Below are 55,799 nucleotides of genomic sequence, written 5' to 3' on the forward strand. Positions count from 1 at the left end.
CGGGAAGTGGGGGCTCAGCGGGCCGTCCGGGAACATGCTCTACGGCCGGACCGCCGCCGTCGCCGACTGCGCGAACCTCCACCTCGACCCGACGCTGATGGTGTTCTGCCCGGCCGAGCCCCGCGAAACCCGGCTCGTCGACAACTACACCCACGCCGACCTCGACCCGAACTGGCCGGGCCCGCTGCCGCCGGGCGCGGACAAGACCGCCTTGGCCCACGAGTTCGCGATCGGTGTCCTGAAAGCCCAGCCCGGCGACGTCGCCGGAGCGATCCTGGACGACTTCGCCAAGAGCTTCGCCTGGACGCGCGAGCAGGACCCGACCGACGTCCCCCTGGACCGGTGGCAGTTCCAGCTGACCTACCCGCAGTGGGCCGACCAGTCCCTGATCGACCTGGTCACGCTGCAGAACGACGGCGTCGTCGCGAACGTCGACCAGCCGCTGGCCAAGATCCTCCGCGACTACCAGCTCGGCGGCGGGTACGTCCCCGGCGCGGTGCTCGGCATCGGCGCGCTGCTGGGCCTGCTGACGGTGTTCCGGCGCAAGAAGCCCCCGGACCGGGCCCGGGCCGGGGCGCTGCTCGCGGCGTCGAGCGGGCTCCTCCTGCTGTTCGCCTCGGCGGTGTTCCAGTTCTCCTGGCGCTACCAGCTCCCGGCGCTCGTGCTCCTGCCGGTCGCCGGGGCGCTCGGCTTCACGACCCTGACGTCGGCGAGCCGGAAGCGGCTCGCCGCGTTCCCCGACGACGTCGACTCCGGCGCCCTCGACGACTTCCGGGGCCGGCACCCGGAGCTGAAGCTGGCGCCGCTGACCGTCGTCATCGCCGCCTACAACGAAGCCGGCGGCATCGGCGAGGTCCTGGAGAAGATGCCCGACGAATGCCTCGGCATGCCGGTGGACGTCCTCGTCGTCGTCGACGGCGGCACTGACGACACGGCCGCGATCGCCGAGGCGCACGGCGCGTACGTGTGCGTCGCGCCCCGCAACCGGGGCCAGGGCGCCGCCCTGCGGCTGGGCTACCACCTCGCGGCCGAAGCCGGCGCCGAGTACGTCGTCACGACCGACGCCGACGGCCAGTACGACAACAGCGAGCTGGAGGCCCTCGTCCGCCCGGTCGTCGACGGCACCGCGGACTTCGTCACCGGGTCCCGGCGGCTCGGGCACGAGGAGGCCGACAGCCGCGTCCGGTGGCTCGGCGTGCGGGTGTTCGCGGTGCTGGCGTCGGTGCTGACCGCGCGGCGGATCACCGACACGTCGTTCGGCTTCCGCGCGATGCGGGCGGAGCTGGCCTGCGCGGTCCCGCTGCGCGAACCGCAGTACCAGTCGTCGGAGCTGCTGCTCGGCGTCACCGCCCGCGGCGCCCGGGTCGTCGAGCTGCCGATGAGCATGCGGCTGCGCAAGGCGGGCAAGAGCAAGAAGGGCGGCAGCCTCGTCTACGGCGCCAACTACGCCCGCGTCATGACCGGGACGTGGTGGCGGGGGTACGTGCTGCGCCGCGGCCGAACACGAGCCGGTCGAGCAGGGTGAACTTGACGGCGAACACCAGCGCGTAACTGGCGACGTACGCGCCGTCGACGAGCACGACCCACCAGAAGTGCGGCAGCGCCAAGGGCGTCAGCAGCGAGCCCGCGAGGGTTGTCAGGCCGATCGACGCGAGCCCGCCGAGCCCGACCACCGCGAGGTAGGGCAGCAGCTCGCGCCGCACGCGCGGCCGCCCGGTGCGGCCCCACACCCAGCGCCGCGTGACCACGAAGTTCAGCACCGCGCCGGCCGCCCAGGCCAGCGTGCTCGCCCAGGCCGCGGCGCCGCCGGTGGCGAGCACGGCGAGCAGGACGATCTGGCTGAGGACCGTGGCCGCGACCGACGTCGTCGCGGCGCGCGCCAGCCGGGCCCAGCCGCGGCGGCGGGTCTTCTCCGCCGTGCGGGGCCGCACGCCGTTGGTTACGGTCGTCATGCCCCCATCCTCCCCGCGGGCCGGCCGCGCCGCCGTCCGACCCCCTCACGCATAGGAGATTCACAGGTCATTGCCAGGTCTTCATCAGCACGTGATCTATAGCGTTCGTGTGGCGTAAACGAGCAGGAAAGGCGGCACAATGCGTGTGCTGGTTCTCGGCGGTGACGGATATCTGGGCTGGCCGACCGCGCTGCACTTATCGGACAAAGGTCACGAGGTGGCTGTTCTCGACAATTTCGCGCGGCGCGGGTACGACGCCGAGCTCGGTGTCGAGAGCCTGGTCCCGATCGAATCCCTCACCGACCGCATCGCCGCCTGGCGCGAGGTCTCCGGCCGGACGATCACCAGCTACGAAGGCGACCTCCTCGACGCGGAGTTCCTGTTCGAAGCGGTGCGCGACTTCGCGCCGGACGCCGTCGTCCACTACGCCGAGCAACGGTCGGCGCCCTATTCCATGATCGACCGCGAACACGCGGTGTACACCCAGCACAACAATGTGATCGGCAACCTGAACCTGCTGTACGCGATCGCGGAGATCAATCCGGCGATCCACCTGGTCAAACTGGGCACGATGGGCGAATACGGCACGCCGAACGTCGACATCGAAGAAGGCTGGCTGGAGCTGGAGCACAACGGCCGCCGCGACCGGGTGCTGTTCCCGAAACGGCCGGGCTCCTTCTACCACCTGACCAAGGTCCACGATTCCCACAACATCGAATTCACCTGCCGCGCGTGGGGCCTGCGGGCGACGGACCTCAACCAGGGCGTGGTGTACGGCCAGCAGACGCCGCAGACGGCGCTCGACCCGCGCCTGGCGACCCGCTTCGACTACGACGCGGTGTTCGGCACGGTGCTGAACCGGTTCGTCATCCAGGCGGTGCTGGGCCAGCCCCTGACGGTGTACGGCAAAGGCGCGCAGACCCGCGGCCTGATCGACATCCGCGACACCGTGGAGTGCATCCGCCTGGCCGTGGAGAACCCGGCTTCGGCGGGGGAGTTCCGGGTGTTCAACCAGATGACCGAGAGCATGTCGGTTTCGGCCATCGCGGACCTGGTGGCCGACCGGTTCCCCGGCCCGGTGCAGATCGAGCAGCTGGAGAACCCGCGCACGGAAGCGCCGGAGCACTACTACAACGTGAAGCACACCGGGCTGGTCGGGCTGGGGCTGGAGCCGCACCTGCTGTCGGACACGCTGATCGAGTCGATGTTCGACATCGTGGGCGCCAACAAGCACCGGGTGAACCCGGAGAAGCTGCGCCCGACGGTCCGCTGGCGGGGCGCGCTGAAGGGCTAGCCGCCGTGGGGGCTCCCGTCTCGGAGCCCCCACGGTCCGCTCAGCCGGGCAGCTTGTCGAGAAAGCCGTGCACCTCGGCGATCTTCCCGTCTTCGAGTTCGACGACGTCGAACCCGATGGCGACGGGCTCGGCACCGGGCGTGCCGAGGTACCACTGGAAGCGGGCGAGGTGGTGGTGGGCGTCCGGCTCGGCGGGGAGGCTGAAGGCCAGGCCCCCGAACTGCGCCTGGGCCCCGGCGACGAACCGGTCGATCCCGTCGTGCCCGCGGACGGCGCCGAGCGGGTCGGTGTAGCCGGCATCGGCGGTGAAGACGTCGGCGACGAGGGCCCGGCGCTTGTCGGCGTCGGTCTCGTTCCAGACGGCGAGGTACTGCTCGACGAGGGTGCGGACGTCGGTCATGGGGAGTTCCTTTCGTTGGGGGACAACGGGTTCGCCGTCATCCGGTGCTGGGACCGACCTTGGCGGACGAGTGGCGGCGCGTCGATTACGCGAGAGGTAATGCCGGGCCATTACCCCGGAAGTAATGGCAGCCACCGCGTGATCGCCGTAGCGTCGCTTCCGTGACGACTACGGTGCAGGCGCGGCAGCGGCCCGTCGGGGAACTGCTGCGGGAATGGCGCGACCGCCGCCGGATCAGCCAGCTCGACCTGGCCATCTCGGCCGACATCTCCACCCGCCACCTCAGCTTCGTGGAAACCGGGCGGTCCAAGCCGAGCCGGGACATGGTGCTGCGGCTCGGCGAACACCTCGACGTCCCGCTGCGGGAACGCAACCGGCTGCTGCTCGCCGCCGGGTTCGCGCCCGCCTACACCGAGACCGCGCTCGCCGAGCCCGAGCTGGACGCCGTCCGGCAGGCCGTGCGGCAGCTGCTCACGAGCCACGAGCCGTACCCGGCCGCCGTCGTCGACCGGAACTGGGACCTCGTCGACGCCAACGCCGCCGTCGGTCTCTTCGTCGCCGGCATTCCGCCCGAGCTGACCACCAACGTGCTGCGCGCCACCCTGCACCCCGGCGGCATGGCCCCGCACATCCGCAACCTGGGGGAGTGGCGCGCCCACCTGCTCGGCCGGCTGCGGCGCCAGGTCGGCCAGACCGCGGACCCGGGGCTCGACGAGCTCCTCGACGAGCTGCGCGGGTACCCCTGCGACCAGCCGGTGCCCGAGGTGGAGGTCCCCGGACCGGGTGACATCTTCGTCCCGCTCAAGTTCCGCCACGACGGCACCGACCTCACGTTCTTCAGCACGGTGGCCACGTTCGGCACCCCGCTGGACGTCACCGTGGCGGAACTGGTGATCGAGTCGTTCTTCCCGGCCGACAGCGCGACGGCGGCGTATCTGCGCGAGCGGGCCGCGCGGGTGGGATGATGGGGGTCCGCGCAGCATCCGAAGTGAGGATCACCGGTTGATGGCCGTCCCGCCTTCGCTCGCCCTGTCCGTCGGAGTCCGCATCCCCCAGCTGCTGTTCGGCGTCGCCGGCCTGTCGCCGTCCGAAACCGGCCGGGCCGTCCGCATCGCCCTCGACACCGGTTACCGCGGCATCGACGCGACACCGGGTACCGAGCCGGCGGTGGGCGCGGTGCTCGCCGCCGCCGACGTGCCCCGTGAAGACCTCTTCGTCAGCGTGCACGTGCCCGCCCAGGGCTACGACACCGCCCGCCGCGCCGCCGACCAGGCGCTGGCGGCGCTGCAGCTCGAGCGCGTCGACCTGTGCCTGCTGGACGGCACACGGGGCGCGTTCACCGACACCTGGCGCGCGCTGAGCCGGTTGCGCGCCGACGGCCGGGCCCGCGCGATCGGCGTCGCCGGCTTCGGCGTCTCCGAGCTGCGCCGGCTCGTCGACGCGACCGGCTCGGTGCCCGCGGTCAACCAGGTCGAGCTGCACCCGTGGCTGCAGCAGCTGCCGCTGCGGGAGTTCCACGGCGAGCGCGGCATCGTCACGGCCGCCGCCAGCCCGGCCGCGAACGCGGCGCTGCTGTCGGACGAGACGGTCACCGCGCTCGCCGCCAAGTACGGCAAGACCCCGGCCCAGATCGTGCTGCGCTGGCACCTGCAGACCGGCACGGTCGCGGTGGCCGCGTCGGCGACCACGACCCGGATCCGGGAGCACTTCGGGATCTTCGACTTCGAGCTGGCCGACGACGACCTCGCCGTGGTGGCCGAGCTCGACAACGGCACGCGGGTCTAGCGCCGCTACGGCACCAGGCTGCCCGAAGGTACGCCCATTCGGACCTCTTCACCGCGGACCTGGCAGGCGCAAGGTTGACCCGTGGCCATACGCGCACAGCCGGCGACGGAGACGCCCGCCGGGCCCGGCGAGATTCGTGCTCACCGGGCCACGGCGCGCATACGCGGGCCGGCCGCGGCCGAGGTGCGGAGCCTCCAACGGGAAGCGGGCAACGCGGCGGTGTGCGCGCTGCTGGCGTCGGGCCCGCCACGCGCCCTGCAGCGCACGGGTGTGCCGGTAACCGTCTCCCGAATCGAAGACGACAAGATCAGGGCGGACCTGGCGGCCATCGAGCAGCAGAAGCTTCCGCTGAAAGATCTGCTCGGCAAGCTCACGGAACTGGTGGCCGGCCAGTCCGCGGACGCCGATGCGATGAATTTCCTCGGCTCCGCGAAGGCCGAGGCCTCCTGCCGGCAGCTGGGCGGGCCTCGTCTCCGGCTCGCGCTGCGTGCCGCGCTCGCCAAGCACCGCGGCACGGCGTGGCGGGACTTCGTCGCCGCGAACAACAAGGAACTGGGCGAGCTGGGCGCTGAGTACGTGGACCAGATCGCCACGATCCTCGCCCATCTGGGCGGCCCCGCCGACCTGGACCTGCCCGAGGGCAACCCGCGGCCCGCCTTCCTCGCCCTGGAGGACCTTGCCCGGAGAATCGGCAAGCTGCTCGACACCGACGTCACCCGGCTGGGCGAACGGGCCGTCGAAGAGCTGAACAGCTACGCCATTCCGGACATCGCCAAGGTGCTCGGCCTGCTCCAGAAGGCGGGCCGATTGACCGCGCTGGCGACGCACGCCGAGGTGCGGCCGCTCGTCGCGAAAGCCATCAAGGCGTTCCAGGACCCGAACAGCATCACCGACGCCGACCTCGGCGAGAAGTTCATCCACAAGGAACAGCTGAAGCAGTTCCGGGCCACGTTCCACCCCGTCGAGGACAGCTTTCTCGAGGCCTTCAAGAAAATGTGCGGGGAACTGGGCTGTGCGCCCGAGCACATGCTTGCCGTCATGTTGTCCGAGACCGCGGAACCCGTCGGTGGCCGAGGTCCCTTCAAGGCCGTGGTCATCAATCCGGCGGCGGGCACCGGGGAGAAGGGCGCGGCCGGACTCAACCAGATGATGCCCGGCACCCAGGAAGCCCAGGGGTTCACCCGTGGCTCGCGCGCCTTCCGGGACCTGACGGCAACGGACCAGTTGCAGTACACCCGGAAGTTCTTCGCGCCGGTGATCGGCAGGCTGCGCACTCCCGGCTTGATCTACGCGTGGAACTTCCAAAGCAGCGAAGAGAAGTTCAAGGCGGCCCTGTCCGGCGGTGCGATCGTGAAGAAAGGGGACAGAGCCTACGACGACAACGCCGCCAACCTCGATCTGACGGGGAAGGGCTCGATCACGCTCGAAGATCTCGAGACGCTGGCGAGAAGGCATGTCCCCGACGCGACGCGAGTCCTCAACACCCTTGAGGAGCGGGCGAAGAAAACAGCCGCCGCCGCGGACGCGGGAACCGGTCGCGACCAGCCCGGCGTCGTCCCGTGAGCCGGGCGACGCTCAGGTCGACTTGATGCCAGCCGCGGCGAAGTCGGCTTGCTGGGCGGGCTGCTCCAGGTATTCGCGGAACGTCTGGGCGGCGCGCAGCGCGGTGTCGTCGATGCCCGGGCCGGCGAGCCCGATGAACGGGTAGTCCGCCGAGCGCGCGTTCGCCACCGACTGGGCGGGCGAGCCGATCATCTCGGGCTTCTTGGTGGTGAGCTCGCTGACCCAGTACGACGACTCGGGCAGCCACGCGGCCGGGAGCCCGCCGATGGAGTCCATCTTGGCCCGCCCGACCAGCGCGTCGAGCACCTGCGCCGACGGCTTGGGCTCGATCATGACGTGCACGCACTCACCGTGGACGACGGTGGCGGCCTGGTTCCACCGGTCGGCCGCGGCGGCGACCGGCTTCTGCGCGCTCGGGGTGACGAGGATCCGCATGTGCGCGGTCCCGCCGTCACAGCTGGCGGCCTGCGCCTCGGCGCGGCTGTTGAGCTCGTTGTCGGCCCAGTTCCAGCCGACGACGCCGAGCCCGATGAGGATGGCGAGCACGAGGCAGGCGATCGGCCAGGTGGCGATCCGCCGGCGCGGGGCTTTCTTGCCGACGATCCGGTGCGAGCCGGTGGCGTCGCTCTTGGTGACGACGCGGTGCGAGCCGGTGCCTTCGCTGCGCCCGGCCCGGCCGGGCCCGGTGCTGTCGTCCCGGCCGGCGCGCTGCGGACCGGTGGAGTCGCCGCGCTCGCCGCGGCTCGCGGCACGTTTGGCGGTGTCGTCGGCGGAGTCGTCCTCCGGCCGGGTGATGACTTCGGTCCGCTCGGCGGCGGATTCGGCCGGAACCTTGCCACCGCGGCGGCGCGAGCGGGGAGCGGGGGAGTCGCCAGGCGTGGCGACCGGGTGGGCACCGGTGGCTTCGCCGCGACGGGACGCGCGGGTGGGCCTGCCGGAGCCGGGGGCTTCGACGCGGTCCGGGGCCGGGCTGCCGCCGCCCTTGCGGCGCGAGCGGGTGGCGGTGGTGGTGTCGGTGATCGGGTGAGCACCGGTGGTTTCGCCGCGGCGGCCGGTGCGGGTCGTCGTGGTCGCGTTGTCGGTGACCGGGTACGGACCGGTGGCTTCGTCGCGGCGGGTCGTGGTGGTGGCGCTGTGCGTGACCGGATAGGCGCCGGAAGTTTCGCCGCGGCGGCCGGTGCGGGTCGCGGTGGTGGCGTCGTCCGCGACCGGGTAAGGCCCGGAGGCTTCGCCGAGCCGCGGGGAAAGAGTCGTGGTGATCTCGCTGCTCGCCACCGGGTGCGCGCCGGAGACGTCACCGCGGCGCGGGGCACGGGTCGCCGTGAACTCGCCGGTCGCCACGGGGTACGCGCCGGAAGTCTCACCTCGGCGCGGGGCGCGCGTCACGGTGGCTTCGCCCCGGCCCGCGACCGGGTACGCCCCCGAAGCCTCGCCACGGCGAGCGGCCGGGTACGCGCCCGAAACCTCACCCCGCCGCGTGGCCGGGCCGTCGGCGCCGGGCGCGGGCGGGAAGCCGGGCGCTTCCGCGCCTTCCGTGAAGAAAGCCGAACCGGATGACCCGCCCGGGACGCGGGCGATGCCGAAGGCGTCCGAGATGGAGCTGCGTCCCGGGGTGCGAAAACCGCCGGACACCTCGCTGCGGCCCTCGGCCGGGACGCGCGGTGTGCGGTCCTGAGGGTGCGGCACCGGCTCCTCGTCCCGGTAGTGTCGCCCCATCCGTCATCCTTTCGGGGTGAGCGCACGTCAAGCACGCGCTGCTATGCAACCAAACCGTTATCACCCTAACAGGTGAGTATCGGAGAGAGAATAATCTGACTCACAGTGGGCCGTGCTCAGGGTGCTGCGCTGACCAGGCGATGGCAATGCGCAATCAGGCGATGACGCAGCGGTGCCGCCCGGCGGGCGAACTCCGCTTGGGCCCGCGCGTATTCGGCCCGCCCGGCCGCCGTCTCGATCCGCACCGGCGGGTAGCCCAGCGCCGCCAGGTCGTACGGGCTCGCCCGCATGTCGAGCGTCCGGATCTCGACCGCCAGCTCGAAACAGTCCGCCACGAGCTCCGCGGGCACGAACGGGTCGAGCTTGTACGCCCATTTGAACAAATCCATGTTCGCGTGCAGGCACCCCGGCTGCTCGAGTGCGATCTGCGTCTCCCTCGACGGCGTCAGTTCGTTCAACGGCCGCGCGGGCGCCGTGAAGAAGCGGAACGCGTCGAAGTGCCCGCAGCGGATGTCCAGGGACTCCACCACCGCGTCCGTGCCCGCCGATCCCAGCCGCAGCGGCACCTGGTTGTGCCGGACCGAATCCGCCGGCTCGCGGTACACCATCGCCCACTCGTGCAGGCCGAAGCAGCTCAGCCGGGGCGCGCGCGACGCCGTCGCCGTCAGCAGGCCGAGGACGAACTCGGCCGTCCGCACCTTGCCCGCGCCGAAGCCCGCCGGGTCGAGCACCACGCCGTCGGGTGTGGCGACATACCCCTTGCGGTCCAGGAAGCGCCGCGCCGCGGGCCCGGCGAGCGCGACGCCGGGCCCGGGCTGCCACCGCTCGAGGTGCGACGGCCGGTACGAGTAGTACGTGAAGAGGAAGTCCAGCACCGGGTGCTTCTCGCCGCGGGACCGCCGCTCCTGGTGCGGGCCGGTCCACCGGCGCATCCGGGCGACGTGCGCCGACTCCCGGGCCAGCCAGTCCGCCTCGGCGAGTACCTCGGTCATGCGCCCACGTGGGTGCCGTCGCGCACCGTGCCCACGTACTCCTCGACCAGGTCTTCCAGCGCGACGACGCCGACCGCGTCGCCGTTCGCGTCCAGTGCCCGCGCGAGGTGGCTGCGCTCCTTGCGCATCGCCGACAGCGCCACGTCGAGCCGGGCGTCGGCGCGCAGTTCGGTCAGCGCCCGCGTCTTCGCGGCGGGGACCGTCGTCCGCGGGTCCTGGCCTGCCAGGTCGAGGATGTCCTTGACGTGGATGTACCCGGTCAGGCGCCCGTCGTCGGTGCACACCGGGAACCGCGAGAACCCGGTGGACGACACGGCCCGCTCGACCTCGCCGACGGTCGGCCCGCAGGGCAGCGTGGTCAGCTCGGCGGTGGGCACCAGCACGTCGGCGACCGTCTTCTGCACCGACGAGAGCGTCTGGGCGAGCCGCTGGTGCTCGGACTGGTCGAGCAGGCCCTCGCGCCGCGACTCGCTGAGCAGCTCGGCCAGCTCGTCGGACGTGTAGGCCGTCTCCAGCTCGTCCTTCGGCTCGACGCGGAACGCGCGCAGCAGCGAGTTGGCCACGAAGTTCAGCAGCCAGATGAACGGGTTCGCCAGCTTCACCCACGCGACGTGCACCGGGACCAGCCACAGCGCGAGCCGCTCGGGCTCGGCGATGGCGAGGTTCTTCGGCACCATCTCGCCGATCAGCACGTGCGCCACGGTGATGAACGCCAGCGCGATCGCGAACGAAACGGGGTGCAGCAGCGCCTCCGGCAGGCCCAGCGCGTCGAAGCCCGCCGCGAGGCGGTGCGCGATGGCGGGCTCGCCGACCCGGCCGAGCAGCAGCGAGCAGATGGTGATGCCCAGCTGCGCGCCGGCGAGCATCAGCGACACGTGCCTGCTCGCGTTGATGACGATCCGCGCGCGCGTCTTGCCCTGTTCCAGCAGTGCTTCGAGCCTGTCGCGCCGCGAGGAGATCAACGTGAACTCCGCGCCGACGAAGAAGGCGTTGGCCAGCAGCAGGACCACGACGAGGGCGATGTTCAGCCAGTCGGTCACGAGACCACCTCCGGTGCGGTGGCCAGTTCCGGGGCCGCGCGGACCGGGGCGACCTCGACCTCGGCGATCCGGCGCTTGTCCATCGTGGTCACGGTGAGCAGCCAGCCGTCGACCTCGGTGGCGTCGCCCTCGGCGGGGATCTTGCCCAGCCGCTCGAGGATCAGGCCGGCAATGGTTTCGTAGTCGCCGTCCGGCATCCGGAAGCCGGTGACGCCGGTGACCTCGTCGGCGCGCAGCTGCCCGGACACCAGCCAGCTGTCCGCGCCGACCTGCTGGGACGCCGGCGCTTCGCGCTCGTCGTGCTCGTCGCGGACGTCGCCGATGATCTCCTCGACGACGTCCTCCAGGGTCACCAGCCCGGCCGTGCCGCCGTACTCGTCGACGACGATGGCGAGCTGGAACCGGGAGTCGCGCAGGCGCAGCAGCAGGTCGTCACCGGGCAGGGACTCCGGCACGGTCGGCACCGGCCGCATGACCGAGCCGATCGGCACGGCGGCCCGGTCGGCGGCGGGGACCGCGAAGGCCTGCTTGACGTGCACGGCGCCGCGGACGTCGTCGAGGTCCTCGGCGTGCACCGGGAACCGCGAGAATCCGGTGCGGCGGGAGATTTCGATGAGGTCTTCCACGGTGTCGTCGACGGCCAGGGACTCCAGCTGCACGCGCGGGGTCATCAGCTCTTCCGCGGTGCGTTCGCCGAACCGCAGCGAGCGGTCGAGCAGTTCGGCCGTGGACGTGTCGAGCGTGCCGCTTTCGGCGCTGGACCGCACGATCGAGCCCAGTTCCTGCGGCGAGCGCGCCGACCGCAGCTCTTCCTGCGGCTCGACGCCGAACTTGCGCACCAGGAAGTTCGCGCTGTTGTTCATCAGCGTGATGAGCCAGCGGAACAGCGCGGAGAACCGCGAGTGGTAGCCGGCGACGGCGCGCGCGGTCGGCAGCGGCCGGGCGATCGCCAGGTTCTTCGGCACCATCTCGCCGAGGATCATCGACAGCGAGGTGGCCAGGATCAGCGCGATCACGATCGACGCGCCGCCGGCGAACCCGGCCGGCAGCCCGAGGCCGGTGAGCAGCGGCCGGACGAGCTCGCCGATGAGCGGCTCGGCCAGGTAGCCGGTGATCAGGGTGGTCAGCGTGATCGCGACCTGGGCGCCGGAGAGCTGGAAGGACAGCGTCCGGTGCGCCTTCTGGACGGTCAGCGCGCGGCGGTCGCCGACCTGGCGGACGTTGGCCTCGACGGCGCTGCGCTCGAGCGCGGTCAGCGAGAACTCGGCCGCGACGGCGAGCCCGGTGCCGATCGTCAGCAGCACGAAGAGGAGGACGCCCGCGACGGCGAGCAGGATCTGGATCATTCCGCACCCGCCTCGGCGGCGGGGGATGAACCTATCGGACAGCCGGGTCGGTCACCCGGCCCGGTACTGTCACCGGGTGACTGCGCTGCGCGCACGAAACGGTCACTCCTAGCGGGAAATCGGCGTGTACTGCGGTTATGCGGACAATCTTAACGTGTCCCCGGCGCGGTCCGCTGGCGCGCCGGGTGTGTCGCCGCGCTCATCCGCGGCTCGGGCGGTGCCGTCGCACCGTTTCTTCGACGAGGTCGAGCACCGGCCCCAGCCCCGCGGCGGGCAGGCCCATGGCCAGGTGCGAGACGAGTCCTTCGAGGACGAGCTCGAGGAAGGCGGTGAGGACGTCGACGTCGACGTCGTCCCGCAGGTTCCCGGCCTCCCGCTGCCGCAGCAGCCGCAGCCGGGTGGCGGTGGTGAGCTGCTGCGACCGTTCGGCCCACCGGGCCCGGAACTCGGGGTCGGTGCGCAGCCGCCGGGACACTTCCAGGCGCGTCCCGAGCCAGTCGGCGGGGTGGTCGCCCCCGGCGAGCAGGTCGCGCATGACCTGGACGAGGCCCTGTTCGGCAACGACGTCGGCCATCCGGAGGGCATCGTCCTCGGCGAGGGCGAGGAAGAGCGATTCCTTGTCCCGGAAGTGGTGGAAGATGGCCCCGCGCGAGAGACCGGTGGCTTCCTCCAGGCGCCGGACTGTGGCACCTTCGTAGCCGTAGCGCGCGAAGCAGACGCGCGAGCCGTCGAGGATCTGGCGCCGGCGTGCGTCGAGGTGATCCTGGCTTACGCGTGGCATCCTGAAATCCTGGCACCGCCGACCGGGATCTCGCAATCCGTACGTACGTACTGTGACCCGGAGTGCAGGGAACCGGCCCGGCCGCCCGACCGTCTGAACGTTGCGGCGATTCGCTGACACGGAGTGAGACAGTTGGCTAAGGTTTGCCCCATCACGGTGGGTGAACTGAGGGGAAGGTGCGGTCGTGATCATCGGTGAGGCCGGAGCGGCGGCGAGAGCACTCTGGGGCGACGTCTTCGACACGCCGGGCCGCGTCTACGGCGGCGGGGGCAAAGGGGGCCAGTTCAAGATGGACCCCGAGGAGCTTTCCGCGGTGATCGGCCAGTGGGAGGACCTGCTGGACAAGATCGTCGACGACGGCGAGAAGATCCAGGACATCGTTGCTCTGAGCGGGGAAGCGCCCGGTAAGGACCCGGCGAGCGGGGGGTATGCGACGACCAGTTCGGACTCCTCGCTGGCTCTCCTGAAGCAGAACGAGTCGATGCGCAAGTACGTGCAGGAGTACATCAAGAAGCTCAAGGAAGCCCAGTCGAAGACCGTGGTGACCGACCAGGACCTGTCTGACACCTTCAAGGCATAGGCGAACCGATCTTGTTCCGAAGCAAACTGGGTGTTCTTGCCGTGCTGGTGGCCCTCTCGGCGGGTGCGGTGACCGCCTGCACCACGACCAAGGACGGCACCGCGTCGCCTTCGTCGACTGGCTCGACGTCGGCCGGCTCTTCTTCGGGGGATCCCGAAGTCCCGAAGGTCTCCGTTCCGCTCGACGCGAGCAAGTACGCCGCCGATCCTTGTGGGCTGGTTCCCGCGGACGTGCTCACCCCTCTGCGCCTCCCCGTGCCGGGCGAGAACCGGTCCACGGGCAACGATGCGCAGACCAAGGCCGGGCCGTCCTGCTCGTGGAAGATCCAGGGCGAAGGGATCGGCGTGTTGCTGACCCTCGGCACCGCCAACCGCGACCGCGGTGCGGGTGGACTGGCCGGCCTGTATGCCGGCTACAAACAGCGGACGTTCATCAGGTTCCTCGAGCCCGCTCCGGCCGTCGACGGCTATCCGGCGATCTACTACGGCCTCGCGGACATGCGGTCGGTGGGTACCTGTGGCCTCGGCGTGGGCATTGCCGACGATCTCGCAGTCGACGTGTATGCGCAGGGCTACAAGAACGAGGACGACTCCTGCGGGACGGCCGCCCGGATCGCTGCGGCGATGATCAAGACACTCAAGGGGGCATGACGAGTGGACGGCAAGCAGATCTACGACAACTTCAGACAAGGCGACACGACCGCTCTGCAGCAGATGGCGCAGACCGTGCAGGAGCTCTCCGACGCCTACATGGAGCGGGGTGCGAGCATCAAGGCGCTCCAGGCGCGCATGGTGAACTCGTGGAGCGGGGACGCCTCCGAGGCCGCGAACGCGGGCGCCGGGCCGATGGAACGGGCCTTCTTCGACAGCTCCGCGCCGCTGGACGCGACCAGGGCTTCGGTCAACACCCAGGCTGCCGTCTTCGAGGATTCGAGCAACACCGTCGTCGAGGTTCCCCCGAAGCCGGACAAGCCCAATCCCTGGACCACCGGCCTGAAAGCCGCCATTCCGATCGCCGGGCCCTTCATGGCCAAGGACGACATCGACAACTACCAGGAAGGCATGGCGCGGTACAACGCGGCGAACGAGACCAACGTCCGCGTCATGGACCAGTACAGCACCGCCACCGACAGCACCAGGGCCGCGCTGCCCACCGACTACGGCGTCCTCGAACCCGACGGTGCCGCCATCTCGGTGAACACCCCCGATGGGCCCGGACCGATCATCGTCGACGAGCACAAGTGGTACCCGGAGCACGGTGGCGGTGACCCGGGCGGCAACGACCGCACCTCCACCACGAGCGTCGACACCGGCGGCACCGACCGTCCCGGCAGCACCGACCGCCCCGGTGGCACGGACCGGCCGGGCGACACGGACCGTCCCGGTGGCACCGATCGCCCGGGCGGCACCGACCGGCCCGGCGGGACCGATCGTCCCGGTGGCACGGACCGGCCCGGCGACGAGACCCGCACCACCGGCAGCGGCAAGCCGACCCCGCCGGCGCGGCCGGGGCAGCAGGTCACCGAGCGGCCGGGTGGGACGCCGCCGGACACCGGGGGCATCGACTTCTACCCGACCGGGACCGGTGGGGGGCAGAACTACTCCAACACCTTGGCCAACGATCCCAGCACGAGCGGGCGCGGGCCGGCCAGTGGCAATGCCGGCAGCCGGTTGCTCGACTCGAACGGCCGCCCCCTCAGCGGGACCGGTGCCGGGGCCGGCGCGGGAACCGGCACCCCTGGCGAACGCGCCCTCGGTGGTGGCCGCGGCTCCGGCATGGGCGGCTTCGGCAACGCCGCCGCCGCGGAAGCCGCTGCCGCGCGGGCCGCCGGTGGGCAGCGGGCCGGGGCGATGGGGCCCATGGGCCCCGGCGGCCGGCGGGCCGAGGGCGAGGACGACGATGAGCACCAGCGGCCGGACTACCTGATCGAAGCGGATCCGGACGCGATCTTCGGCACCGACCAGCGGACCAGTCCGCCGGTCATCGGCGAATAGGGCGAAACAGGTGGTGGACGTGGCAACAGGCCGGGTGGACGTTCCGGTCGAGGCGCTGGCCGCGCTGGCCGAACGCGAACAGGTCGGCCAGCTCCACCTCACCCTGCGGCCGGAGCCGCTGTGGCTTTCGGACGCCGAACGCGACGAGGCCGGCAAGCGGGTCGACGCCGCGCTCGCCGAGGCCGGGCTGGTCGACGCGCGCGGCCGGGCCACCGTCGACTTCCTCGACTGGCTTCCGCTGCTGGTCAGCCCCGCGCGGGAGTGCTACGGCTGGGTCGGCGCCGGCGGGCAGACCTACGGTGTGCTCGCCGCGGCGAAAGGCCTGCAGGCGGTCCTGGCCGTCTCGGACGGGACGCACGTCGGCGTGCAGGAGATCGACCGGAGCCGGCTGGCCGAATCGCTGGTCGAGCAGCTGCCGCCGGTCGGGGCCGGTGGTGGCCGGCTGCGGACCGTGCGGGTCGCGGACCTGACCGAGGCGGCCCGGCGCGGGCAGGCTGCCTACCCGCTGGACCCGGCCGTCGCCGACGTCGTCAGCCTGGTGCAGCGGCCGGTCTCGGGCAGCGGGGAACTCTACGTCGGCCGGCGTGACGACGTCGGCCGCCACACCTGCCTGCAGCAGCCGCTGCACTACGCCGACACCGACTGGGGCCGGTACCTCAGCTACACGACCGGCTCCGGCGACGACGCCGTCATCCACATCGGCCCGGCCGGTCCGCAGGAGCTGGCCGACACGCTCGCCGAGCTGGCCGGCACGCTGAACTGAACGAAAAGGCCGTGCGCAGGGGAGCGCTCGGCGCTAATGTGACAGCGCTGTTGTATTTCCCGGTGGAAGGACGCGCTGATGCTGTACCCCGCGATCGAACCCTACGAGCACGGCATGCTCGACGTCGGCGACGGGCACGAGATCTACTGGGAAACCTGCGGGAACCCCGCCGGCAAGCCCGCGCTGGTCGTGCACGGCGGCCCCGGCTCCGGCTGCTCGGCGAACCTGCGCCGGTACTTCGACCCGCGGCGGTACCGGGTCGTGCTCGTCGACCAGCGCGGCTGTGGGCGCAGTACCCCGCACGCCGGCGCTCCCGTCGCCGACCTCTCCGCCAACACCACCGACCACCTGGTCGCGGACTTCGAACTGCTCCGGACGCGCCTCGGCATCGAAAAGTGGCTGCTGTTCGGCGGTTCCTGGGGCTCGGTGCTCAGCCTGACCTACGCGCTGCGCCACACCGAGCGCGTCAGCGAAATCGTCCTGATGGGCCTGGCGACCGACCGCTTCATCGAGATCGAAATGCTCATCCGCGGCCTCGGCGCCTACTTCCCGGACGCCTTCGCCAAGTTCCGTGAAGGCGTGCCGGAAAGCGAGCGCGACGGCGACCTTTCGGCCGCCTACCACCGGCTGCTGATGGACCCGGACCCCGCCGTCCACCACCAGGCCGCGAAGGACTGGTGCGCCTGGGAAGACGCGATGCTCCCGGGCGTCCCGCCGCACGACGTCTTCGAGGACCTCGCCTACCGGCTCTGCTTCGCCCGGCTGGTCACGCACTACTTCAGCAACCGCGCGTTCCTCCCGGACGGCGAGATCCTGCGCAACCTCGGCAAGCTCGCGGGCATCCCGGCGGTGCTGGCGCAGGGCGTGCTCGACACGAGCAACCTCGTCGGCACGCCCTGGCTGCTGCACCACGGCTGGCCGGGCAGCGAGCTGGTGCTGCTCGAGAACATCGGGCACTCCACCCAGGACGCCCCGATGCAGGACGTCCTGATCGGCGCGACCGACCGGTTCGCGCTCAGGGGATGAGCAGCCCCGGCTCGCCTTCCGGGGCGAGCGCGGCTTCCGCGCGCCGGGCCCGGTTGGCCTCGGCCAGCCGCAGCCCGGTGACGCGCAGCGGGAGCCGGTCCATGTTCCACTCGGCCAGCAGCAGCGCGATCTTCGCCTGCATCTCCGTGCGCAGCCGCAGGAACCCCTCGGCCGGGTCCGCGCCGACCTCGCCGAGGAGCAGCCACCACGCCCACGCCGCCGCGCCCGCGTTGGCGACGAAATCGGGCACCACCGCGACTCCGCGGGCCGACAGCGCCGCCTCCGCTTCCGGTGTCGTCGCCGCGTTGGCCGCTTCGACGACCACCTTGGCCTTGACCGCGCTCTCGTTGTCCGCCCGCAGCGCGTAGGAGATCGCCGCCGGCACGAAGATGTCCGCGTCGATCCCGACGATCGTTTCGCGCGGCAGCGCGCGGACCCCGGCGGGCAGCCGGGTCCGGTCCACCTCGCCGAAGCGGTCGCGCAGGTCGAGCAGCGCCGGGACGTCGAGGCCGGCCGGGTCGTACAGCGTGCCCGCGGCGTCGGCCACCGCGACCACCCGCGCGCCGGCTTCGTGCAGGTACCAGGCCGCGCCGCCGCCCATGGTGCCGATGCCCTGGATCGCCACCGTCGTCTCGCGCACGTCCCAGTCCCACGCCGCCGCGACGCCCAGGCACGCCTGTGCCACGCCGTAGCCGCCGACGACGTCGCCGAGCAGCAGCCCGCCGGGGACCGGCGCGGTGAGGCCCGCCTGCACCCGGCGCAGGGTGCGCGCCGGGTCGGCCGACCGGCGGATCGCGGCGTGGTACGACTGCTCCAGGCCCAGCTCGGCGAACACCGAGTCGATCAGGTGCTGCGGCACGCCGAAGTCCTCGGCGGTCACCCAGTGCGCGTCCAGCCACGGCCGCAGGAACGCGCAGAAGCGCTTCAGCACGTCGAACGCGCGCGGGTCCTTCGGGTCGAAGTCGATCCCGCCCTTGGCCCCGCCGACCGGCAGGTTGAACGTCGCGGTCTTGTTGGCCATGCCCCGGGCGAGGTCCTCGACCTCGGTCATCGTGCAGCCGGCCCGCATCCGGGTGCCGCCGGTGGCGACACCGGAGACCAGGCTGTGCACGACCAGGTAGCCGTGCGCGCCGGTGACGGGATCGGTCCACGTGAGCCGCATCAGCGGCTGGGCGGGGGTCATCGGGCCACTCACCTCCAGGGAAGTCCGGGGCGGCCTCGTGACCGCCATCACGAGCGTGCGCCCCCGGTGGCCCGCCCGTCCATTTAACGCTGCTGCACGATCTCGTTTAAGTTTTGTGTATGGAGCTTTCGCTGCACCGCTTGCGGATGCTGCGCGAGCTGCACCGCCGGGGCACCGTGACGGCGGCGGCCGCGGCGCTGCACTACACCGCTTCGGCGGTGTCACAGCAGCTCGCGCAGCTCGAGCGGGACGTCGGCGCGAAGCTGTTCGAACGGCTCGGCCGGCGCGTCCAGCTGACCGAGCTCGGCACCCTGCTCACCGAGCACGCCGAAGAGATCCTCGGCTCCGTCGAACGCGCGACGCTCGCCCTGGAGGAGGCCCAGGAGTCCCGCACGGTCCGGCTGACCGCCGGGGTGTGGGCGTCGGTGGCGTCCGGCCTGCTGCCGACGGCGTTGACCGCGCTCGCCGGGGAGCACCCCGGCATCGAGGTGCGCACCCGCGAGCTGGCCCCCGAGGACACCGCCGAAGCGGTCCGGGACGGCAGCCTCGACCTGTCGTTCGTGATCGACTACTCCGACGCGCCGACGCCGTGGGACGCCGGGCTCGAGCGGGCCGTCGTCGCCGTGGAGCGGCTGCACGCGGCGGTGCCGCGGGGTGCGGTGCCCTCGGGGTCCGCGTCGCTGGACGACCTCGCCGAACACCCGTGGATCCTGGCCGGCGCCAAGTCGCACTTCGGCCGCGCGATGCGCACGGCCTGCCAGCGCCACGGCTTCACGCCGAAGATCAACCACGAAGTCGAGGAGCAGTCGACGGCGATGGCGATGGTGGGCGCCGGCCTCGGCATCACCCTCGTGTCCGACCTCGGCCTGCGCCTGCTGCGGCCGCCGGGGATCGACGTCGTCACCCTCACCACGCCGCTGCTGCGCACGGTGTCGATCGCCTACCGGCGCACCGCGTTCCGGCGGCCCGCGCTGCACCTCGTGATCGACGCCGTGCGGGCCTCCGCGGCCGAGCTCGGACTCGGCACCGAGCCCGCTTTGCCCTGATCAGGGACTTCTTACGGAGTGGTGAACGCCTCCCGGAGCGCAAGATCCGCCCTGAATTTGTCGTACCCCGCGTGTAGCGTCCGAAGTCGAGAAGTTCTATCCCAAACGGACAGGAACGGACATGCAGACGGTGCACGATTTCCCCGAGAAGTCGGGTAGTGCGTCGAACCGCACCGCGCGGGTCCTGGCGGACCGCGCGGCCGGCGAGGCGTACGTCGCATCGGTGTGTTTCAAGCACGGCCCACCTCGCCTGACCGGCGTGGAACTGGAATTCACCGTGCACCATGCCGAAGACCCGGCCACACCCCTCGATCCCGACGTCCTCGCCACGGCACTGGGTCCGCACGCCCCGCGGACACTCCGCCCCGGCAGCCCCGCCTCGCCACTCCCGGCCGGCTCGCCCGTGAGCCTCGAACCCGGGTGCCAGGTCGAGATTTCCGCACTGCCCCAGGCCTCCCTGCGTGAGCTCGACGCAGTCGTCACGGCCGACCTCCACCACCTGCGCGACCGCCTCGCCGCCCACGGCCTCGTCCTGGGCGAAACGGGCATCGACGCCCACCGCGCGCCCCGCCGGCTCCTGCACACCCCGCGCTACGCGGCGATGGAGCGCCGGTTCGCGCCGATCGGTCCCGGCGGCCTCACGATGATGTGCAGCACCGCAGGCCTGCAGATCTGCGTCGACGCGGGCGAGCCCGAGCACCACGCCGCCCGGTGGGCGGCCGCGCACGCGATGGGCCCGCCCCTGCTCGCCCTCTTCGCCAACTCCCGCGTCCACGCCGGACGCGACACCGGGCACGCCTCCGCGCGCTGGCTCGCGGTGCACGAAACGGAAGCGGTGCGCACGCGCACGGCCGCCGTGGCGGGCGACGACCCGGCCGGAGCGTGGGCCGGGCGCCTGATGGACGTCCCGCTGCTGGTGCTGCCCCGCGGCGACCGGCCGTGGGACGCGCCCGACGGGCTGACGTTCGCCGACTGGATCGACGGCCGGGGCGCGGCCGCCCTGCTGCCCCGGCCGACGGTGGCGGACCTCGACTACCACCTGACGACGATGTTCACCCCGGTCCGGCCGCAGGGGTACCTGGAGATCCGGTACCTCGACGCCCAGCCGCCGGAGGAGTGGCTGGCCCCGGTGGCGCTGGTGTCCGCGCTGCTGGCCCGGCCGGTCACCGTCGACAAGGTGCGCGAGATCGGCGCCCCGGTCGCGGACCGGTGGGCCACGGCGGCGCGCCGCGGCCTGGCCGACCCGGAGCTGGCGGCCGCCGCGGCGGCACTGGCCGAGCTCGGCTGCGCCGAACTGGGCGCGACCGGGCTGGCGGCGGAGCAGATCGCCGAGATCAGCGAGAGCGTGCTGGGGCGCGCGGACCGATCGAGGAGCAAAGCATGAGCACGGAAGCACTGGGCGACCTGAGCGCGCAGGACCTGCGCGCGCGGGCGGCCGAAGCACTGACCCGGGCGCGGGCGCGCAGTGTCGCGCTGACCGACGCGGTCGACGACGAGGACCTCGTCCGCCAGCATTCGAAGCTGATGTCGCCGCTGGTCTGGGACCTGGCGCACATCGGCGTCCAGGAAGAGCTGTGGCTGGTCCGCGACGTCGGCGGCCGGGAGCCGCTGCGGCCGGACATCGATGACATCTACGACGCCTTCCAGCACGCCCGCGCCGACCGGCCGGAGCTGCCGCTGCTCGGCCCGGCCGAGGCACGCGCGTACGTCAAGCAGGTCCGCGAGAAGGCCTTCGACGTGCTGGAACACGCGCCGATGGAAGGCAGGCGGCTGACCGAGCAGGCGTTCGCGTTCGGCATGATCACCCAGCACGAGCAGCAGCACGACGAGACCATGCTGGCCACCCACCAGCTCCGCAAGGGCGACCCGGTGCTGCACGCGCCCGAGCCGCCGCCCGCGCGGTCGGGCACGCTGCCGCGCGAAGTGCTGGTCCCCGGCGGTGCCTTCACCATGGGCACGTCCGCCGAGCCGTGGGCCCTGGACAACGAGCGCCCGGCGCACGAGATCGCCGTCGAGGCGTTCTGGATGGACACCGTCCCGGTGACGTGTGGCGCGTACGTCGCATTCCTCGACGGCGGCGGCTACGACGACCGGCAGTGGTGGAGCCCGGCCGGCTGGGCCTACCGGCAGGACAACGGCATCACCGCGCCGCGGTTCTGGAAGCGGGAGCAGGACGGCTGGTGGCGCACCCGTTTCGGCGTGTACGAGCGGATTCCGGCCGACGAGCCGGTCGTGCACGTTTCCTACTACGAAGCCGAGGCGTACGCGGCCTGGGCCGGGCGGCGGCTGCCGACCGAGGCGGAGTGGGAGAAGGCGGCGCGGTTCGACCCGGCCACCGGCCGCTCGCGCCGCTTTCCCTGGGGCGACGGGGAACCGGCCGCCGAGCACGCCAACCTCGGCCAGCGGCACCTGCGGCCGGCCCCCGTGGGGGCGTACCCGGCCGGTGCGTCGCCGACCGGCGTGCACCAGCTGATCGGCGACGTCTGGGAGTGGACGAGCACCGACTTCCACGGCTACCCGGGCTTCGCGGCCTTCCCGTACCGGGAGTACTCGGAGGTGTTCTTCGGCCCCGAGTACAAGGTGCTGCGCGGCGGGTCGTTCGGCACCGACTCGGCCGCGATCCGGGGCACGTTCCGCAACTGGGACTACCCGATCCGGCGGCAGATCTTCGCCGGCTTCCGCACCGCCCGCGACGCCGCGCCCGGCGAGGTGGGGTAGGCGCATGTGCCGCCACATCGGCTACCTCGGCGAGCCGGTCCCGCCCGCCGAGGTGCTCTTCCACGCCCCGCACTCCCTGCTGGTGCAGTCCTACGCGCCGGCGGACATGCGCGGCGGCGGCTCGGTGAACGCCGACGGGTTCGGGCTGGGCTGGTACCCCGGCCCGGGCTCGCCACCGCTGCGCCACCGGCGTTCGACTCCACTGTGGACGGACGAGACGCTGCCGCCGCTGGCGGCGGCGGTCACCGCGGGCGCGTTCGTCGCCGCGGTCCGCAACGGCACCACCGGCCTGCCGGTGACCGAGGCGGCCGCGGCGCCGTTCACCGCCGGGCGCTGGCTGTTCAGCCACAACGGCGTCGTCCGCGGTTATCCGGACTCGCTGGCCGAACTGGCCAAGACCCTGCCGGTCACCGACCTGCTGACCCTGGAGGCGCCGACGGACTCGGTGGTGCTCTGGGCGCTGCTGCGGGCCCGGCTGGCCACGGGGGAGGACCCGCTGACGGCGGTGGCGGCGCTGACCACCGCCGTCGAGGCGGCCGCCCCCGGCTCCCGGCTCAACTTCCTGCTCACCGACGGCGAAACGCTGATCGGAACCACCTGGACGCACGCGCTCTCCGTGCTGGAGACCCCGGCCGGTGTGCTGCTGGCGTCCGAACCCCTCGACGGCGACCCGCGCTGGCGGCCCGTCCCCGACCACCACGCCGTGCGCGCCACCGCGGCCGGCGTCGACCTGCTTCCCCTCACCCAGGAGCCGTCATGACCGAAGTCGATCTCGACCACCACCGCTCCGGCGACGCCGTCACCGCGGAACTGCGCGCGGACGTCGTCGCCGGGCTCACCGCGCCGCAGAAGTGGCTGCCGCCCAAGTGGTTCTACGACGCCGACGGCAGCGAGCTGTTCGAGAAGATCACCCAGCTGCCGGAGTACTACCCGACCCGCAGCGAGCGCGAGGTGCTGGCCGCGCACGCCGGCGACGTCGCGAAGCTGACCGACGCGCACACGCTCGTCGAGCTCGGCTCGGGCTCGAGCGAGAAGACCCGGCTGCTGCTCGACGCGCTCACCGGGCACGGCACCCTGGAGGCGTTCGTCCCCCTGGACGTGTCCGAATCCGCGCTGGCCGAGGCCGCCGAAGCGATCTCGAAGGACTACCCGGGCCTCGCCGTCCGGGGTGTCGTCGGCGACTTCACCCAGCACCTCGACCTGCTGCCGGACGGGCAGCCGCGGGTGGTCGCCTTCCTCGGCGGCACGATCGGCAACTTCCTGCCCGCCGAACGCGCGACCTTCCTGCGCTCGGTCCGGGAGGTCCTCGACGAGGGGGAGTGGCTGCTGCTCGGCACCGACCTGGTCAAGGACGCAGGCATCCTCGAACGCGCCTACGACGACGCCGCCGGCGTGACGGCCGAGTTCGACAAGAACGTGCTGCGGGTGATCAACGCCCGCCTCGGCGCGAACTTCGACGTCGACGAGTTCGAGCACGTCTCGCACTGGGACGCCGAAAACGAGTGGATCGAGATGCGCCTGCGGGCCCGCCGCGGGCTGACCGTCGAGATCCCCGGCGCGGACCTCACGGTGACCTTCGCCGCGGGGGAACACGTCCGGACGGAGATCTCGGCCAAGTTCCGCCCGAGCGGCGTCGAGGCCGAGCTGGCCGCGGCCGGGTTCGCCCTCGAACACTGGTGGACCGACTCCCAGCAGCGGTTCGGGGTGAGCCTGGCAAAATCCGTGCGTGGCTAATCCTCTCCGGGCACTGGCCCGGGCCGTCGGCACCAGGCCGTGGCTGATGCGCACGGCCCGGTTCGTCGTGTGGGCGGACAAGAAACTGCACAAGGCGTTCGGCGGCCGGGTGAGCCTCGTGGCGCTCGCCGGGCTGCCGTCGCTGCGCCTCACCACGACCGGCCGCAAGAGCGGGCTGCCTCGCGGCACCAACCTGCTCTACTACCCGCGCGGCCGCGACTTCGTGCTGACGGCGTCCAACTGGGGCCGCCCGCACGACCCGGCGTGGGCGCTCAACCTGCGGGCCCACCCGAAGTGCGCGGTGGCGCTGGCCGGGAAGCCGGTCGACGTCGTCGCGCGGGAGCTGCACGGCGAGGAGTACGAGCGGATGTGGGGCGAGCTGCTCGCCTTCTGGCCGGGGTACGCGATGGAGCAGCGCGAGGCCGCCCGGCCGTTGCCGGTTTTCGTCCTCACGCGGGTAGCCCGATAGGCGCTGACCATCCGTTCGGCCGGTGCCGTGATTCACCGCTTTGTGCCAGTCTCACCCGGGTAACGCGCCGTGACGTCGTGACATCACGGCGGAGTGCGTGACCTAGGGAGGAGACGTCTTGCCGAGATCCACACAGGGCCGGGTGCGGTCGTTCGCACTGGTGGGGGCGCTCGTGGCCGGCGTGGGCCTGGCCGGGACGGCCGGGACCGCGGCCGCGGCCGAAGACTCGGCGGTCAAGCCCGCCGTCGTCGGCGCGACCGCCGCGCCGAACTGGGGTACCTGCCCGGCCGCCACGCTCGCCGGCGTACCCGCGGACCAGGTGCAGCTCTACAGCTGCGCCCGCTACCGCGTGCCCATCGACCACGACAACGCCGCGCTGGGCACCATCGACATCGCGATGCTCAAGCGTGCCGCGCGCACGCCCGACAAGCGCGTCGGCTCGCTGTTCCTCAACCCCGGCGGCCCCGGCGGCTCGGGCCTGCGGATGCCGATCAGCGGCCCGGCCATCTTCCAGCCGCAGGTGCTCGACCGCTTCGACCTGATCGGGTTCGACCCGCGCGGCGTCGGGCAGAGCAACCCGCTCCGGTGCTTCACCACCCAGGAGGACGCCGACGAGGTCTTCGGCGCCCAGATCTCGGTGCCGCTGAGCCGCGCCGAGATCTCCGGGACACTGGCCAGCTACCGCGACTACGGCCGGTTCTGCAAGAACAACGCGGGCTCGCTGCTCAACCACATGTCCACCAAGGACGTCGTGCGCGACCTCGACAAGCTGCGCGCGGCGGTCGGCGACCAGAAGCTGACCTTCGTCGGCTTCTCCTACGGGACGCTGATCGGCTCGACCTACACGTCGATGTTCCCGAAGCAGTCGCGCGCGATCGTGATCGACGGCAACGTCGACCCGGCGCTGCGCACCAGCGACGGCGTCCAGTACGACCGGGAACGCGCGCAGGGCTTCGAACTGGCGCTCGACGCGTTCCTGAAGCGGTGCGACCAGGTGGGCGCGAAGTGCGCGTTCAGCGACGGCAACCCGCGGGCGAAGTTCGACGAGCTGCGGGAGTACCTCCGCAAGCAGCCGATCACCCTCCCGGGCGCCGACCCGCTCGACATCAACGGGTTCACCGGCGGCGTGGGGAACATCCTGTACTCGCCGGCGGCGTTCACCGGCCTGGCCGAGGACCTGCAGGCGCTGTACAACGCCATCCACCCGGCGGCGCAGGCGCAGAGCCTGCAGGCGAAGCCGCTGAAGGCGCTCACGCCCGGCAAGCAGGGGCTGGCCGACCTGAACCCCGACAGCCCGTACACGGGCAACGATTCGTACTTCGCCGTCAACTGCTCCGACAAGCTCTTCAAGATCAGGCAGGAGCAGGTGCCGGACATCGCCGCGAAGTGGGAGCGCGAGTCGCGGACGTTCGGCCGGTACCAGGCGTTCGCCGACACGGCGGGCTGCCCGGTGTGGCCGGTGAAGAAGCCGGACGCCTACCGCGGTCCGTGGCGGGCCAAGACCGACGTCCCGGTGGTCGTGGTCGGCAATTACTACGACCCGGCGACGCAGTACAAGTTCTCGCAGCGGATGGCGGCCCAGCTCGGCAACGCCCGGCTGCTGTCGGTCGACGCGTTCGGCCACTGCATCCTGGGTGACTCCCTGGGCGTCGACAAGGCCGTGGCCGACTACCTGATCGACCTCAAGGTGCCGGCGAACGGGCAGGTGTTCCAGCCGAACGTCCAGCCGTTCTGAGTGTGAGCCCGGTCCCGCGGCCCTTCCCCGGGCCGCGGGACCGGCTACCCTGGCGTGGTTGATCTTCGACGAACACGGGAAGCGAGGTGAGCGGCACATGCCAGCGGACAGTCATCGGACGGCCGGGCGCGCGCTCACCGGAGGTTTCCGGGCGGGCTGAGTCCGGCCGCCCCCTGTCCGGCAGTGCGCGCACGCCGGAAAAGAGCCGGAAATGACCATCTTCGAAATGCTGCTGCGCGTCGGCGCCGGTGTCGGCCTGGGTGCCGTCATCGGGATCGAGCGCCAGTTCCGCGCCCGGATGGCCGGGCTGCGCACCAACGCCCTCGTCGCGGTCGGCGCGACGCTGTTCGTGCTGTTGTCCGCCCACGGTTTCGGCGGGCTGGCGTCGAGCGGCGACGCCGACCCGACCCGGGTGGCGGCGCAGATCGTCTCGGGCATCGGGTTCCTCGGCGCCGGGGTCATCATGCGCGACGGCCTCAACGTCCGCGGCCTCAACACGGCGGCGACGCTGTGGTGTTCGGCCGCGGTCGGCGCCCTGGCCGGCGCGGGCCTGTACCCGGTTGCGGCGGCCGGGACCGCCGTCGTGGTCGGGGTGAACGTGGTGCTCCGCCCGCTCGGCCGCGCGGTCGACCGGCGCCCGGAAGCGGGCGACGAGACGCCGGCGAGGTACGAGTTCCAGGCGGTGACGCGCGACGCGACGGAAGCGCACGTACGGGCGTTGCTGGTGCAGTCGTTGACCCGCACGGACTTCCGGCTGCTGTCGGTGCTCAGCACGGACCGCGCGGACCGCACGGTCGAGGTGCGCGCCGAGCTGATCGGCGACCAGCGCGACGACGCCCAGATGGAAGCGGCGGTGTCACGGCTGTCGCTGGAGCCGTCGGTGTCGAGCGTGCGCTGGGACGCCGTGCCCGCATGAGCGCGGAGGCCTCCCCGCTCGCCGAGCGGGGAGGCCTCCGGGGACCGCTGCTTACGCCTGCGTCATCTTCCGCAGCACGTACTGCAGGATGCCGCCGTTGCGGTAGTAGTCCGCCTCACCCGGGGTGTCGATGCGGACGTCCGCGTCGAACTCGACCTTCGTGCCGTCCGCCTTGGTGGCCGTGACGTGCACCGTGCGCGGGGTCGTCCCCTCGTTCAGCGCCGTGATGCCGGAGATGTCGAACGTCTCCGTGCCGTCCAAGCCGAGCGACGAAGCCGACTCGCCCGCCGGGAACTGCAGCGGGATGACGCCCATGCCGATCAGGTTGGACCGGTGGATGCGCTCGAACGACTCGGTGATCACCGCGCGGACGCCCAGGAGCGACGTGCCTTTGGCCGCCCAGTCGCGGGACGAGCCCGAGCCGTACTCCTTGCCGCCCAGCACGACCAGCGGGGTGCCCTGCTTCGCGTAGTTCTGCGCCGCGTCGTAGATGAACGCCTGCGGCGCGCCCTCCTGCGTGAAGTCGCGGGTGTAGCCGCCCTGGACGTCGTCGAGGAGCTGGTTGCGCAGCCGGATGTTCGCGAACGTGCCGCGGATCATCACCTCGTGGTTGCCGCGCCGCGAGCCGTAGGAGTTGAAGTCCTTCTTCTCCACGCCGTGCTCGGTCAGGTACTGCGCGGCCGGGGTGCCCGGCTTGATCGCGCCGGCGGGGGAGATGTGGTCGGTGGTGACCGAGTCGCCCAGCTTGGCCAGCACGCGCGCGCCGGTGATGTCGGTGACCGGGGCCGGCTCCGGCGTCATGCCCTCGAAGTACGGGGGCTTCCGCACGTAGGTGGACTCGGCGTCCCACTCGAAGGTCTTGCCCTCCGGGGTGGGCAGCGACTTCCAGCGCTCGCCGCCGTCGAAGACGTCCGCGTAGTCCTTGGTGAACATCTCCTGCGTGATCGCGTGGTCGATGGTCTCCTGGATCTCCTTGGCCGTCGGCCAGATGTCCTTCAGGAAGACGTCTTTGCCGTCCGTGTCCTGGCCCAGCGGCTGGTTCGCGAAGTCGAAGTCCATCGTGCCGGCCAGCGCGTAGGCGATGACCAGCGGCGGCGACGCGAGGTAGTTCATCTTCACGTCGGGGTTGATCCGGCCTTCGAAGTTCCGGTTGCCCGAGAGCACCGAGACCGCGGTGAGGTCGTTCTCCTGGATCGCCGCGGAGATCTCCTCCGACAGCGGGCCGGAGTTGCCGATGCAGGTGGTGCAGCCGTAGCCGACCAGGTGGTAGCCCAGCTTCTCCAGGTACGGCCACAGGTTGGCCTTGGTGTAGTAGTCGGTGACGACCTGCGAGCCCGGCGCCATCGACGTCTTCACCCACGGCTTGACCGCGAGGCCCTTTTCGACGGCGTTGCGCGCGAGCAGCGCGGCGCCGAGCATGACCGACGGGTTGGAGGTGTTGGTGCACGAGGTGATCGAGGCGATCACCACGGCGCCGTGGTCGAGGATGAACTCGCCGCGGTCGGCGCTGGACACCTTGACCGGCTTCGACGGGCGGCCGCTGCCGCCGTTGGCCGCGGACTGGATGTCGACCGCGTCCTCGTCCTTGAACGACAGGGCGGCCGGGTCGGACGCCGGGAACGACTCCTCGACGGCCTCGTCGACGTGCGTGTGCGGGGTGACCTGCTCGCCGTCGACGTAGTCGTGGATCGACTTGCGGAACGACGACTTCGCGTCGGACAGCTCGATGCGGTCCTGCGGGCGCTTCGGGCCGGCGATCGACGGGACGACCGTCGAGAGGTCCAGCTCGAGGTACTCGGAGTAGGCCGCCTCGCGGGACGGGTCGTGCCAGAGGCCCTGCTCCTTGGCGTAGGCCTCGACCAGCGCGACCTGCTCGGCCGAGCGGCCGGTCAGCTTGAGGTAGCGGACGGTCTCGTCGTCGATCGGGAAGATCGCCGCGGTGGAGCCGAACTCCGGGCTCATGTTGCCGATGGTGGCGCGGTTGGCCAGCGGCACCTCGGCGACGCTCTCGCCGTAGAACTCGACGAACTTGCCGACGACGCCGTGCTTGCGCAGCATCTCGGTGATGGTGAGCACGACGTCGGTGGCGGTGACGCCGGCCGGGATCTCGCCGGTCAGCTTGAAGCCGACGACGCGCGGGATGAGCATCGACACCGGCTGGCCCAGCATGGCCGCCTCGGCCTCGATGCCGCCGACGCCCCAGCCCAGCACGCCCAGGCCGTTGACCATGGTGGTGTGCGAGTCGGTGCCGACGCAGGAGTCGGGGTAGGCCTGCCCGTTGCGGGACATGACCGTGCGGGCGAGGTGCTCGATGTTGACCTGGTGCACGATGCCGGTGCCCGGCGGGACGACCTTGAACTCGTCGAAGGCGCCCTGACCCCAGCGCAGGAACTGGTAGCGCTCGCGGTTGCGCTCGTACTCGATCTCGACGTTGCGCTCGAAGGCGTCGGCGCGGCCGAAGACGTCGATGATCACCGAGTGGTCGATGACCAGCTCGGCCGGCGCCAGCGGGTTGACCTTGTCGGGGTCGCCGCCGAGGTCGGTGACCGCCTCGCGCATGGTGGCGAGGTCGACGACGCACGGGACGCCGGTGAAGTCCTGCATGATCACGCGGGCGGGCGTGAACTGGATTTCGATCGACGGGTCGGCGTTCGGGTCCCACGAGCCCAGCGCGCGGATGTGGTCGGCGGTGATGTTCGCGCCGTCTTCGGTGCGCAGCAGGTTCTCGAGCAGGATCTTCAGGCTGTACGGCAGGCGCTCGGCGCCCTCGACCTTGTTCAGGCGGAACACCTCGTACGAGGCGTCGCCGACCTTCAGCGTGTCTTTGGCGCCGAAGCTGTCCTTGCTGGCGGGTGAGGTCACGTCTAACTCCAGTGGCGGGGACGCCGCGCCGTCGCGGCAGGGGAGTCCCGGGTCAGTTCGGTCGGTTCGGTGGGGCGAGTCTTGCGCACCCCCACCGTAGGACCGGATGCGGGATGGCACACCTCGCGGTCCTTCAAACAGTACGCGTGTCCTGTTTAACGGACAAGACGACACGCGGTGTGGGCTGCGCCATCTGATCCGAGGGTCCCTCAATGAGGGGAATTGGTGCCTACGGTGTGTAAGTTTCCGCTGATGCTTGTGATAGTGGTGTGACTGCAGTGACACGGGGTGTGCGCTGGTGAGCGGAGGTGGCGGTCTTGTCAGGACGGTGCCGGGGTCCGAGGATGCCGCGCGTCCGCCGGGGACTCAGCGTGAGCACGCTCACGCTGGTGATCTTGCTCGGCGCGGGGGGCACGAGCCTCGCGGTGCCTCCGCCGCCGCCCAATCCCAGTGACTCCGAGATCCAGGCGGGCAAGGCCGACGCCAACGCGAAGGCCGGTGAGGTCGGCCGGCTGACCAATCAGCTGGCGCAGGCCGAGCAGAAGCTGGCGCAGCTGCAGGACGACGTCGAGCTCAAGCAGGAAGAGGCCAACAAGGCCCTGGTCGACCTGCAGACCGCGCGGGACGCGGCCACGCAGGCGGAGAACGACGCGAAGGCGGCCCGCACCGAGGCGGACGCGGCGTCGGCGGCGATCGAGCAGGCCCGGGCGGATCTCAAGACGTTCGCCGCGGCGAGCTTCCAGCAGGGCAGCACCGTCGGCTCGCTCTCGGCGTACCTGAGCGCGGACAGCCCGAAGGACATGCTGGCCCGCGCCCAGCTGCTCGACGCCGTCGGCGGCGACCGGCTCAACGCCCTCGACCGGCTCGAGCAGGCGCAGACCGAGAAGTCGAACAAGGACGCCGCGGCCCGCAAGGCCGCCGAGATCGCCCAGCAGAAGCAGGACACCGCCCGCCGGGCGAAGGACAGCGCCGACGCGGCGCAGACCGCCGCCGAACAGGCCCAGGACGGCCAGGCGAGCCGGAACGCCCAGCTCGAGCAGGACAAGTCCGCCGTCGAACAGCAGCTCTACGCCGCACAGGCCAAGGTCAGCGGGCTGCAGGGCCAGCGGCAGCGCTACCAGGACTGGCTCGCCCAGAAGCAGCGCGAGGACGAGGAACGCGCCCGGCAGGCCGCGCTCGCGGCGTCCGGGGGCGGCGGGCGTCCGTCGGGCGGCCCGGCGCCGTCGGGCCCGGCCGGCTCGTCGATCGAGGCGGTCATCGCGCGGGCGCTGTCCAAGATCGGGATGCCCTACGCGTGGGGCGGCGGCAACGCGAGCGGCCCGACGCGCGGCATCCGCGACGGCGGCGTCGCCGACCGCTACGGCGACTACAACAAGATCGGCTTCGACTGCTCCGGCCTGATGATCTACGCCTTCGCCGGGGTCCGGTCCCTGCCGCACTACAGCGGCTACCAGTATTCGTCGGGCCGCCGGGTCCCGCTGTCGCAGATGCGCCGCGGCGACATGCTGTTCTGGGGCGGCCCGCGCGGCATCCACCACGTCGCCCTCTACCTCGGCGGCGGCCAGATGGTCGAAGCGCCGCAGTCCGGCCTGCGGGTCCGCATCACCTCGGTCCGCTACGGCGGGATCATGCCGTACGCGACCCGCTTGATCGGCTAGCCGCGGGCCTTGAGCTTGCGCCAGCCACCCGCCCGGTTGTTGGCGATGATCTGCCGGAACATCGCCAGCAGCGCGGGGGCGTTGATCCGCTCACCCTCCCGGAAGGCCACCGTCCGCGCGGTCTTGTTGCCGTGCCCGGCGGTGATGATGCCCTCCGGGTCGGGGACTATGCCGCCGTCGTAGACGAACACGTTGACGTGGTCCTTCGCCGCCAGCAGGGCACAGATGTTGCCCTGCAGCACGAAGTAGGGCTGCCGGGTGCGCTTGATCGTCTCGACGACCTCGGGGTCGGCGGCGTGCACCAGTTCGCGGACCTCCCGGCAGATTGCCTGCTGCCATCCGGGCAGGGCATCGATGTAGGCGTCCACGCGCGGCTCGACGACGTAGGTCATGGAGCGAGTATGCGCGAAATCGGCTCGACGTGGCGGCCACCCGGGCCACAAGATCGCCCGGTGGATGCCGAACTGAACGCGCTGCGGCGCGACCGGATGCGCTGGAACGCGCCGCTGTCGGAAGCCCATGCGGAGCTGCTGCTCGACCGCATGGCCCTCGAGCCGGGGGAGCTGACCGACCTCGGCTGCGGCTGGGGCGAGCTGCTCCTGCGTGCCGTCGCCCGGGTGCCGGACCTGCGCGGCACCGGCGTGGACACCGACGCGGACGCGCTGGCCCGCGGCCGGTCGGCCGCCCGGCGGCGCGGCCTGGACGCGCGCGCCGGGTTCACCGAAGCCGACGCGGCGAGCTGGGACGTGCCGGCCGGCCGGGTGTTCTGCATCGGTGCTTCGCACGCCTTCGGGACGACCCGGGAGGCACTCGACCGGCTCGGCCGCGTCGTCCGGCCGGGCGGCAGGCTGCTCTACGGCGACGGGTTCTGGGCCGTGCCGCCCGGGCCGGTCGCGGCGGAGATGTTCGGCGACGGCGTCCTGGCCCTGCCGGACCTGCTCGACGCGGCGGCCGAGACGGGCTGGCGGGTGCTCCACCTCAGCGTCGCCGACCAGCTGGAATGGGACGACTTCGAGTCGACGTCGCGGCTGCGCTGGCAGGAGTGGCTGCTCGCGAACCCGGCCGACCCGCGGGCCGCCGGAGTACGGGACTGGCTCGACACCCGCCAGCGCCAGTACGTGCGCGAATACCGGGGCGTGCTGGGCTTCACCTACCTCGTGCTGGGCCGCTAGGGTGCCTCGGTGCGCTACGCGGGGATCGTGGTGGCCGGGGGTTCGGCCCGCAGGCTGTCCGGTGTGGACAAGCCGGCCCTCTCGGTGGGCGGCAAGCCGTTGCTGGCCCGCGCGATCCACGCCCTGGACGGTGCCGAGCGGGTGATCGCGGTCGGCCCCCGGCGGCCCGGCTTCGACGTGCTGTGGACCCGCGAGCCGGTGCCCGGCACCGGCCCGGTGGCGGCGCTGGCGGCGGGCCTGGCGTTCGTGCCCGAAGACGTCGAGGCGGTCGTGGTGCTGGCCGCCGATCTCCCGGGCGTCCGCCGGTCCACAGTGGACAGGCTGCTGGCGGCGCTCGGCGACGGCGACGGCGCTGTCCTGGTGGACGCCGCGGGGAAGCGGCAGTGGCTGCTGGGCGCCTGGCGGGCCGCGGCGCTGCGGGCCGCGCTGCCGGAGCAGGTGGAGAACGCGGCGTTGCGCCGGGTCCTGGGCGGGCTGGCGGTCGCCGAGGTCCCGGCGGAACGCGGCGAAGCGGAGGACATCGACACGCCCGAGGACCTCGAACGGCATCGCTGAGCCGGCCGGGTGCGGGTGCGGGCCGGCCGGGGGCCGGACAGGGGCTTCACAGGTGCCACACCGCTGACCGTGTTGGCTGATCGTGGGCCAGGTGCGTGGCGTCCGCGTGCCGGATGCGACGGACGACCGGGGGCGCAGTACGGTCGCACCGCGTGATCACCGTCGCGGGGGCGGCGCACGAGAATTCGAGGAGGCAGAGTGACCGAGCCCGGCTACGCCGAGGGCGGGAACGGGCAGCAGCCCGCGACGCCGGCCCGGGACGCCCAGTTGCTGGAGCGGACCGTGTTCGAGGTCAAGCGGATCATCGTCGGCCAGGACCGCCTGGTCGAGCGGATGCTGGTCGGCCTGCTGGCCAAGGGCCACCTGCTGCTCGAAGGCGTGCCCGGCGTGGCGAAGACCCTGGCCGTGGAGACGTTCGCGCGGGTCGTCGGCGGCTCGTTCTCCCGCGTCCAGTTCACCCCCGACCTGGTGCCCGCCGACATCCTCGGCACCCGCATCTACCGCCAGGGCGCCGAGCGCTTCGACGTCGAGCTCGGCCCGGTCGTCGCCAACTTCGTGCTCGCCGACGAGATCAACCGCGCGCCCGCCAAGGTCCAGTCGGCGATGCTCGAGGTGATGGCCGAGCGGCACGTGTCGATCGGCGGCCAGACGTTCCCGATGCCCGACCCGTTCCTCGTGCTCGCCACGCAGAACCCGATCGAGAACGAGGGCGTGTACCCGCTGCCGGAAGCCCAGCGCGACCGGTTCCTGTTCAAGATCGTCGTCGAGTACCCCTCCGCCGAGGAGGAGCGCGAGATCATCTACCGGATGGGCGTCGCCCCGCCCACCCCGCACGAGGTGCTCAGCCCCGGCGAGCTGGTCCGGCTGCAGGGCGTCGCGTCGCAGGTGTTCGTGCACCACGCGCTCGTCGACTACGTCGTCCGGCTCGTGCTGACCACCCGGACGCCGAACGAGCACGGCCTCGCCGACGTCGCCGGCTGGGTCTCCTACGGCGCCTCGCCGCGCGCGAGCCTCGGCATCATCGCCGCCGCCCGCGCGCTGGCCCTGGTCCGCGGCCGCGACTACGTGCTGCCCCAGGACGTCGTCGACGTCGTCCCGGACGTGCTGCGCCACCGGCTCGTGCTGTCCTACGACGCGCTGGCCGACGGCGTCCCGATCGACCACATCATCACCCGCGTGCTGCAGACCGTGCCGCTGCCGCAGGTCTCGGCCCGGCCGCAGGGCGGGGCCGGCCAGGGCGGCCCGGTCCCGGCGGGCGCGCCGGTCAGGTAACCCGGCGATGGCGAAGAACGAGAAGGGCGACCGCCCCTCGTGGGCGCCGCCGGTCCTGCGCGGCGACCGCCTGGAAGCCGGGCTCCGGACGTTGGAGCTCGACGTCCGCCGCCGGCTCGACGGGCTGCTGCAGGGCAACCACCTCGGCCTGGTGCCGGGGCCGGGCTCCGAGCCCGGCGAGGCCCGCCCGTACCAACCCGGCGACGACGTGCGCCGGATGGACTGGGCGGTCACCGCCCGCACCACGACCCCGCACATCCGCGAGACCGTGGCCGACCGCGAGCTGGAGACGTGGGTGGTCGCCGACCTGTCGGCGAGCCTCGACTTCGGCACCGCGCTGTGCGAGAAGCGCGACCTGGTGGTCTGCGCCGTCGCGGCGGTCGCGCACCTCACCGGAGGCGGCGGCAACCGGATCGGCGCGCTGGTCTCCACCGGCGCCGACACCACCCGCATCCCGGCCCGCGGCGGCCTCGCGCACGCCCGCGGGCTGGTGCGCAAGCTCGCCGAGACACCGCGCGCGGCCGAGGGCACCCGGGGCGACTTCGCCACCGCCCTCGAAGCGCTGCGCCGTCCGCCGCGCCGCCGTGGCCTGGCCGTGGTGATCTCCGACTTCCTGGGTGACACGTCCTGGGAGCGGCCGCTGCGGGCGCTGGGCGGGCGCCACGAACTGATCGCGATCGAAGTCCTCGACCCGCGCGACGTCGACCTGCCCGAGGTGGGCACCGTCGTGCTGGCCGACCCGGAGACAGGGAAACAGCGCGAAGTGCACGCTTCGGCCTTGCTGCGCAAGGAGTTCGGGGCCGCGGCCCACGCCCACCGGCAGAAGGTGGCGGCCGGCCTGCGGCGCGCGGGCGCGGCCCACCTGACGCTGCGCACGGACGCCGACTGGATCGCCGACATGGTGCGGTTCGTCGTCGCCCGCAAGCGCCGCTGGTCGGGGGGTGTCGCGTGAGGGAGCTTGCGACCGAACCATTCAACACTGCGTTTCCGGCTCAGGCGGCGCCGAGCGTCAGCGAGGTGTGCGCGTGAGTCTGACGGGGTTCGCCTCTCCGTGGTGGTTCCTGCTGCTGATCGCGGTCGCCGCGGTCGCGGTCGGGTACGTGCTCGCCCAGCGGGCGCGCCGGAAGCGGACCATGCGGTTCGCCAACCTGGACCTCCTCGAGAAGGTCGCGCCGAAGAGCCAGGGCTGGGTCCGGCACGTGCCGGCCGTGCTCATCGTGCTGTCCCTACTGCTGCTCACCGTGGCGCTGGCCGGGCCGACCGCCGAGCAGAAGGTGCCGCGCAACCGGGCCACCGTGATGCTGGTGATCGACGTGTCGCTGTCGATGGAAGCCACCGATGTCGCGCCGACGCGGCTGCAGGCGGCCCAGGAGGCGGCGACGAGCTTCGCGCGGAACATGACGCCGGGGATCAACCTGGGGCTGATCTCGTTCGCGGGCACGGCGACGGTGCTGGTCAACCCGACCACCGACCGCAACGGCGTGATCAAGGCGATCGAGAACCTGAAGCTGGCCCAGTCGACGGCGACCGGCGAAGGCATCTTCGCGGCGCTGCAGTCGGTGGAGAGCTTCTCCAGTGTCGTCGGCGGCGCCGACGGGCCACCGCCGGCCCGGATCGTGCTGATGTCGGACGGGAAGCAGACGGTCCCGGAGGACCTGTACGCGTCCCGCGGCGGGTACACCGCGGCGCAGGCGGCGAAGCAGGCCGGCGTGCCGATCTCGTCGATCTCGTTCGGCACCACCCACGGTTCGGTCGACATCGACGGCAAGGCCCAGCCGGTGAGCGTGGACGACGAGTCCCTGCGCGAAATCGCCCGGCTCTCCGGCGGCGACTTCTACAAGGCGGCGAGCGCCGAGGAGCTGAAGAAAGTCTACGCGGACCTCGGCGAGCAGATCGGCTACGAGCTGAAGGACGCCGACGCGAGCAAGCCGTGGGTCGTGGTGGGCACGCTGATCCTCATGCTGGGCGCGGCGGCGAGTCTCTTCTTCGGGCAGAGACTGCCGTGAGTCAGGCTCGGCGGACGCCGTAGAGGCTTCCGCCGAGCAGGGTCACCCCGGACAGCGTGCCGCTGACGAACGGCACCCACGCCGCGGCGCTCCCGAGCAGGGCGAGCCCGACGACGCCGAGCACGGTCAGGACCACGCCGACCACGAGGATCGACCGGGTCTTCCACGCCGAGGCGAGCGCGACGAAGTGCAGGCCGACGATCGTGGCGATCCAGGCGACGTTGGCCTGCACCGGCGCGTCCAGCAGGCTCAGCACGAAGAACCCGGCGACGAGCAGCACGACCTCGCCGACGACGATGACGCGGTAGCTCGGCCCGAACATCGGCCGGCCGTCCAGGGTCGGCCGGCCGCCCGCGCGGATGCCGAGGACGATCACCGCCGCCAGGGCGAGCACGGCGAGGGCGCGCAGCACCCAGCCGAGTACCGCGGGGAGCGGGTCACCGGAGTTGACGAGGACGAAGACCGTGCCGAACGCGGCGCCGATGAGCGCCCCCAGGAACTGCTGTCGCATCCGGTGAACCTACCGGAAGCCGTTTTGGCGCCACGCTTCGTAGACGGTGATGGCCGCGGTGTTGGCCAGGTTGAGCGAGCGGTTGGACGGCCGCATCGGCAGCCGGACCCGCTCGGTGACCTCGGGTGCTTCCTGAACCTCGACGGGCAAGCCCACCGATTCCGGCCCGAACATCAGGACGTCGCCCGGCGCGTAGGCGACGTCGGTGTACAGCCGCGTCGCCGAGGCGGTGAACGCGTAGACCTTGGCCGGCAGCAGCACTTCCCAGGCCGCGGCCAGCGAGGCGTGGACGTGGACGCGCGCCAGGTCGTGGTAGTCGAGCCCGGCGCGGCGCAGCTGCTTGTCCGCCAAGGTGAAGCCGAGCGGCTCGACCAGGTGCAGTTCGCAGCCGGTGTTCGCGGCCAGGCGAATCGCGTTGCCGGTGTTGGGCGGGATTTCCGGCCGGTAGAAGAGAACGCGGAACACGGGCTCAGTCCCCGAGCAGGGTCGCGTAGACCTTGCGGACCGCGTCGGGCGGCGCCTGCGGCCGCAGCGTGGCCGGGTCGATGAAGACGTACCGGATGGTCGCGGCCGCGATCGGGGTCTCGCCGCGGTGGATTTCGAAGTCGAAGATCAGCGACGTCGTGCCGAGGTGGTTCAGGTACTGGGCGACGACCAGTTCGTCGTCGTAGCGGGCGGGGGAGCGGAACTTGAGGTTCGCCTCGGCGACCACGACGTCGGTGCCGTGGGCGAGGAACTCGTCGTGCGAGCCGAACAGCGTCTTCTCCGCCTCGAAGGAGCACATGTCCACATAGGCCAGGTAGTGGGCGTTGAAGACGATGCCCTGCCCGTCGCACTCGTGGTAGCGCACGCGCAGCGGCATCTCGGCGATCGGGCGGCGAGGTGCGGTCACGCGCCTTAATCTAGTTCAGCCGTGCAGGGCCCGGTACGCGGCCGCCGCGCCCGGCTGCAGCGGCACCGGCTGTGTCCCGATCAGCGTGCGCACGTCGAGGAACTGCGTACCCACCGCCTCGGCCGGCACCAGCGCGGTGGCGCGTTCGACGAGCAGCCGGACCACCGCCGCGGCGACGTCGTCGGGCAGGGAAGGGGCGCACACCAGCAGGTTCGCCACGCCGATCGTGCTCAGCGCGCCCACTCCGCGGTACGCGCCGTCGGGGACCTGGACCTGGTCGTACACCGGGCCGTACGCCGCGCGCAGGGCCGGGACCACCGAGTCCAGCGGCAGCAGCGCGATCGGCGTCGTCCGGTTCAGCTCGGTCAGTTTCGGGGTCGGGACACCACCCGACCACAGCATCGCGTCGACGCGGTGGCCGGCCAGGGCGCGGACCGCGTCGTCGAACAGCAGGTTCCGGGCGGCCACCGCGACACCCGCCTTGGCGAACAGGCGCTCGCCGAGCTGGGCCGCGCCGGAACCGCTCGCGCCCAGGGACACCGCGCGCCCGGCGAGGTCGGCGAGCTTCCGCACCGGCCCGTCCGCCCGCACGACCAGCTGCAGGTAGTTCTCGTACACGCGGCCGAGCGCGCGCAGCGGCACCTTCCCGGCGAACGGCGGGCCGCCGCCGAGCGCGGTCTGGGCGACGTCGGCGAGCACCAGCCCGAGGTCGGCCTGTCCCCGCTGCACCAGCCCGACGTTGGCGACGCTCGCCTCGGTCGGCACGGCGGTGGCGTGCAGCAGCGGTTCCGCGCGGTTCAGCTCGGCCGACAGCAGCTCGGCGAAGGCCAGGTAGAACCCGCCGCGCTCGCCGGCGGCGATGGTCAGCGGGCGCTCCGGGCCTCGGTATCCCGACGTCGAGCACCCGGCCAGCGCGAGGCCGAGGCCGCCGAGCAGGGCCGTGCGGCGGGTGAGCGTCATCCCGGCACCTCCCGCAACGGCAGCGTGACGCGGACTTCGAGACCGTGCGGGTCGGCCTGCCGCAGTTCCAGGACGCCGCCGCGGGTGCGGACCTGCTGGTGGGCGATGGCCAGGCCGAGGCCGGTGCCGCGCGGGGCACCCTCGCCACCGGCGCGCCAGAAGCGTTCGGTCGCCCGTGCTCTGTCCTCTTCGGACAGTCCAGGGCCGTCGTCGGCGACGACGAGCGTGGCCGTCGAGGCACCGCTTTCCCAGTCCGTGGTGATCTTCGCGCCGCGGCCGGCGTAGTGGACGGCGTTGTCCAGCAGCACGTCGAGGATCTGCGCGAGCTCGCCCTCCGGGCAGCGGACGGTCACCGGCTCGTCGTGGCCGGGCGGCGGCACGATCGTCGAACCGGCGTCCTCGGCGGCCGGCCGCCAGGCGTCGACGCGCTCGGCGAGCACGGACGCCAGGTCGCACGCCTCGTCCGCGCCCCCGGCCGCGACGCGCGTGGCGGTGCTTTCGGCCAGCGCGAGCGCGAGCAGGCCGTCCAGCAGCTTCTCCAGGCGTTCGACCTCGGCGACGGTCGCCCGGTAGGTGGTGTCGTCGCCCTCGATGCGCCCGGCCAGGGAGTCGACGCGCAGGCGCAGCGCCGCCATCGGGTTCCGCAGCTGGTGCGAGGCGTCGGCGACCAGCCGGTGCTGCTGCTCGGCCGCTTCCAGCACGGCCTCGGACATCCGGTTGACCTCCGCCGCCAGCGACCGCAGCTCGCGCGGCCCGGCGCGTTCGGGGACGTGCGCGCGGTGCCCGCCGGCCACCGCGAGCACGCCGGTTTCGAGCTCGTGCAGCGGCCGCACCATCCACCTGGCCAGCACCACGGCGAGCAGCACGAACACCATCGCGACCAGGAGCGCGCCGGCCCCGATCGTGCCCCAGCGGGTGGCGACGTCCGCGGCCGCCGCCGTCACCGACGCGCGCAGCACGACCACCCCGGACACGCGCGTGCCGGTGCCGACCGGGCGGGCGAAGTAGGCCGGTTCGGCCGACCACGGGTCGAGCCGGTCCACCCGCGGCGCCGGTTCGTTGCGCATCGCCGCCTCGACCAGCGCGCGCACGGCCGGGTCGCCCGCGGTCAGGCCGCCCGCCTGCACCAGCGGGAGCCGGCGGGCGTCGACGATGACGACGCCTTCGCCGTACAGCTCGGCGTAGCGCGCCGCGTCGGCCGCGACGGCCGCCGGGGCGCGGGTGTCGACGGCCTGCTGGGCGAGCACGACGAACCGGTCGACGTCGGCGGTGCGGGAGATGACCAGCTGCTGGGTGCGCTGCTCGGCGGTGGCGGTCAGCAGCGGCACGGCGAACGCGGCGACCACCGCGAGGGCGAGGGCCACCAGGACCACGAGCAGCCGGGCGCGCACGGGTCAGTCCCGGCCGAGCCGGTAGCCGAAGCCGCGGATCGTGGTGAGCAGGCCCGGCCGGTCGAGCTTGCCGCGCAGGCCGGTCAGGTGGACGTCGAGCGAGCGCGACACCGCGAGGTAGGCGTCGCCCCAGACCTCGTCCATCAGCTGCTGGCGGCTGACCGCGGTGCCGGGGCGCGCGGCCAGCACGGCGAGGATCTCGAACTCCTTGGTGGTGAGCCCGACGTCGTGCCCGGCGACCAGGACCCGGCGCGCGCCGAGGTCGATCTCGACGTCTTCGACGCGCACGACGTCGCCCGCCGGGGTGGCCCGGGCGACCGCGCGCCGCACGACGGCGTCCATCCGGGCCAGCAGCTCGGCCAGCCGCACCGGCTTGGTGAGGTAGTCGTCGGCGCCGAGCCGCAGCCCGCGCACCACGGACCGTTCGTCGCCGCGGGCGGTCAGCACGATCACCGGGACCGGCGAGACGGCCCGGATCTTGCGGAGGACGTCGAGGCCGTCGAGGTCGGGCAGGCCCAGGTCCAGCAGGACCAGGTCGGCCGCGCGGTGGTGGTGCAGCGCGTCGGCCCCGCGGGCGACGCTGGTGACGGGATGACCGCGCGCGTGCAGCGACTCGGCGAGCGCGCCGGCGACACCCGCGTCGTCTTCGACGAGGAGCACGCGCACGGTCATCCCCTTCGTCAGCGCTTCTCCAGCTCGGAGGTCTTGGAGGTTTCCCGCATTGTGCCGTAGACGATCAGCGACACCAGGACACAGCCCGCGACGTACCAGAAGAACACCGTTTCGTGCCCGGCGCTCTTGAGCGCCTGCGCGATCAGCTCGGCGGTGCCGCCGAAGATCGCCACGGTCAGCGCGTACGGCAGGCCGACGCCGAGGGCGCGGATCTTCGTCGGGAAGAGCTCGGCCTTCACGATCGCGTTGATCGAGGTGTACCCGGCGACGATGACGAGGCCCGCCAGCACGAGGAAGAACGCGCCGACGGGGTTGCGGGTCGAGCCCATCACCGTCATCAGCGGGACGGTGAGCAGCGTGCCGCCGATGCCGAAGAACAGCAGCAGCGGACGCCGGCCGATCCGGTCGGACAGCCGCCCGAACACCGGCTGCAGGACCGCGGCAACGAGGATCGCGCAGAACAGCACGATGGTGACCTGCCGGCGCGGGATGTGCGCGGTGTTCTCCAGGAACTTCTGGCTGTAGGTGGCGAAGGTGTAGAAGCCGACCGTGCCGCCGAGGGTCAGGCCGACGACGAGCGCGATCTCCTTCGGGTACTTGACCAGCGCGCGCAGGGTGCCGCGTTCGCCCTTGTCTTCCTTCGCTTCGCGCCGGTAGCTCTCGGACTCCTCCATCCCGCGCCGCAGCCACATGACGATGAGCGCGGCGAAGGTGCCGACGACGAACGCGATCCGCCAGCCCCACGACGTCAGCTGCTGCTCGGTGAGGATCGCCTGCAGGATCAGCTGGAGGCCCAGCGCCAGCAGCTGGCCGCCGTAGAGCGTCACGTACTGGAAGCTGGAGTAGAAGCCGCGCTTGCCGGGAGTGGCCACTTCGGACAGGTAGGTCGCCGAGGTGGAGTACTCGCCGCCGACCGACAGGCCCTGGATCAGCCGGGCGGTGAGCAGCAGGATCGGCGCGGCGATCCCGATGGTGTGGTAACTCGGCGTGACGGCGATGAGCAGCGAGCCACCCGCCATGAGGGTCACCGAGAGCACCAGCGCGCTGCGGCGGCCGAACCGGTCGGCGAACCGGCCGAGCATCCAGCCGCCCAGCGGCCGCATGAGGAACCCGACGGCGAACACGGCCGCGGTCCCGAGGAAGGCGGCCGTGGTGTCGGACGTGGGGAAGAAGGACTTGGCGAAGTAGGTGGTGAACGCCGCGTAGGCGTACCAGTCGTACCACTCGACCAAGTTGCCGATCGAGCCGCGCAGCACGTTGCCGATCACGCGCTTCTCGCTGACGGCGGCCGGGGTGGGGCTGTTGAGCCGGGTTGTCATCGTCGACCTCCTGTGTTGCGACTCACGGTGACCAACGGGAGGAGGCGCGGCAAGGCGGGGAGGCAGTTCCTAACACCGGCTTAGGACGGTCGCGGCGCCGGCTCATCGGTCGTGACGGCGCAGGCCAGCCACACCAGCGCCCCGCCGGCCACGACGTGCACGACGCTGGTGACCGGGGTGTCCGGCAGCCGGGCCGCGACCGCCAGCACGGGCAGCACCACGAGGTACGCCACCGCCGGGACGCGGGGGTGGATCCCGGCGCGCAGCAGGGACACCCCGAACAGCACCGCGCCGGCGGCGAAGACCAGCGCGCTGCCCAGCAGGGCCACCATGGTCGGGCCCCTCAGCAGTTCTCCGACCACCGCGTCGTCGAGGAAGAACAGGGCCAGGTTCAGGGTGAACGCCGCACCGCCGAACAGGCCGAGACCGACCGCGTTCACCGTGTAGGCGACGGCGCCGAACGCGCCGGCCGCCGTGGCCTGCCGTAGGTGGAGCACAGTCAGCAGCGGGATGGCGAACGCCGGGGACAGGCCGAGCACGAAGCTCGTCGGCGCGGTTTCGCCGGCGAACGCCTCGATCAGGCCGGGCACGGCGATGGCGAGGCCGGCGAGCACACCGCACCAGGCGCCCAGTCGGGTCAACATGGGGAATCTCCTTGGGACGTAAGAGTTTCCCCGAACGGTAGGAACGGTGACCGGGACGCGGGAAGTGCCGGCCGGCCAGTGACCGCGTGGCCGCCCGGCACGTGCCGTTCGGCCGGAGTGCGGTCCCCGTGGCGGCGAACGGCCGTAGGCTCGGGTGATGGTGACGCGGATCGTGCCGTGGGTTTCCGGTGCCGTGTACGGGATCGTGCTGCTGGCCGGGTTGTACTACGTGTTCGCCGGCCTCGGCCCGGCGAACACGGCGCGGCTCGCCGGCTTCGTCGCCGGGATCGGTGCGTTGTTCGTGCTGGAGGCGGTCGAGCGGCGCGTGGCACGGATGCCCGTCGCGTTCCTCGCCGGGCGGCTGGTGCTGTTCTTCGCGGTCGCCGCGCTGGACGAGTCGGGGCTGTCGCGGGTGCTGTTCGTCCTGGTGCCGTTCGCCGCGTACCTCACGTTCGGGCGCGCGGCCGGGCTCGTGCTCGGCGGGCTTTGCCTCGCGTTGCTCGTCGGCGGGTTCGCGGTGTGGGTGCCCGGCTGGTACACCGACACCAGCTACGTGTCCGACGTGCTCATGTTCACCCTGGGGCTGGTGCTGGCACTCGCGATGGCCGACGTCGCGGTCCGGGAGCGCCGAGCCGCCTTGCGGGTCGCGGAGCTGTCCGCCGAGGCAGAACGCAACCGGCTGGCCCGCGACATCCACGACAGCCTCGGCCACCACCTGACCGCCGTCTCCATCCAGCTGGAGAAGGTGGCCGCGTTCGCCGACCGGGACCCCGCCGTCGCCGGCCAGGCGCTGGCCGACGCGCGCCGCTCGGTGGGGCACGCACTGGAGGACGTCCGGACCTCGGTCGGCACGCTGCGGGGCGGCGGGCGTTCCCTGGTCGGCGCGCTCACCGAGCTGGGCGTGGCGCTCGACGTGCACGGCGAGGAACCCGCCCTCGACCCCGCGACGGTCACCACCCTCTACCGGGCCGCGCAGGAGGCGGTCACGAACGCACGCCGGCACGGCGGAGCCGCTCAGGTGCGGGTTTCGGTCACCTTCGGCGCCGTGACGAGCCTGGTCGTCACCGACGACGGCCGCGGTTTCGACACCGGCGAGCCGCGGTCCGGATTCGGCCTGCTCAGCCTGCGCGAACGCGCCGCGCTCGTCGGCGGCACCGTGACCGTGGACAGCGAGCCGGGGACCGGCACGAGGGTCACGGTGACCGTGCCGTGAGTGTCCGGGTGCTCGTGGTCGACGACCAGCGGCTGGTCCGCGAGGGCATCGCGTCCCTGCTGGACATCCAGGCCGGGATCTCGGTGGTCGGCACGGCGGCCACCGGCCGGGAGGCGATCGAGCGGACCCTGGCGCTCGGCCCGGACGTGGTGCTGATGGACGTGCGGATGCCGGAGATGGACGGCGTCGACGCGGTCGCCGTGCTGCGCCGCCGCGTCCCGGGCTGCCGCGTGGTGATGCTGACGACGTTCGACGACGAAGAGTACGTCGTGCAGGCGCTGCGGGCCGGCGCGGCCGGCTATCTGCTGAAGGACCTCCCGGCGGCGGAACTGGCCGAATCGGTCCGGCTGGCGCACGCCGGCGTCACCCAGCTCGACCAGGCGGCGGCCCGGCACGTCGCCGCGGCGCTGTCGGCACACCCGGCTGCCCCGGACGTCCTGACCGGCCGGGAGACGGAGGTGCTGCGCATGGTCGCGACCGGGGCGACGAACCGGGAGATCGCGAAGAAGCTGTTCCTCAGCGAGGGCACGGTGAAGAACCACATCTCCCGGATCCTCGGCCGCCTCGGCCTGCGCGACCGCACGCAGGCGGCCGTCTACGCCCGCGACCGCGGCCTCATCTGAGCCGGCTCGGCCAAGGGCGGGACACGCGCTGCCCGCCACAAGTCCTTGTCGATTGCCTGGCCGGCGGGCCACTCGTACGACAGCTCGTAGCGGTCGGCCGCGAGCACCATGTCGGTCATCCGGCCTTCGCTGCGTAGCACGTCGACGGCTTCGCGGACCGGAGGTCGTGACGGGGTGGTGGATCCCCGACACCGGCGGCAACCCCTGTGTCGCGACTCACGGTGACCAACCAGCGGGTAACCAGCAAGGTCGGGAGTCAGTTCCCGACACCGGCTCAGGACGGTCGCCGGTACCGGGCGCGGGTGCGCGACCCGCGGGCACTGCCGATAACCTCGTGCGCGTCAGCCGCGCAGACGAAGAGTGGAGAACACAGTGGGACGGTCGGTTCTGGTCACCGGGGGCAACCGGGGTATCGGTCTGGCGATCGCCCGGGACCTCGCCGAGCAGGGACACCGGGTCGCCGTCACGCACCGTGGTTCGGGGGCGCCCGAAGGGCTCTTCGGGGTCCAGGCCGACGTCACCGACACCGAACAGGTCGACGCCGCCTTCAAGCTCGTCGAGGAGCACCAGGGGCCGGTCGAGGTGCTCGTCTCCAACGCCGGGCTGACCGACGACACGCTGCTGATGCGGATGAGCGACGAGCAGTTCGAACGCGTCATCAACGCCAACCTCACCGGCGCCTACCGCGTCGCGAAGCGGGCCTCGCGCGGCATGCTGCGCGGCAAGTGGGGCCGGTTCGTCTTCATCTCCTCGGTCGTCGGCCTCTCCGGCTCGGCCGGGCAGGCCAACTACGCCGCGTCGAAGGCCGGCCTGGTCGGGTTCGCGCGCTCGCTGGCCCGGGAGCTCGGCTCGCGCAACATCACCGCGAACGTCGTCGCGCCCGGGTTCGTCCACACCGACATGACCGACGAGCTGCCCGAGGCGCGCAAGAAGGAGATCCTCGCGCAGGTGCCCTCCGGCCGGTACGCCGAGCCCGCGGAGATCGCCGCCGCCGTGCGCTACCTGGCCTCCGAAGAAGCCGGCTACGTCAACGGTGCCGTGCTGCCCGTCGACGGCGGCCTCGGCCTCGGCCACTGACCGAAAACCCAGACAGAACAAGACTTGGAGGACCTGTGCCCGGACTGCTCGAAGGCAAGCGCCTGCTGATCACCGGCATCATCACCGACGCGTCGCTCGCCTTCCACGCGGCCAAGATCGCGCAGCAGGAGGGCGCCAAGGTCGTGCTCACCGGCTTCGGCCGCATGTCGCTGGTCGAGCGCATCGCCAAGCGGCTGCCCGAAGAGGCGCCGGTGATCGAGCTGGACGTCACCAATCAAGAACACCTCGACGGCCTCGCCGGCAAGGTCCGCGAGCACGTCGACGGCCTCGACGGCGTGCTGCACTCGATCGGCTTCGCCCCGCAGACCTGCCTCGGCGCGCCGTTCATGGACGCGCCCGCCGAAGACGTCAAGACCGCGATCGAAATCTCGACCTACTCGTACATGTCGCTGGCGAAGGCGTGCCTGCCGCTGCTGGGCCGGGGTTCCTCGTACGTCGGCATGGACTTCGACGCGCGCGTCGCGTGGCCGGTCTACAACTGGATGGGCGTCGCGAAGGCCGGGCTCGAGTCGGTCAACCGGTACCTGGCCAAGGAGCTGGGGCCGCAGGGCATCCGCGTCAACCTGGTCAGCGCCGGCCCGATGAAGACGATGGCCGCGAAGTCCATCCCGGGCTTCGTCGACCTGGAGGACGGCTGGGGCGAGCGCGCGCCGCTCGGCTGGGACAGCACGGACCCGGACCCGGTGGCGAAGAGCGTCTGCGCGGTCCTGTCGGACTGGCTCCCCGCCACCACCGGCTCGATGATCATGGTCGACGGCGGGGTCCACTTCCTCGGCGTCTGAGCTTCACACGGCCACGAGCTCACGGTCGTCGTTCCGCTGGACAGCGGCGGCGACCGTGAGCGCGGCCAGCGTGGCGACGCCGAGGGCGATGCCCGTCCAGGCGACGCTCGGGAAGCCGAGGCCGGCGTCGATCGCGACACCGCCCAGCCAGGGGCCGACGGTGTTGCCGACGTTGAACGCCGCGGTCGTGCTGGCGCCCACGAGCACGGGCGCGTCGCCGGCGACCTGGTAGGCGCGCACGTTCAAGGCCGGGTTGGCCCCGAACCCGGCGACGCCGAAGACGGCCACGGCCGCGACGGCCACCAGCGTGTCGGTGGTCAGCGCGAGCACGAGCAGGGCCGCCAGCGCGAGCCCGAGGCAGCCGTAGAGGGTCGCGAACGGCCGCCGGTCGGCGAGCCGGCCACCCGCGGTGATGCCGATCAGGGCGCCGACCCCGAACAGGGCGAGAACGCCGGGCACCCAGTGCCCGGGCAGTCCGTCGGTCTCGGTCAGCAGGGGCGCGAGGTAGCTGAACGCGGCGAAGATCATGGCCTGCGCCAACGCGATCACCCCGAGGGCGAGCCAGACCCGGCCGCGCCGGTACAGCCGCAGTTCGCCGCGGACGCTCACCGCGTCGCCGGTCGTCTCGGGCACGAGCGCCGCCACCCCGGCCACCGCCAGCAGGGTCACCCCGGCCACCGTCCAGAACGCCGCGCGCCAGCCCGCGTGCTGGCCGAGGAACGTTCCCGCCGGCACGCCGGCGATGTTCGCCACGGTCAGGCCGCCGACCAGCACCGCCATCGCCCGGCCGCGGCGGTCCACCGGCACGAGCGCGATCGTCGTCGCGGCCGCGACGGCCCAGAAGCCCGCGCAGGCGAGGGCGGCCACGACCCGCGTCGCGAACAGGAGCGCGTAGCCCTCGGCGAGGGCGCCGACGACGTGGGCCGCGACGAACACGCCGAGCATCACCAGGAGGGTGCGGCGGCGGGGGAGCCGCAGGGTGCCGATCGCCAGCAGGGGCGCGCCGACGACCATGCCGACGGCGAACGCGGAGATCAGCAGCCCGGTTTCGGGGATGCCGACCCCGAGGTCGGCGGCCATCCCGGGGAGCAGGCCGGTGATCATGAACTCGGACGTGCCCAGCGCGAACACGCTGAGCCCGAGGACGAAGACGGCCAGGGGCACGGGGTCTCCTCTGATTGTGTATCGGTCAGTTCAAAACCAGGGCGCGGGTGATCCCTGTCGTGCGGCGCTCAGCGCGTGATGGCCGAAAGTGCGATGTCGGCGACGGCGCGCATGCTGTCGCGGCTCGATCCCCGGCGGGCCATCACGCGCAGGCCCGACGTGGTGCTGAGCAGGTATTCCGCCACGTCGGCGGGGTCCAGGCCGTCGCGGAGGCTGCCGTCGAGCACGCCTTCCCGGACGCAGGCGGTGAACATGGCCAGGTTCCGGTCGGTGTCGTGCCGCAGCGCGGCACCCACTTCGTCGTCGGGCACGCCCAGCTCGGCGAGGGTGTTGACCACCAGGCAGCCGCGGCGGTGCTCCTCGAGGTCGTCCTCGATGGTGCTGTCGAGCACCGCGGCGAGCCGCTCGGCCGCGGTGCCCGGGCCGTCGAGGATCGCCTGCCGCTTGTCCAGCCGGGTGCTGGTGTAGTGCGCCAGCGACCGCCCGAAGAGGGCCCGCTTGCTGGTGAAGGTGTTGTAGACGCTGCTGCGGCCGAGCCCGGTGGCCTCGCACAGGTCCTGCGTCGAGGTGGCTTCGTAGCCGTGTGCCCAGAAGGCGTGCATCGCCTTCTCGACGGCGGCGGTCTCGTCGAACTCCCGTGGCCTGGCCATGGGGTCACCGTACCAGAGTTTTGGACTGGTCGATTCATAACCGGCCCGCATCAGCGTGCGGGCGGCCACAGCGGCAAGATGACGGGGTGGGATACGACGCGTTGCTGTGGCTTTCGTTCGGCGGTCCGGAAGGGCCCGACGACGTCATGCCGTTCCTCGAAAACGTCACCAGGGGCCGGGGCGTGCCGCGCGAACGGCTGCTGGAGGTCGCCGAGCACTACCGGCACTTCGGCGGGGTTTCGCCGATCAACAAGCTGAACCGCGACGCGATGGCCGCGGTCGAGAAGCAGCTCGCGGCGGCCGGCATGGAGCTGCCGGTGCACTTCGGCAACCGCAACTGGCACCCGATGGTCGAAGACACCCTGGCGTCGCTGACGGCGTCGGGCGCGAAGCGGGTCCTGGTGTTCCCCACGAGCGCGTACGGCGGCTACTCGGCGTGCCGCCAGTACGACGAGGACATCGAGCGCGCCCGCGCGGCGGTCGGTTCCGAGGCACCCGAGCTGGTGAAGATCCGCCAGTTCTTCGACCACCCGCTGTTCGTCTCGGCGGTGGCCGACGGCGTGCGCGCGGCCCACGCGTCCCTCGGGAACGAGCCGGGGATCCGCACGGTGTTCACGGCGCACTCGGTGCCGGAAAGCGCAGACCGCGCCTCGGGCCCCCCGTCGGAGGGCGGCCGCCGCTACTCGCGCCAGATCGCGGAGGCGGCACGCCTGGTGGCGGCCGAAGCGGGCATCTCGGAGTACGACGTGGTGTGGCAGTCGCGCTCGGGGCCGCCGCAGGTGCCGTGGCTGGAGCCGGACATCGTCGACCACATCGACGCCCTGCACGCCGAGGGGGTACCCGGCGTGGTCGTGTCGCCGATCGGCTTCGTGTCGGACCACCTCGAGGTGATCTGGGACCTGGACAACGAGGCGGCCGAGCGCGCGGCGGAGCACGGAATGGCGTTCGCCCGCGCGGCGACGGCGGGCGCGGACCCGCGGTTCGCCGAGCTGGTGGTCGAGCTGATCCGCGAGCACACGCACGGAGCGGAACCGCGAAAGCTGTCACCGTTCCCGGCAGCGGGCTGCACGATCAACGGCGCACCCTGCGCGATCGGCTGCTGCGAACCGGCGAAGCGCCCGGCCCGCTGACAGACTCAGCCTTCGCGGGCCGTCTGCTCCGCGAACACGCGCACCGCTTCGTTGACCGCCGCGCAGCGGGCCGTGCGGACCGCGTCCGACAGGGGGCGCAATGCCTGGGCCCGCAACGTCGACGCCGATGCCGACAACGCCCCGCCCGGGTCGTCCGAGGACGCGATCGCCAGGATCGCCGCGATCTCCTCCGCCCGCTGCAACACCCGCAACGCCCGACCGGGCGTCCCGGCCGGCCAGTCGACGTCCGGGCGGGATCGCAAGTGCGCCGACAGCTCCGCCCGCACCCCCGGCCGGTCCGAGGCGACGTCCAGGGCCTGCAACGCGCCGGCGCTGTTGCGGATCGCGTCCGTCAGCCCGTGCTCGGCCTCGCCGAGCGGGACGTACTCCGGCGTTGTCGGCGAGGTCAGCGAGTACACCGTCCAGCGCACCAGGCCTTCGGCGATCGGCTCCGGCACCAGGCCGAAGCCGAGGTCCGGGAGCACCAGCGCGTCACCCGCGCGCAGCGCCGCCTCGGTGAACGGACCGCCGCCGCCGAGGCCGCGGACGTCGCCCGGGACCGGGAGGACCAGGTGCAGCGATTTCGCTCCTTGCGAACGCAGTGCCATCAGCAGCTGCACCGGCGTGGCCGCCCGGTTGAACGCCAGCGGGAGCGCGAAAGCGTCGGCCGCGGTGGCGTCGGCGGCCACGACGTCGTGGGCCTCACCCCACGCGAGCAGGGCATCGAGGACATCGTCGGACGCGGCGGCCCCGTTGAGCCACGCGCTCGACCAGACGGCGAAAGTCGCACTGGGACGGCACACGACGCCTTATTTTACCGGGCCGCCCGGGATCCCGGGTGCGCGCCCACGCTGGAGCCGCTCCACGTCGACGCACCGCCGATCCGGCAGTAGCGTCGAACGGGTGACCGCTGTTCCAGACGCTCTTCCCCGCACCGCCGGGGCCCTGCGCGCGGCCGGGTACGAGCCGCGCCCGATCGCCCGAGAGATCCACGACAACCTGCTGACCGCCCTCAAGAACGGCGAAGACGCCTGGCCCGGCATCGTCGGCTTCTCCCGCACCGTGCTGCCGCAGCTGGAGCGCGCGCTGCTGGCCGGCCACGACGTCGTCCTGCTCGGCGAACGCGGCCAGGGCAAGACCCGCCTGCTGCGCACCCTGGCCGGCCTGCTCGACGAATGGACGCCCGTCATCGAGGGCTCCGAGCTGGGCGAACACCCGCTGCAGCCGATCACGCCCGCGTCGATCCGGCGCGCCGCCGAGCTCGGCGACGACCTGCCGGTGGCCTGGCGCCACCGCTCCGAGCGCTACACCGAAAAGCTCGCCACGCCGGACACCTCCGTCGGCGACCTGATCGGCGACGTCGACCCGGTGAAGGTCGCCGAAGGCCGCAGCCTCGGCGACCCCGAGACCATCCACTTCGGTCTCGTCCCGCGCGCCCACCGCGGCATCGTCGCCATCAACGAGCTGCCCGACCTCGCCGAGCGCATCCAGGTCGCGCTGCTGAACGTGATGGAGGAGCGCGACATCCAGGTCCGCGGCTACACGCTGCGGCTGCCCCTGGACGTCCTGCTCGTCGCCACCGCGAACCCCGAGGACTACACCAACCGCGGCCGGATCATCACCCCGCTCAAGGACCGCTTCGGCGCCGAGATCCGCACCCACTACCCCCTCGACGTCGAGGCGGAGGTCGCGGTCGTCCGGCAGGAGGCGAACCTCGTCGCCGAAGTCGGCGAGCCACTGCTGGAAGTGCTCGCCCGGTTCGTCCGGAACCTCCGCGAATCCACGGTGATCGACCAGCGCTCCGGGGTCTCGGCGCGGTTCGCCGTCGCCGCGGCGGAAACCGTGGCGGCCGCGGCCCTGCGGCGCTCGGCGCTGACCGGGGAAGAGCCCGCGGTGGCGCGCCCGGTCGACCTCGACGCCGTCCCGTCGGTGCTGCGCGGCAAGATCGAGTTCGAACCCGGCGAGGAAGGCCGCGAGATCGAGCACCTGGTGCACCTGCTGCGGATGGCGATCGCGGAGACCGCGCGCGACCGGTTCGCCGGCCTCGACCTGCGGCCGCTGGCCGACGCGGTCGGCGAAGGCCACCTGGTCTCCACCGGCGAGCGCGTGCCGGGCAAGGACGTCCTCGAAGCCCTGCCGGAGCTGCCGGTGCTGCACGAGGTCGCCCAGCGCGCCGGCGTCGCCGCCGACGAGCCCGCCGGGCGGATCGCGGCCGCCGTCGAACTCGCCCTCGAAATGCTGTTCCTCTCGCGGAGGCTCGCGAAGGACTCCGACGACGCGACGACCGTCTACGGCCGATGACCGCGGTCCCGCTCCCCGACGGCTACTCCTACGGCCCGTGGCACGACGGGCCGGACCCCCTCGCGCCGCCGGCCGACCTGCGTGACGCGCTCGACGAGATCGGCCAGGACGTCATGGCCGGCGCGTCACCGCGGGCCGCGCTGGAGGAAATGCTGCGGCGCGGCACGAACCGCACCGCGGGCCTCGACGAGCTGACCCGGCGGCTCTGGCAGCGCCGGTCGCAGATCCAGCGCCGCAACAACCTGGACGGCACGCTCCAGGAAGTCCAGCGCCTGCTCCAGGAAGCCCTCGACGCCGAACGCCGCGAGCTGTTCCCGGACCCGGACGACGACGCCCGGTTCCGGGAGGCCCAGCTCGACGCCTTGCCGCCGGGCACGGCCGCGGCCGTCAACGAGCTCGCGAACTACGACTGGCGCTCCGAACAGGGCCGGGAGAAGTATCAGCAGATCCGGGACCTGCTCGGCCAGGAGCTGATGGAGTCCCGGTTCCAGGGCATGAAGCAGGCGCTGCGGAACGCCGGGCCCGAGGACGTCGAGCGGATCAACGAGATGCTCTCCGACCTCAACGACCTCCTCGAGGCGCACGCCCGCGGGGCCGAGGACATCCAGCAGCGCTTCGCAGACTTCATGGCCAAGCACGGCGAGTTCTTCCCGGAGAACCCGCGGAACGTCGAGGAGCTGATCGACGCGCTCGCCGAGCGGTCGGCGGCCGCGCAGCGCATGCTCAACTCGATGTCGGCGCAGCAGCGCGCCGAACTCGCCGAGCTGACCCAGCAGGCCTTCGGCGACCCGCGCCTGGCGCAGCAGCTGTCCCGGTTGGACGGTCAGCTGCGGGCGGCGCGGCCGGGCGAGGACTGGACCGGCTCGGCGCGCTTCCGCGGCAACAACCCGCTGGGCATGGGCGAAGGCGCCCAGGCCATGCAGGACCTCGCCGAGCTGGACGCGCTGGCCGAGCAGCTCGGCCAGTCGTACCCGGGGGCGCGGCTGGAGGACATCGACCTGGAGTCGCTGGAGCGTCAGCTCGGCAAGGACGCCGGCGTCGACGCCCGGCGGCTGGCCGAGCTCGAACGCGAGCTGCGGCGCCAGGGCCTGTTCGAACGCGCCGCCGACGGCTCGCTCCGGTTGTCGCCCAAGGCGTTGCGGCGCCTCGGCGAGACAGTGCTGTCCGACATCGTGAACGCGTTGCGCGGCAAGACCGGCGAACGCGAAACGGAGTCCGCGGGCGCGGCCGGCGAGCCGACCGGCGCGTCGCGGCCGTGGCGGTTCGGGGACATGCAGCCCTGGGACGTGCCGCGGACCATCCGCAACGCCGTGCTGCGCTCGGTGGCGGTGGGCGAGCGGCAGGTGCGGCTCGACGTCGAGGACGTCGAAGTGGTCGAGACCGAGCACCGGACGCGCGCGGCGGTGGCGCTGCTGGTCGACACGTCGTGGTCGATGGTGCAGGAAGGGCGCTGGCTGCCGATGAAGCGCACCGCGCTCGCATTGCACCAGCTCATCAGCACCCGCTTCCGCAACGACGCCCTGCAGCTGATCACGTTCGGCCGCTACGCGCAGTCGATGGAGCTGCCGGAGCTGGTCGGCCTGGAGGGCGCGTGGGAGCAGGGCACCAACGCCCACCACGGGCTGCTGCTGGCCGGGCAGCACCTGCGGCGGCACCCGGACGCCCAGCCGGTGGTCCTGATGGTCACCGACGGCGAGCCGACGGCCCACCTGGAACCCGACGGCGAGGCGGTTTTCGACTACCCGCCCCAGCCCCGGACCCTCCACAAGACACTGTCCGAAGTGGATCGGCTGGCCAAGCTGGGCGCGTCGATCTCGGTGTTCCGCCTCGGCGACGACCCGCGGCTGACGTCGTTCGTGGACCTGATCGCCCGCCGCTCGGGCGGCCGCGTGATCGCCCCGGACCTCGACGGCCTGGGGGCGGCGGTGGTGGGGGACTACCTGCGCACCCGACGGTGATCGCGGGCGGGCGCGCACCCGCGCCCGCCCGGTGTCACAGCTCGATCCCGAGCCGGTCGCGGACGGCGGCGATCACCTTCTCCGTCTGCGCCCGCAAGGCCGCGAGTCCCGCCTGTTCGTCGGCCGAGCCGAGGTAACCCGCCAAGTCCGCCCGCACGCCCTCCTGCCAGACGGCCTCGACCCGCTGCGTCGCCGCGATGTCCTCGTCCGGACGGCCCGGCACCCGGCACCGAGGAGCCCACGGTCGCCGGGGAAGCCGTCGGCGATCGACAGCGTCGAGATCACCGCGACGCCGGCGGCCGCGATCGCCTCCACCTGGTGCTCCGCGAGAGCGTCGAACGGGACGTGGGCCAGCACGTCCACTCCGGTGGGCAGCAGGTCCACGGCTCCGCGCGCGGTCGGCACGTGTGCCGCGACGACCAGCCCGGCTGGAGGAGCGCACGTCGGCCGCGCCCGGCCCGGCGGCAAGGGCCTCGCGGACCGTGTCCGGCTTGCTGAACATGTCGAGCACGGTCGTGACGCCGAACGTGAGCGCCTGCCGGCGCGCCGTCGAAAACGCGGGTGCCGGTGATGGTCGTGGTCACCCGGCCGACGTTAAAAGTTGACACCGTGTGAAGGTCAACTTCAAGCTGGAGGGATGCAGTACTCGATCAGCCAGGTCGCGAAGGCGTCCGGCGTCTCGGCGCGGATGCTTCGCCACTACGACGCGATCGGTCTGCTCACCCCGGCGTCGGTGGCGGAGAACGGCTACCGCTGGTACGGCCGGCTCGAACTGCTGCGCTTGCAGCGCATCCTGCTGCTGCGGCGGCTCGGGCTCGGCCTCGCCGAGATCGGGGCCGTCCTCGGCGAGCAGGTCGACGAGGCGGCCGCGCTGCGCGGGCACCTGGCCCAGCTCGAGGCGGAGCGGCGCCGTCTCGACCGGGTCATCGCCACCGTCGAGGAGACGATCACCGACCTCGGCCACGCGCGGATCGACGACCCGGACCGGTTCTTCGCCGGGCTGCGCAAGGACAGCGCGGCCATGCGTCGGAGCTACCGGGAGACGTTCGGCGAGGGGGCCGCCGCGACCTTCGACGCCGCCCGGGCCGCCCAGGACGGGCTCACCGCCGCGGACTACCGGCACGCGGCCGCCCAGGGGGCGGCGCTGTTCCGGCGGCTGGCCGCCGTCATGCGCTCCGGCGCGGCGCCGGAGGACGCCGCCGCGCTCGACGCCGTCGCCGAGCACTACCGGTCGGTGACCCGCTTCTGGCAGCCGACCGCCGCGGCCTACGCCGCGCTGGGCGGGCTGTACCTCGACGATCCCCGGCAACGGCAGCTGGCCGAGCGGGCCGATCCGGAGCTGCCGGCGTGGCTGGCGCGGGCCATCGCCGCGTACGCGCGCGTGAGGCTCGTCCCACCGCTCGGGAAAGCATGACACACCTGCCCTTACAGTCGAGGTATGCAGACTTGGTCATCGGTCGACGTGCCCCGCATCCCCGGCACCCCCCGCCCGCTGCGGCTCCACGACACGGCCACCGGGCAGATCCGCCCCACCGCGCCCGGCGCCACGGCCCGGATGTACGTCTGCGGCATCACGCCCTACGACGCGACGCATCTGGGGCACGCCGCGACGTACCTGGCCTTCGACCTGGTGAACCGCATCTGGCGGGACAACGGGCACGACGTCCACTACGTGCAGAACGTCACCGACATCGACGAGCCGCTGCTGGAGCGGGCCGAGCGCGACTCCGACGACTGGGTCGTGCTCGGCATGCGGGAGACGGCGCTGTTCCGCGAGGACATGGTTGCCCTCCGGGTCTTGCCGCCGAAGCAGTTCGTCGGGGCCGTCGAGAGCATCCCGGAGATCGTCGAGGTCATCGCGAAACTGCTGGCCGACGGCGCCGCCTACCGCGCGGACGACCCGGAGTTCCCGGACATCTACTTCGACCGTTCC

General features: G+C 72.3%; 55 protein-coding genes (2 of these 55 only partly in view). 33 read left to right on the forward strand and 22 right to left on the reverse strand.

Going from position 1 to position 55,799, the window contains the following annotated elements; all coding sequences use genetic code 11:
• Nucleotides 1–1,525, forward strand: partial view of a glycosyltransferase family 2 protein gene (locus tag I4Q55_RS14365; RefSeq protein WP_206788193.1) — the 3' portion only. It extends 650 nt beyond the left edge of the window; only the last 1,525 of its 2,175 coding nucleotides appear in the window; the start codon falls outside the window, past its left edge; its stop codon occupies nt 1,523–1,525.
• On the opposite strand, the gene I4Q55_RS14370 is transcribed toward I4Q55_RS14365, so the two are convergent.
• The gene (locus I4Q55_RS14370) at nt 1,455–1,952 is read right to left on the reverse strand and encodes a GtrA family protein (protein ID WP_206788195.1); all 498 of its coding nucleotides are present in this window, start codon (nt 1,950–1,952) and stop codon (nt 1,455–1,457) included. The genes I4Q55_RS14365 and I4Q55_RS14370 overlap by 71 nt on opposite strands.
• A gap of 139 nt (nt 1,953–2,091) precedes the next feature.
• Here I4Q55_RS14370 and I4Q55_RS14375 point away from each other — a divergent pair, with 139 nt between their 5' ends.
• A complete protein-coding gene (locus I4Q55_RS14375) occupies nt 2,092–3,246 on the forward strand; it encodes an NAD-dependent epimerase/dehydratase family protein (RefSeq protein ID WP_206788197.1) in 1,155 nt (384 codons plus the stop codon).
• 40 nt (nt 3,247–3,286) lie between these two features.
• Here I4Q55_RS14375 and I4Q55_RS14380 read toward each other — a convergent pair whose 3' ends face one another.
• Nucleotides 3,287–3,646, reverse strand: a complete 360-nt coding sequence (locus I4Q55_RS14380) for a nuclear transport factor 2 family protein (protein WP_206788199.1) — start codon at nt 3,644–3,646, stop codon at nt 3,287–3,289.
• Between the two features lie 161 nt (nt 3,647–3,807).
• On the opposite strand from I4Q55_RS14380, the gene I4Q55_RS14385 reads away from it, so the two are divergent.
• The 3 genes from I4Q55_RS14385 (at nt 3,808) to I4Q55_RS14395 (ending at nt 6,994) form a co-directional block, all read left to right on the forward strand.
• The gene (locus I4Q55_RS14385; protein ID WP_206788200.1) at nt 3,808–4,611 is read left to right on the forward strand and encodes a helix-turn-helix domain-containing protein; all 804 of its coding nucleotides are present in this window, start codon (nt 3,808–3,810) and stop codon (nt 4,609–4,611) included.
• A 40-nt stretch (nt 4,612–4,651) separates the two neighbouring features.
• Nucleotides 4,652–5,431: an aldo/keto reductase gene (locus I4Q55_RS14390; RefSeq protein WP_206788201.1), complete on the forward strand. Its 780-nt coding sequence runs from the start codon at nt 4,652–4,654 to the stop codon at nt 5,429–5,431.
• An 81-nt stretch (nt 5,432–5,512) separates the two neighbouring features.
• Entirely contained in the window at nt 5,513–6,994 is a 1,482-nt protein-coding gene (locus tag I4Q55_RS14395; protein WP_206788202.1) for a hypothetical protein, read from the forward strand.
• A 12-nt stretch (nt 6,995–7,006) separates the two neighbouring features.
• Here I4Q55_RS14395 and I4Q55_RS14400 read toward each other — a convergent pair whose 3' ends face one another.
• From I4Q55_RS14400 to I4Q55_RS14420, 5 genes are all read right to left on the reverse strand, one after another.
• Nucleotides 7,007–8,710 (reverse strand): hypothetical protein, encoded by a 1,704-nt coding sequence (locus I4Q55_RS14400; RefSeq protein ID WP_206788203.1) that lies wholly within the window; start codon nt 8,708–8,710, stop codon nt 7,007–7,009.
• Nucleotides 8,711–8,826: 116 nt separating this feature from the next.
• Entirely contained in the window at nt 8,827–9,702 is an 876-nt protein-coding gene (locus I4Q55_RS14405; RefSeq protein ID WP_206788204.1) for a 3-methyladenine DNA glycosylase, read from the reverse strand.
• Nucleotides 9,699–10,742, reverse strand: a complete 1,044-nt coding sequence (locus I4Q55_RS14410) for a hemolysin family protein (RefSeq protein ID WP_206788205.1) — start codon at nt 10,740–10,742, stop codon at nt 9,699–9,701. Before I4Q55_RS14410 ends, I4Q55_RS14405 begins: the two co-directional genes overlap by 4 nt.
• The gene (locus I4Q55_RS14415; protein ID WP_206788207.1) at nt 10,739–12,088 is read right to left on the reverse strand and encodes a hemolysin family protein; all 1,350 of its coding nucleotides are present in this window, start codon (nt 12,086–12,088) and stop codon (nt 10,739–10,741) included. The genes I4Q55_RS14410 and I4Q55_RS14415 overlap by 4 nt, the downstream gene beginning before the upstream one ends.
• Nucleotides 12,089–12,287: 199 nt before the next feature.
• The gene (locus tag I4Q55_RS14420; RefSeq protein ID WP_206788210.1) at nt 12,288–12,869 is read right to left on the reverse strand and encodes a TetR/AcrR family transcriptional regulator; all 582 of its coding nucleotides are present in this window, start codon (nt 12,867–12,869) and stop codon (nt 12,288–12,290) included.
• A gap of 184 nt (nt 12,870–13,053) precedes the next feature.
• Here I4Q55_RS14420 and I4Q55_RS14425 point away from each other — a divergent pair, with 184 nt between their 5' ends.
• The 5 genes from I4Q55_RS14425 (at nt 13,054) to pip (ending at nt 17,232) form a co-directional block, all read left to right on the forward strand.
• Nucleotides 13,054–13,449, forward strand: coding sequence for a hypothetical protein (locus I4Q55_RS14425; protein ID WP_206788212.1), 396 nt, complete (start codon nt 13,054–13,056; stop codon nt 13,447–13,449).
• Nucleotides 13,450–13,490: 41 nt separating this feature from the next.
• On the forward strand, nt 13,491–14,099 hold the full coding sequence (locus tag I4Q55_RS14430; protein WP_307793204.1) for a DUF3558 domain-containing protein: 609 nt from the start codon (nt 13,491–13,493) through the stop codon (nt 14,097–14,099).
• A 3-nt stretch (nt 14,100–14,102) separates the two neighbouring features.
• The gene (locus I4Q55_RS14435; RefSeq protein ID WP_206788215.1) at nt 14,103–15,443 is read left to right on the forward strand and encodes a WXG100 family type VII secretion target; all 1,341 of its coding nucleotides are present in this window, start codon (nt 14,103–14,105) and stop codon (nt 15,441–15,443) included.
• A 34-nt stretch (nt 15,444–15,477) separates the two neighbouring features.
• Nucleotides 15,478–16,206: an ESX secretion-associated protein EspG gene (locus tag I4Q55_RS14440; protein WP_206788482.1), complete on the forward strand. Its 729-nt coding sequence runs from the start codon at nt 15,478–15,480 to the stop codon at nt 16,204–16,206.
• Nucleotides 16,207–16,284: 78 nt separating this feature from the next.
• Nucleotides 16,285–17,232, forward strand: a complete 948-nt coding sequence (gene pip, locus I4Q55_RS14445; RefSeq protein ID WP_206788216.1) for a prolyl aminopeptidase — start codon at nt 16,285–16,287, stop codon at nt 17,230–17,232.
• On the opposite strand, the gene I4Q55_RS14450 is transcribed toward pip, so the two are convergent.
• Nucleotides 17,222–18,415, reverse strand: a complete 1,194-nt coding sequence (locus I4Q55_RS14450) for a Glu/Leu/Phe/Val dehydrogenase (RefSeq protein WP_206788217.1) — start codon at nt 18,413–18,415, stop codon at nt 17,222–17,224. The genes pip and I4Q55_RS14450 overlap by 11 nt on opposite strands.
• A 119-nt stretch (nt 18,416–18,534) precedes the next feature.
• Between I4Q55_RS14450 and I4Q55_RS14455 the strand changes: the two genes are divergently transcribed.
• The 8 genes from I4Q55_RS14455 (at nt 18,535) to I4Q55_RS14490 (ending at nt 27,033) form a co-directional block, all read left to right on the forward strand.
• Nucleotides 18,535–19,461, forward strand: coding sequence for a LysR family transcriptional regulator (locus I4Q55_RS14455; protein ID WP_206788218.1), 927 nt, complete (start codon nt 18,535–18,537; stop codon nt 19,459–19,461).
• A 121-nt stretch (nt 19,462–19,582) separates the two neighbouring features.
• Complete coding sequence (locus I4Q55_RS14460; protein ID WP_206788219.1) at nt 19,583–20,845, forward strand: glutamate-cysteine ligase family protein; 1,263 nt, start codon at nt 19,583–19,585, stop codon at nt 20,843–20,845.
• Complete coding sequence (egtB, locus tag I4Q55_RS14465) at nt 20,842–22,179, forward strand: ergothioneine biosynthesis protein EgtB (protein WP_206788220.1); 1,338 nt, start codon at nt 20,842–20,844, stop codon at nt 22,177–22,179. Before I4Q55_RS14460 ends, egtB begins: the two co-directional genes overlap by 4 nt.
• Nucleotides 22,180–22,183: 4 nt before the next feature.
• Complete coding sequence (gene egtC, locus I4Q55_RS14470) at nt 22,184–22,939, forward strand: ergothioneine biosynthesis protein EgtC (RefSeq protein WP_206788221.1); 756 nt, start codon at nt 22,184–22,186, stop codon at nt 22,937–22,939.
• Nucleotides 22,936–23,913 carry an L-histidine N(alpha)-methyltransferase gene (gene egtD / locus I4Q55_RS14475; protein ID WP_206788222.1) on the forward strand — a complete coding sequence of 326 codons (978 nt, stop codon included), beginning with the start codon at nt 22,936–22,938 and terminating at the stop codon, nt 23,911–23,913. The genes egtC and egtD overlap by 4 nt, the downstream gene beginning before the upstream one ends.
• 46 nt (nt 23,914–23,959) lie before the next feature.
• A complete protein-coding gene (locus I4Q55_RS14480) occupies nt 23,960–24,382 on the forward strand; it encodes a nitroreductase/quinone reductase family protein (protein ID WP_206788484.1) in 423 nt (140 codons plus the stop codon).
• A 142-nt stretch (nt 24,383–24,524) separates the two neighbouring features.
• Complete coding sequence (locus I4Q55_RS14485) at nt 24,525–26,117, forward strand: alpha/beta hydrolase (RefSeq protein WP_206788486.1); 1,593 nt, start codon at nt 24,525–24,527, stop codon at nt 26,115–26,117.
• 211 nt (nt 26,118–26,328) lie between these two features.
• Nucleotides 26,329–27,033 (forward strand): MgtC/SapB family protein, encoded by a 705-nt coding sequence (locus I4Q55_RS14490; RefSeq protein WP_206788224.1) that lies wholly within the window; start codon nt 26,329–26,331, stop codon nt 27,031–27,033.
• 51 nt (nt 27,034–27,084) lie between these two features.
• Here I4Q55_RS14490 and acnA read toward each other — a convergent pair whose 3' ends face one another.
• Nucleotides 27,085–29,895: an aconitate hydratase AcnA gene (gene acnA / locus I4Q55_RS14495; RefSeq protein ID WP_206788226.1), complete on the reverse strand. Its 2,811-nt coding sequence runs from the start codon at nt 29,893–29,895 to the stop codon at nt 27,085–27,087.
• A gap of 344 nt (nt 29,896–30,239) precedes the next feature.
• Between acnA and I4Q55_RS14500 the strand changes: the two genes are divergently transcribed.
• A complete protein-coding gene (locus I4Q55_RS14500) occupies nt 30,240–31,553 on the forward strand; it encodes an NlpC/P60 family protein (RefSeq protein ID WP_206788228.1) in 1,314 nt (437 codons plus the stop codon).
• Here the strand turns inward: I4Q55_RS14500 and I4Q55_RS14505 are convergent.
• Nucleotides 31,550–31,945, reverse strand: a complete 396-nt coding sequence (locus tag I4Q55_RS14505) for a DUF1801 domain-containing protein (protein ID WP_206788229.1) — start codon at nt 31,943–31,945, stop codon at nt 31,550–31,552. The two genes, I4Q55_RS14500 and I4Q55_RS14505, sit on opposite strands and share 4 nt — an antisense overlap.
• Before the next feature lie 60 nt (nt 31,946–32,005).
• Here I4Q55_RS14505 and I4Q55_RS14510 point away from each other — a divergent pair, with 60 nt between their 5' ends.
• The 5 genes from I4Q55_RS14510 to I4Q55_RS14530 all read left to right on the forward strand — a co-directional run bounded on the left by I4Q55_RS14510 (nt 32,006) and on the right by I4Q55_RS14530 (nt 36,558).
• Nucleotides 32,006–32,725, forward strand: a complete 720-nt coding sequence (locus I4Q55_RS14510) for a cyclopropane-fatty-acyl-phospholipid synthase family protein (RefSeq protein ID WP_206788230.1) — start codon at nt 32,006–32,008, stop codon at nt 32,723–32,725.
• A gap of 9 nt (nt 32,726–32,734) precedes the next feature.
• On the forward strand, nt 32,735–33,280 hold the full coding sequence (locus I4Q55_RS14515) for a molybdenum cofactor guanylyltransferase (protein WP_206788231.1): 546 nt from the start codon (nt 32,735–32,737) through the stop codon (nt 33,278–33,280).
• A gap of 198 nt (nt 33,281–33,478) precedes the next feature.
• Nucleotides 33,479–34,552, forward strand: a complete 1,074-nt coding sequence (locus I4Q55_RS14520) for a MoxR family ATPase (RefSeq protein ID WP_206788232.1) — start codon at nt 33,479–33,481, stop codon at nt 34,550–34,552.
• Nucleotides 34,553–34,559: 7 nt separating this feature from the next.
• On the forward strand, nt 34,560–35,504 hold the full coding sequence (locus I4Q55_RS14525; protein ID WP_206788233.1) for a DUF58 domain-containing protein: 945 nt from the start codon (nt 34,560–34,562) through the stop codon (nt 35,502–35,504).
• Between the two features lie 73 nt (nt 35,505–35,577).
• On the forward strand, nt 35,578–36,558 hold the full coding sequence (locus I4Q55_RS14530) for a VWA domain-containing protein (RefSeq protein WP_206788234.1): 981 nt from the start codon (nt 35,578–35,580) through the stop codon (nt 36,556–36,558).
• A gap of 1 nt (nt 36,559) precedes the next feature.
• Here I4Q55_RS14530 and I4Q55_RS14535 read toward each other — a convergent pair whose 3' ends face one another.
• The 8 genes from I4Q55_RS14535 to I4Q55_RS14570 form a co-directional block, all read right to left on the reverse strand.
• A complete protein-coding gene (locus I4Q55_RS14535) occupies nt 36,560–37,069 on the reverse strand; it encodes a hypothetical protein (RefSeq protein WP_206788235.1) in 510 nt (169 codons plus the stop codon).
• Between the two features lie 9 nt (nt 37,070–37,078).
• Complete coding sequence (locus I4Q55_RS14540; protein WP_206788238.1) at nt 37,079–37,534, reverse strand: tRNA (cytidine(34)-2'-O)-methyltransferase; 456 nt, start codon at nt 37,532–37,534, stop codon at nt 37,079–37,081.
• Nucleotides 37,535–37,538: 4 nt separating this feature from the next.
• Nucleotides 37,539–37,961 carry a thioesterase family protein gene (locus tag I4Q55_RS14545; RefSeq protein ID WP_206788240.1) on the reverse strand — a complete coding sequence of 141 codons (423 nt, stop codon included), beginning with the start codon at nt 37,959–37,961 and terminating at the stop codon, nt 37,539–37,541.
• A 15-nt stretch (nt 37,962–37,976) separates the two neighbouring features.
• Nucleotides 37,977–38,921 carry a TAXI family TRAP transporter solute-binding subunit gene (locus tag I4Q55_RS14550; RefSeq protein ID WP_206788242.1) on the reverse strand — a complete coding sequence of 315 codons (945 nt, stop codon included), beginning with the start codon at nt 38,919–38,921 and terminating at the stop codon, nt 37,977–37,979.
• Complete coding sequence (locus I4Q55_RS14555) at nt 38,918–40,312, reverse strand: HAMP domain-containing sensor histidine kinase (RefSeq protein WP_206788244.1); 1,395 nt, start codon at nt 40,310–40,312, stop codon at nt 38,918–38,920. Before I4Q55_RS14555 ends, I4Q55_RS14550 begins: the two co-directional genes overlap by 4 nt.
• A gap of 3 nt (nt 40,313–40,315) precedes the next feature.
• Nucleotides 40,316–40,984 carry a response regulator transcription factor gene (locus I4Q55_RS14560; RefSeq protein ID WP_206788246.1) on the reverse strand — a complete coding sequence of 223 codons (669 nt, stop codon included), beginning with the start codon at nt 40,982–40,984 and terminating at the stop codon, nt 40,316–40,318.
• Between the two features lie 8 nt (nt 40,985–40,992).
• The gene (locus tag I4Q55_RS14565; protein ID WP_206788248.1) at nt 40,993–42,303 is read right to left on the reverse strand and encodes an MFS transporter; all 1,311 of its coding nucleotides are present in this window, start codon (nt 42,301–42,303) and stop codon (nt 40,993–40,995) included.
• Nucleotides 42,304–42,383: 80 nt separating this feature from the next.
• Entirely contained in the window at nt 42,384–42,947 is a 564-nt protein-coding gene (locus I4Q55_RS14570; RefSeq protein WP_206788250.1) for a hypothetical protein, read from the reverse strand.
• A gap of 157 nt (nt 42,948–43,104) precedes the next feature.
• Here I4Q55_RS14570 and I4Q55_RS14575 point away from each other — a divergent pair, with 157 nt between their 5' ends.
• From I4Q55_RS14575 to fabI, 4 genes are all read left to right on the forward strand, one after another.
• Complete coding sequence (locus tag I4Q55_RS14575; RefSeq protein ID WP_206788252.1) at nt 43,105–44,160, forward strand: sensor histidine kinase; 1,056 nt, start codon at nt 43,105–43,107, stop codon at nt 44,158–44,160.
• Nucleotides 44,157–44,783: a response regulator transcription factor gene (locus I4Q55_RS14580; RefSeq protein WP_206788254.1), complete on the forward strand. Its 627-nt coding sequence runs from the start codon at nt 44,157–44,159 to the stop codon at nt 44,781–44,783. The genes I4Q55_RS14575 and I4Q55_RS14580 overlap by 4 nt, the downstream gene beginning before the upstream one ends.
• A 372-nt stretch (nt 44,784–45,155) precedes the next feature.
• Nucleotides 45,156–45,860 carry a beta-ketoacyl-ACP reductase gene (gene fabG / locus I4Q55_RS14585; RefSeq protein ID WP_206788255.1) on the forward strand — a complete coding sequence of 235 codons (705 nt, stop codon included), beginning with the start codon at nt 45,156–45,158 and terminating at the stop codon, nt 45,858–45,860.
• A 35-nt stretch (nt 45,861–45,895) separates the two neighbouring features.
• On the forward strand, nt 45,896–46,663 hold the full coding sequence (gene fabI / locus I4Q55_RS14590) for an enoyl-ACP reductase FabI (RefSeq protein ID WP_206788256.1): 768 nt from the start codon (nt 45,896–45,898) through the stop codon (nt 46,661–46,663).
• Nucleotides 46,664–46,666: 3 nt separating this feature from the next.
• On the opposite strand, the gene I4Q55_RS14595 is transcribed toward fabI, so the two are convergent.
• Nucleotides 46,667–47,827 carry a Cmx/CmrA family chloramphenicol efflux MFS transporter gene (locus I4Q55_RS14595; RefSeq protein ID WP_206788257.1) on the reverse strand — a complete coding sequence of 387 codons (1,161 nt, stop codon included), beginning with the start codon at nt 47,825–47,827 and terminating at the stop codon, nt 46,667–46,669.
• Nucleotides 47,828–47,895: 68 nt separating this feature from the next.
• Nucleotides 47,896–48,477 (reverse strand): TetR/AcrR family transcriptional regulator, encoded by a 582-nt coding sequence (locus I4Q55_RS14600; RefSeq protein WP_206788258.1) that lies wholly within the window; start codon nt 48,475–48,477, stop codon nt 47,896–47,898.
• A gap of 86 nt (nt 48,478–48,563) precedes the next feature.
• Here I4Q55_RS14600 and I4Q55_RS14605 point away from each other — a divergent pair, with 86 nt between their 5' ends.
• On the forward strand, nt 48,564–49,607 hold the full coding sequence (locus I4Q55_RS14605; protein WP_206788259.1) for a ferrochelatase: 1,044 nt from the start codon (nt 48,564–48,566) through the stop codon (nt 49,605–49,607).
• A 5-nt stretch (nt 49,608–49,612) separates the two neighbouring features.
• Here I4Q55_RS14605 and I4Q55_RS14610 read toward each other — a convergent pair whose 3' ends face one another.
• Nucleotides 49,613–50,410, reverse strand: coding sequence for a hypothetical protein (locus tag I4Q55_RS14610; protein ID WP_206788260.1), 798 nt, complete (start codon nt 50,408–50,410; stop codon nt 49,613–49,615).
• Nucleotides 50,411–50,510: 100 nt separating this feature from the next.
• On the opposite strand from I4Q55_RS14610, the gene I4Q55_RS14615 reads away from it, so the two are divergent.
• Both I4Q55_RS14615 and I4Q55_RS14620 read left to right on the forward strand, forming a co-directional pair.
• Nucleotides 50,511–51,908, forward strand: coding sequence for an ATP-binding protein (locus tag I4Q55_RS14615; RefSeq protein ID WP_206788261.1), 1,398 nt, complete (start codon nt 50,511–50,513; stop codon nt 51,906–51,908).
• Entirely contained in the window at nt 51,905–53,866 is a 1,962-nt protein-coding gene (locus tag I4Q55_RS14620; RefSeq protein ID WP_206788263.1) for a VWA domain-containing protein, read from the forward strand. Before I4Q55_RS14615 ends, I4Q55_RS14620 begins: the two co-directional genes overlap by 4 nt.
• 34 nt (nt 53,867–53,900) lie before the next feature.
• Here I4Q55_RS14620 and I4Q55_RS49155 read toward each other — a convergent pair whose 3' ends face one another.
• On the reverse strand, nt 53,901–54,089 hold the full coding sequence (locus I4Q55_RS49155; RefSeq protein WP_242545989.1) for a hypothetical protein: 189 nt from the start codon (nt 54,087–54,089) through the stop codon (nt 53,901–53,903).
• Between the two features lie 414 nt (nt 54,090–54,503).
• Here I4Q55_RS49155 and I4Q55_RS14630 point away from each other — a divergent pair, with 414 nt between their 5' ends.
• Both I4Q55_RS14630 and mshC read left to right on the forward strand, forming a co-directional pair.
• Nucleotides 54,504–55,280 carry a MerR family transcriptional regulator gene (locus tag I4Q55_RS14630; protein WP_206788265.1) on the forward strand — a complete coding sequence of 259 codons (777 nt, stop codon included), beginning with the start codon at nt 54,504–54,506 and terminating at the stop codon, nt 55,278–55,280.
• Nucleotides 55,281–55,304: 24 nt separating this feature from the next.
• Nucleotides 55,305–55,799: the 5' portion of a cysteine--1-D-myo-inosityl 2-amino-2-deoxy-alpha-D-glucopyranoside ligase gene (gene mshC / locus I4Q55_RS14635; protein WP_206788266.1), read on the forward strand. 744 nt of this gene lie beyond the right edge of the window; the window shows 495 of its 1,239 coding nt (coding positions 1–495); the start codon lies at nt 55,305–55,307; the stop codon falls past the right edge of the window.

Origin of the sequence: Amycolatopsis sp. MtRt-6 (genome assembly GCF_017308975.1) — a bacterium.
Lineage (GTDB): Bacteria > Actinomycetota > Actinomycetes > Mycobacteriales > Pseudonocardiaceae > Amycolatopsis.

What these genes read in the sequence shown, in the direction of transcription:
- I4Q55_RS14620 (WP_206788263.1), top strand. Translation starts at nt 51,905, where the DNA reads ATGACCGCGGTCCCGCTCCCCGACGGCTACTCCTACGGCCCGTGGCAC.
- I4Q55_RS14375 (WP_206788197.1), top strand. Translation starts at nt 2,092, where the DNA reads ATGCGTGTGCTGGTTCTCGGCGGTGACGGATATCTGGGCTGGCCGACC.
- I4Q55_RS14505 (WP_206788229.1), bottom strand. Translation starts at nt 31,945, where the DNA reads ATGACCTACGTCGTCGAGCCGCGCGTGGACGCCTACATCGATGCCCTG.
- pip (WP_206788216.1), top strand. Translation starts at nt 16,285, where the DNA reads ATGCTGTACCCCGCGATCGAACCCTACGAGCACGGCATGCTCGACGTC.
- I4Q55_RS14460 (WP_206788219.1), top strand. Translation starts at nt 19,583, where the DNA reads ATGCAGACGGTGCACGATTTCCCCGAGAAGTCGGGTAGTGCGTCGAAC.
- I4Q55_RS14400 (WP_206788203.1), bottom strand. Translation starts at nt 8,710, where the DNA reads ATGGGGCGACACTACCGGGACGAGGAGCCGGTGCCGCACCCTCAGGAC.
- I4Q55_RS14455 (WP_206788218.1), top strand. Translation starts at nt 18,535, where the DNA reads ATGGAGCTTTCGCTGCACCGCTTGCGGATGCTGCGCGAGCTGCACCGC.
- I4Q55_RS14415 (WP_206788207.1), bottom strand. Translation starts at nt 12,088, where the DNA reads ATGATCCAGATCCTGCTCGCCGTCGCGGGCGTCCTCCTCTTCGTGCTG.
- I4Q55_RS14380 (WP_206788199.1), bottom strand. Translation starts at nt 3,646, where the DNA reads ATGACCGACGTCCGCACCCTCGTCGAGCAGTACCTCGCCGTCTGGAAC.
- I4Q55_RS14600 (WP_206788258.1), bottom strand. Translation starts at nt 48,477, where the DNA reads ATGGCCAGGCCACGGGAGTTCGACGAGACCGCCGCCGTCGAGAAGGCG.
- egtD (WP_206788222.1), top strand. Translation starts at nt 22,936, where the DNA reads ATGACCGAAGTCGATCTCGACCACCACCGCTCCGGCGACGCCGTCACC.
- I4Q55_RS14525 (WP_206788233.1), top strand. Translation starts at nt 34,560, where the DNA reads ATGGCGAAGAACGAGAAGGGCGACCGCCCCTCGTGGGCGCCGCCGGTC.
- I4Q55_RS14575 (WP_206788252.1), top strand. Translation starts at nt 43,105, where the DNA reads ATGGTGACGCGGATCGTGCCGTGGGTTTCCGGTGCCGTGTACGGGATC.
- I4Q55_RS14490 (WP_206788224.1), top strand. Translation starts at nt 26,329, where the DNA reads ATGACCATCTTCGAAATGCTGCTGCGCGTCGGCGCCGGTGTCGGCCTG.
- egtB (WP_206788220.1), top strand. Translation starts at nt 20,842, where the DNA reads ATGAGCACGGAAGCACTGGGCGACCTGAGCGCGCAGGACCTGCGCGCG.
- I4Q55_RS14390 (WP_206788201.1), top strand. Translation starts at nt 4,652, where the DNA reads ATGGCCGTCCCGCCTTCGCTCGCCCTGTCCGTCGGAGTCCGCATCCCC.
- I4Q55_RS14630 (WP_206788265.1), top strand. Translation starts at nt 54,504, where the DNA reads ATGCAGTACTCGATCAGCCAGGTCGCGAAGGCGTCCGGCGTCTCGGCG.
- egtC (WP_206788221.1), top strand. Translation starts at nt 22,184, where the DNA reads ATGTGCCGCCACATCGGCTACCTCGGCGAGCCGGTCCCGCCCGCCGAG.
- I4Q55_RS14560 (WP_206788246.1), bottom strand. Translation starts at nt 40,984, where the DNA reads ATGACCGTGCGCGTGCTCCTCGTCGAAGACGACGCGGGTGTCGCCGGC.
- I4Q55_RS14565 (WP_206788248.1), bottom strand. Translation starts at nt 42,303, where the DNA reads ATGACAACCCGGCTCAACAGCCCCACCCCGGCCGCCGTCAGCGAGAAG.
- I4Q55_RS14500 (WP_206788228.1), top strand. Translation starts at nt 30,240, where the DNA reads ATGCCGCGCGTCCGCCGGGGACTCAGCGTGAGCACGCTCACGCTGGTG.
- I4Q55_RS14550 (WP_206788242.1), bottom strand. Translation starts at nt 38,921, where the DNA reads ATGACGCTCACCCGCCGCACGGCCCTGCTCGGCGGCCTCGGCCTCGCG.
- I4Q55_RS14405 (WP_206788204.1), bottom strand. Translation starts at nt 9,702, where the DNA reads ATGACCGAGGTACTCGCCGAGGCGGACTGGCTGGCCCGGGAGTCGGCG.
- I4Q55_RS14535 (WP_206788235.1), bottom strand. Translation starts at nt 37,069, where the DNA reads ATGCGACAGCAGTTCCTGGGGGCGCTCATCGGCGCCGCGTTCGGCACG.
- I4Q55_RS14370 (WP_206788195.1), bottom strand. Translation starts at nt 1,952, where the DNA reads ATGACGACCGTAACCAACGGCGTGCGGCCCCGCACGGCGGAGAAGACC.
- I4Q55_RS14570 (WP_206788250.1), bottom strand. Translation starts at nt 42,947, where the DNA reads ATGTTGACCCGACTGGGCGCCTGGTGCGGTGTGCTCGCCGGCCTCGCC.
- I4Q55_RS14480 (WP_206788484.1), top strand. Translation starts at nt 23,960, where the DNA reads ATGCGCACGGCCCGGTTCGTCGTGTGGGCGGACAAGAAACTGCACAAG.
- I4Q55_RS14420 (WP_206788210.1), bottom strand. Translation starts at nt 12,869, where the DNA reads ATGCCACGCGTAAGCCAGGATCACCTCGACGCACGCCGGCGCCAGATC.
- I4Q55_RS14450 (WP_206788217.1), bottom strand. Translation starts at nt 18,415, where the DNA reads ATGACCCCCGCCCAGCCGCTGATGCGGCTCACGTGGACCGATCCCGTC.